The organism is Frigoribacterium sp. AC394, from assembly GCF_979258095.1.
The window spans coordinates 1,885,518-1,942,218 of record NZ_OZ409834.1; the positions used below are offsets into that span (position 1 = coordinate 1,885,518).

The 56,701-nt window shown below is 68.2% G+C and carries 53 protein-coding genes, 3 tRNA genes and 2 pseudogenes (1 of these 58 running past the window's edge); 26 read left to right on the forward strand and 32 right to left on the reverse strand.

Annotated features, from left to right (window positions below; all coding sequences use genetic code 11):
- The 9 genes and pseudogenes from ACZZY9_RS08685 to ACZZY9_RS08725 all read right to left on the reverse strand — a co-directional run.
- Nucleotides 1-440, reverse strand: partial view of a restriction endonuclease subunit S gene (locus tag ACZZY9_RS08685; protein WP_463463801.1) — the 5' end (the start) only. 592 nt of this gene lie to the left of the window's left edge; only the first 440 of its 1,032 coding nucleotides appear in the window; it begins with the start codon at nt 438-440; its stop codon lies beyond the left edge, outside the window.
- Nucleotides 437-1,657, reverse strand: a complete 1,221-nt coding sequence (locus ACZZY9_RS08690; RefSeq protein ID WP_463463802.1) for an HsdM family class I SAM-dependent methyltransferase — start codon at nt 1,655-1,657, stop codon at nt 437-439. The genes ACZZY9_RS08685 and ACZZY9_RS08690 overlap by 4 nt, the downstream gene beginning before the upstream one ends.
- 295 nt (nt 1,658-1,952) lie before the next feature.
- Entirely contained in the window at nt 1,953-3,338 is a 1,386-nt protein-coding gene (gene dnaB / locus ACZZY9_RS08695) for a replicative DNA helicase (protein ID WP_055798980.1), read from the reverse strand.
- Between the two features lie 642 nt (nt 3,339-3,980).
- Nucleotides 3,981-4,436, reverse strand: coding sequence for a 50S ribosomal protein L9 (gene rplI, locus ACZZY9_RS08700; RefSeq protein ID WP_192061225.1), 456 nt, complete (start codon nt 4,434-4,436; stop codon nt 3,981-3,983).
- Nucleotides 4,437-4,462: 26 nt separating this feature from the next.
- Nucleotides 4,463-4,723: a 30S ribosomal protein S18 gene (rpsR, locus tag ACZZY9_RS08705; protein ID WP_043595327.1), complete on the reverse strand. Its 261-nt coding sequence runs from the start codon at nt 4,721-4,723 to the stop codon at nt 4,463-4,465.
- A gap of 66 nt (nt 4,724-4,789) precedes the next feature.
- The gene (locus ACZZY9_RS08710; protein ID WP_192061224.1) at nt 4,790-5,356 is read right to left on the reverse strand and encodes a single-stranded DNA-binding protein; all 567 of its coding nucleotides are present in this window, start codon (nt 5,354-5,356) and stop codon (nt 4,790-4,792) included.
- Nucleotides 5,357-5,479: 123 nt separating this feature from the next.
- Nucleotides 5,480-5,842: pseudogene (rpsF, locus tag ACZZY9_RS08715) on the reverse strand (30S ribosomal protein S6); the annotation flags it as partial.
- Between the two features lie 117 nt (nt 5,843-5,959).
- Nucleotides 5,960-7,387, reverse strand: coding sequence for an ABC transporter substrate-binding protein (locus ACZZY9_RS08720; RefSeq protein WP_463463803.1), 1,428 nt, complete (start codon nt 7,385-7,387; stop codon nt 5,960-5,962).
- 137 nt (nt 7,388-7,524) lie between these two features.
- Nucleotides 7,525-8,955: a CCA tRNA nucleotidyltransferase gene (locus ACZZY9_RS08725; protein ID WP_463463804.1), complete on the reverse strand. Its 1,431-nt coding sequence runs from the start codon at nt 8,953-8,955 to the stop codon at nt 7,525-7,527.
- A gap of 175 nt (nt 8,956-9,130) precedes the next feature.
- Between ACZZY9_RS08725 and ACZZY9_RS08730 the strand changes: the two genes are divergently transcribed.
- From ACZZY9_RS08730 to ACZZY9_RS08755, 6 genes are all read left to right on the forward strand, one after another.
- On the forward strand, nt 9,131-11,416 hold the full coding sequence (locus ACZZY9_RS08730; RefSeq protein ID WP_463463805.1) for a DUF6049 family protein: 2,286 nt from the start codon (nt 9,131-9,133) through the stop codon (nt 11,414-11,416).
- Nucleotides 11,413-13,083 (forward strand): murein biosynthesis integral membrane protein MurJ, encoded by a 1,671-nt coding sequence (murJ, locus tag ACZZY9_RS08735; protein WP_463463806.1) that lies wholly within the window; start codon nt 11,413-11,415, stop codon nt 13,081-13,083. Before ACZZY9_RS08730 ends, murJ begins: the two co-directional genes overlap by 4 nt.
- A gap of 183 nt (nt 13,084-13,266) precedes the next feature.
- Nucleotides 13,267-14,265: a thioredoxin-disulfide reductase gene (trxB, locus tag ACZZY9_RS08740; RefSeq protein WP_192061219.1), complete on the forward strand. Its 999-nt coding sequence runs from the start codon at nt 13,267-13,269 to the stop codon at nt 14,263-14,265.
- Between the two features lie 68 nt (nt 14,266-14,333).
- Nucleotides 14,334-14,660, forward strand: a complete 327-nt coding sequence (trxA, locus tag ACZZY9_RS08745) for a thioredoxin (protein WP_055799001.1) — start codon at nt 14,334-14,336, stop codon at nt 14,658-14,660.
- 114 nt (nt 14,661-14,774) lie between these two features.
- Nucleotides 14,775-16,082, forward strand: coding sequence for an aminotransferase-like domain-containing protein (locus ACZZY9_RS08750; protein ID WP_192061218.1), 1,308 nt, complete (start codon nt 14,775-14,777; stop codon nt 16,080-16,082).
- A 49-nt stretch (nt 16,083-16,131) separates the two neighbouring features.
- On the forward strand, nt 16,132-17,091 hold the full coding sequence (locus ACZZY9_RS08755) for a D-alanine--D-alanine ligase family protein (protein ID WP_463463807.1): 960 nt from the start codon (nt 16,132-16,134) through the stop codon (nt 17,089-17,091).
- An 885-nt stretch (nt 17,092-17,976) separates the two neighbouring features.
- On the opposite strand, the gene ACZZY9_RS08760 is transcribed toward ACZZY9_RS08755, so the two are convergent.
- The 8 genes from ACZZY9_RS08760 to rpmH form a co-directional block, all read right to left on the reverse strand.
- Complete coding sequence (locus ACZZY9_RS08760) at nt 17,977-18,924, reverse strand: ParB/RepB/Spo0J family partition protein (RefSeq protein WP_463463808.1); 948 nt, start codon at nt 18,922-18,924, stop codon at nt 17,977-17,979.
- Nucleotides 18,924-19,826, reverse strand: a complete 903-nt coding sequence (locus tag ACZZY9_RS08765; protein WP_308196159.1) for a ParA family protein — start codon at nt 19,824-19,826, stop codon at nt 18,924-18,926. Before ACZZY9_RS08765 ends, ACZZY9_RS08760 begins: the two co-directional genes overlap by 1 nt.
- Nucleotides 19,827-20,148: 322 nt before the next feature.
- Nucleotides 20,149-20,790, reverse strand: a complete 642-nt coding sequence (rsmG, locus tag ACZZY9_RS08770; RefSeq protein ID WP_463463809.1) for a 16S rRNA (guanine(527)-N(7))-methyltransferase RsmG — start codon at nt 20,788-20,790, stop codon at nt 20,149-20,151.
- Between the two features lie 20 nt (nt 20,791-20,810).
- Nucleotides 20,811-21,416: a Jag family protein gene (locus ACZZY9_RS08775; protein ID WP_463463810.1), complete on the reverse strand. Its 606-nt coding sequence runs from the start codon at nt 21,414-21,416 to the stop codon at nt 20,811-20,813.
- Entirely contained in the window at nt 21,413-22,375 is a 963-nt protein-coding gene (gene yidC, locus ACZZY9_RS08780) for a membrane protein insertase YidC (RefSeq protein ID WP_192061212.1), read from the reverse strand. Before yidC ends, ACZZY9_RS08775 begins: the two co-directional genes overlap by 4 nt.
- 10 nt (nt 22,376-22,385) lie before the next feature.
- On the reverse strand, nt 22,386-22,748 hold the full coding sequence (yidD, locus tag ACZZY9_RS08785; protein WP_192061211.1) for a membrane protein insertion efficiency factor YidD: 363 nt from the start codon (nt 22,746-22,748) through the stop codon (nt 22,386-22,388).
- Nucleotides 22,745-23,083, reverse strand: a complete 339-nt coding sequence (gene rnpA / locus ACZZY9_RS08790) for a ribonuclease P protein component (protein ID WP_192061210.1) — start codon at nt 23,081-23,083, stop codon at nt 22,745-22,747. Before rnpA ends, yidD begins: the two co-directional genes overlap by 4 nt.
- Before the next feature lie 9 nt (nt 23,084-23,092).
- Entirely contained in the window at nt 23,093-23,230 is a 138-nt protein-coding gene (gene rpmH, locus ACZZY9_RS08795) for a 50S ribosomal protein L34 (RefSeq protein ID WP_043595303.1), read from the reverse strand.
- A gap of 366 nt (nt 23,231-23,596) precedes the next feature.
- Here rpmH and dnaA point away from each other — a divergent pair, with 366 nt between their 5' ends.
- From dnaA to ACZZY9_RS08845, 10 genes are all read left to right on the forward strand, one after another.
- On the forward strand, nt 23,597-25,012 hold the full coding sequence (gene dnaA, locus ACZZY9_RS08800; protein ID WP_055799026.1) for a chromosomal replication initiator protein DnaA: 1,416 nt from the start codon (nt 23,597-23,599) through the stop codon (nt 25,010-25,012).
- A 494-nt stretch (nt 25,013-25,506) separates the two neighbouring features.
- Nucleotides 25,507-26,655, forward strand: coding sequence for a DNA polymerase III subunit beta (gene dnaN, locus ACZZY9_RS08805; RefSeq protein WP_463463811.1), 1,149 nt, complete (start codon nt 25,507-25,509; stop codon nt 26,653-26,655).
- A 54-nt stretch (nt 26,656-26,709) separates the two neighbouring features.
- Complete coding sequence (gene gnd, locus ACZZY9_RS08810) at nt 26,710-27,597, forward strand: phosphogluconate dehydrogenase (NAD(+)-dependent, decarboxylating) (protein WP_192061208.1); 888 nt, start codon at nt 26,710-26,712, stop codon at nt 27,595-27,597.
- A gap of 16 nt (nt 27,598-27,613) precedes the next feature.
- On the forward strand, nt 27,614-28,783 hold the full coding sequence (gene recF / locus ACZZY9_RS08815) for a DNA replication/repair protein RecF (protein WP_463463812.1): 1,170 nt from the start codon (nt 27,614-27,616) through the stop codon (nt 28,781-28,783).
- A 378-nt stretch (nt 28,784-29,161) separates the two neighbouring features.
- Complete coding sequence (locus ACZZY9_RS08820; RefSeq protein ID WP_463464660.1) at nt 29,162-29,350, forward strand: DciA family protein; 189 nt, start codon at nt 29,162-29,164, stop codon at nt 29,348-29,350.
- A gap of 165 nt (nt 29,351-29,515) precedes the next feature.
- Nucleotides 29,516-31,495 (forward strand): DNA topoisomerase (ATP-hydrolyzing) subunit B, encoded by a 1,980-nt coding sequence (gyrB, locus tag ACZZY9_RS08825; RefSeq protein ID WP_463463813.1) that lies wholly within the window; start codon nt 29,516-29,518, stop codon nt 31,493-31,495.
- A 76-nt stretch (nt 31,496-31,571) separates the two neighbouring features.
- Nucleotides 31,572-34,241, forward strand: a complete 2,670-nt coding sequence (gene gyrA / locus ACZZY9_RS08830) for a DNA gyrase subunit A (protein ID WP_192061205.1) — start codon at nt 31,572-31,574, stop codon at nt 34,239-34,241.
- Nucleotides 34,234-34,641 (forward strand): DUF3566 domain-containing protein, encoded by a 408-nt coding sequence (locus ACZZY9_RS08835; protein WP_243213711.1) that lies wholly within the window; start codon nt 34,234-34,236, stop codon nt 34,639-34,641. Before gyrA ends, ACZZY9_RS08835 begins: the two co-directional genes overlap by 8 nt.
- An 84-nt stretch (nt 34,642-34,725) precedes the next feature.
- Nucleotides 34,726-34,799 (forward strand) — tRNA-Ile (locus ACZZY9_RS08840).
- Between the two features lie 40 nt (nt 34,800-34,839).
- Nucleotides 34,840-34,912 (forward strand) — tRNA-Ala (locus ACZZY9_RS08845).
- A gap of 317 nt (nt 34,913-35,229) precedes the next feature.
- On the opposite strand, the gene ACZZY9_RS08850 is transcribed toward ACZZY9_RS08845, so the two are convergent.
- Nucleotides 35,230-35,766 carry a hypothetical protein gene (locus ACZZY9_RS08850; protein ID WP_463463814.1) on the reverse strand — a complete coding sequence of 179 codons (537 nt, stop codon included), beginning with the start codon at nt 35,764-35,766 and terminating at the stop codon, nt 35,230-35,232.
- A gap of 138 nt (nt 35,767-35,904) precedes the next feature.
- On the opposite strand from ACZZY9_RS08850, the gene ACZZY9_RS08855 reads away from it, so the two are divergent.
- Nucleotides 35,905-36,444 (forward strand): peptidylprolyl isomerase, encoded by a 540-nt coding sequence (locus ACZZY9_RS08855; RefSeq protein WP_463463815.1) that lies wholly within the window; start codon nt 35,905-35,907, stop codon nt 36,442-36,444.
- Nucleotides 36,445-37,302 carry a rhomboid family intramembrane serine protease gene (locus ACZZY9_RS08860; protein WP_463463816.1) on the forward strand — a complete coding sequence of 286 codons (858 nt, stop codon included), beginning with the start codon at nt 36,445-36,447 and terminating at the stop codon, nt 37,300-37,302. It begins immediately after the preceding gene.
- Nucleotides 37,303-37,473: 171 nt separating this feature from the next.
- On the opposite strand, the gene ACZZY9_RS08865 is transcribed toward ACZZY9_RS08860, so the two are convergent.
- Complete coding sequence (locus ACZZY9_RS08865) at nt 37,474-37,722, reverse strand: cell division protein CrgA (RefSeq protein WP_192061201.1); 249 nt, start codon at nt 37,720-37,722, stop codon at nt 37,474-37,476.
- A 107-nt stretch (nt 37,723-37,829) separates the two neighbouring features.
- On the opposite strand from ACZZY9_RS08865, the gene ACZZY9_RS08870 reads away from it, so the two are divergent.
- The 3 genes from ACZZY9_RS08870 to ACZZY9_RS08880 are packed head-to-tail and all read left to right on the forward strand — an operon-like array spanning nt 37,830 to nt 39,402.
- Complete coding sequence (locus ACZZY9_RS08870) at nt 37,830-38,603, forward strand: class E sortase (RefSeq protein WP_463463817.1); 774 nt, start codon at nt 37,830-37,832, stop codon at nt 38,601-38,603.
- A gap of 2 nt (nt 38,604-38,605) precedes the next feature.
- A complete protein-coding gene (locus ACZZY9_RS08875; RefSeq protein ID WP_463463818.1) occupies nt 38,606-38,767 on the forward strand; it encodes a hypothetical protein in 162 nt (53 codons plus the stop codon).
- A complete protein-coding gene (locus tag ACZZY9_RS08880) occupies nt 38,764-39,402 on the forward strand; it encodes an anthranilate synthase component II (protein WP_192061199.1) in 639 nt (212 codons plus the stop codon). The genes ACZZY9_RS08875 and ACZZY9_RS08880 overlap by 4 nt, the downstream gene beginning before the upstream one ends.
- Nucleotides 39,403-39,594: 192 nt before the next feature.
- On the opposite strand, the gene pknB is transcribed toward ACZZY9_RS08880, so the two are convergent.
- From pknB to ACZZY9_RS08915, 7 genes are all read right to left on the reverse strand, one after another.
- A complete protein-coding gene (gene pknB / locus ACZZY9_RS08885; protein ID WP_463463819.1) occupies nt 39,595-41,289 on the reverse strand; it encodes a Stk1 family PASTA domain-containing Ser/Thr kinase in 1,695 nt (564 codons plus the stop codon).
- A 168-nt stretch (nt 41,290-41,457) separates the two neighbouring features.
- Nucleotides 41,458-43,263 carry a protein kinase domain-containing protein gene (locus tag ACZZY9_RS08890; protein ID WP_463463820.1) on the reverse strand — a complete coding sequence of 602 codons (1,806 nt, stop codon included), beginning with the start codon at nt 43,261-43,263 and terminating at the stop codon, nt 41,458-41,460.
- The gene (locus ACZZY9_RS08895) at nt 43,260-44,735 is read right to left on the reverse strand and encodes a peptidoglycan D,D-transpeptidase FtsI family protein (protein WP_463463821.1); all 1,476 of its coding nucleotides are present in this window, start codon (nt 44,733-44,735) and stop codon (nt 43,260-43,262) included. The genes ACZZY9_RS08890 and ACZZY9_RS08895 overlap by 4 nt, the downstream gene beginning before the upstream one ends.
- On the reverse strand, nt 44,735-46,198 hold the full coding sequence (locus tag ACZZY9_RS08900; RefSeq protein WP_463463822.1) for an FtsW/RodA/SpoVE family cell cycle protein: 1,464 nt from the start codon (nt 46,196-46,198) through the stop codon (nt 44,735-44,737). The genes ACZZY9_RS08895 and ACZZY9_RS08900 overlap by 1 nt, the downstream gene beginning before the upstream one ends.
- Nucleotides 46,182-47,426, reverse strand: a complete 1,245-nt coding sequence (locus ACZZY9_RS08905) for a PP2C family protein-serine/threonine phosphatase (protein ID WP_463463823.1) — start codon at nt 47,424-47,426, stop codon at nt 46,182-46,184. The genes ACZZY9_RS08900 and ACZZY9_RS08905 overlap by 17 nt, the downstream gene beginning before the upstream one ends.
- 7 nt (nt 47,427-47,433) lie before the next feature.
- A complete protein-coding gene (locus ACZZY9_RS08910) occupies nt 47,434-47,958 on the reverse strand; it encodes an FHA domain-containing protein FhaB/FipA (protein WP_463463824.1) in 525 nt (174 codons plus the stop codon).
- A complete protein-coding gene (locus ACZZY9_RS08915) occupies nt 47,955-48,671 on the reverse strand; it encodes a DUF3662 and FHA domain-containing protein (RefSeq protein ID WP_320477650.1) in 717 nt (238 codons plus the stop codon). The genes ACZZY9_RS08910 and ACZZY9_RS08915 overlap by 4 nt, the downstream gene beginning before the upstream one ends.
- Nucleotides 48,672-48,778: 107 nt before the next feature.
- Here ACZZY9_RS08915 and ACZZY9_RS08920 point away from each other — a divergent pair.
- A tRNA-Leu gene (locus ACZZY9_RS08920) sits at nt 48,779-48,862 on the forward strand.
- Nucleotides 48,863-49,068: 206 nt separating this feature from the next.
- On the opposite strand, the gene ACZZY9_RS08925 is transcribed toward ACZZY9_RS08920, so the two are convergent.
- The gene (locus ACZZY9_RS08925) at nt 49,069-49,752 is read right to left on the reverse strand and encodes an SOS response-associated peptidase (protein WP_463463825.1); all 684 of its coding nucleotides are present in this window, start codon (nt 49,750-49,752) and stop codon (nt 49,069-49,071) included.
- Between the two features lie 115 nt (nt 49,753-49,867).
- On the opposite strand from ACZZY9_RS08925, the gene ACZZY9_RS08930 reads away from it, so the two are divergent.
- Complete coding sequence (locus tag ACZZY9_RS08930; protein ID WP_463463826.1) at nt 49,868-50,386, forward strand: universal stress protein; 519 nt, start codon at nt 49,868-49,870, stop codon at nt 50,384-50,386.
- 66 nt (nt 50,387-50,452) lie between these two features.
- Here ACZZY9_RS08930 and ACZZY9_RS08935 read toward each other — a convergent pair whose 3' ends face one another.
- The gene (locus tag ACZZY9_RS08935; RefSeq protein WP_192061189.1) at nt 50,453-51,367 is read right to left on the reverse strand and encodes a cation diffusion facilitator family transporter; all 915 of its coding nucleotides are present in this window, start codon (nt 51,365-51,367) and stop codon (nt 50,453-50,455) included.
- A 211-nt stretch (nt 51,368-51,578) separates the two neighbouring features.
- On the opposite strand from ACZZY9_RS08935, the gene ACZZY9_RS08940 reads away from it, so the two are divergent.
- The gene (locus ACZZY9_RS08940) at nt 51,579-52,469 is read left to right on the forward strand and encodes an SDR family oxidoreductase (RefSeq protein WP_463463827.1); all 891 of its coding nucleotides are present in this window, start codon (nt 51,579-51,581) and stop codon (nt 52,467-52,469) included.
- Here ACZZY9_RS08940 and ACZZY9_RS08945 read toward each other — a convergent pair.
- The 4 genes from ACZZY9_RS08945 to nucS form a co-directional block, all read right to left on the reverse strand.
- Nucleotides 52,435-53,772 (reverse strand): MFS transporter, encoded by a 1,338-nt coding sequence (locus ACZZY9_RS08945; protein ID WP_463463828.1) that lies wholly within the window; start codon nt 53,770-53,772, stop codon nt 52,435-52,437. The two genes, ACZZY9_RS08940 and ACZZY9_RS08945, sit on opposite strands and share 35 nt — an antisense overlap.
- Entirely contained in the window at nt 53,769-54,446 is a 678-nt protein-coding gene (locus tag ACZZY9_RS08950) for an HAD hydrolase-like protein (RefSeq protein WP_463463829.1), read from the reverse strand. The genes ACZZY9_RS08945 and ACZZY9_RS08950 overlap by 4 nt, the downstream gene beginning before the upstream one ends.
- An 80-nt stretch (nt 54,447-54,526) precedes the next feature.
- Entirely contained in the window at nt 54,527-54,766 is a 240-nt protein-coding gene (locus ACZZY9_RS08955; protein WP_463463830.1) for a hypothetical protein, read from the reverse strand.
- A 107-nt stretch (nt 54,767-54,873) separates the two neighbouring features.
- Entirely contained in the window at nt 54,874-55,569 is a 696-nt protein-coding gene (gene nucS, locus ACZZY9_RS08960; protein ID WP_463463831.1) for an endonuclease NucS, read from the reverse strand.
- Nucleotides 55,570-55,715: 146 nt separating this feature from the next.
- Between nucS and ACZZY9_RS08965 the strand changes: the two genes are divergently transcribed.
- Nucleotides 55,716-56,411 carry a hypothetical protein gene (locus ACZZY9_RS08965; RefSeq protein ID WP_463463832.1) on the forward strand — a complete coding sequence of 232 codons (696 nt, stop codon included), beginning with the start codon at nt 55,716-55,718 and terminating at the stop codon, nt 56,409-56,411.
- 37 nt (nt 56,412-56,448) lie between these two features.
- Nucleotides 56,449-56,553 (forward strand): annotated as a pseudogene (locus ACZZY9_RS08970) (hypothetical protein); the annotation flags it as partial.
- Nucleotides 56,554-56,701: the final 148 nt, after the last annotated feature.

The following is a 56,701-nucleotide window of genomic DNA, read 5'->3' on the forward strand; positions in this document are numbered from 1 at the left end:
ATAAAGTCCCAAGCCGGCAAACCCCCTGCGGTCACCGGCAGCCTAATTGGGGTTGTCTTCATGACCGCCATACCCCATTTCTCCCCATAATCGAAGCGTGAACCAGCCTCTTGGATTACGGGGATCAAGAACATCGCCCGAGCCTCAGTCAGAACGAATCGGGGGTACAGCACGTTCACGGCATCCGTCGCCCAGAAACGCTCCGCCTGGTAAAAGGTGGTCCCGACCGGCCCGTCGTAGCAGACGGTCAACAGGTTGCCAGGGTGCACGTTTTCATCGTTCGCGATCATGGCAGTGATGCCGTTGTCGAACTGAGAGGCACCGATGTGCCTGATCGTCCCCTCCCGCATGTTCGACTTTGTGAGCGTGGACCCCTTCACCACAGTGAAAAGATCCTCAATTGGGAAATCAATCCATTGAGCCGTGTCGATCTGCTTCATCGCTCGACCTCGAGAGTGATGGTCGAGTCTTCCTGCCTCACCTCAGCTGAGTACAAGGCCGTCTGGCCAAGCCGTTCGCGCAGGACTCTTCCATTGATTCCGCGGCGGAAGACCGCATACTCCATAGCTGCCTGAGCGAGATCTTCGTGGGTCAGCACGAACGGCTTCAAGTCCGCCTGCCAACTCAAGTGCTCTGCAGGGTCCACCCATTGGCCAGTGGCGTACTCATCGTCGTCAGTGCGCTCAATTGCATCCACCCAGTAGTCCTCAAGAGCGGGCCACTTTCCACGAACATCGTGGCGGCCCTGATTCTTGACTGTCACCAAGCCGTCGTCCTCGATGTTGACGGCGTAGAACTTCTTGCCTTCCTGTGGCTTGCCCGCGTCAAAGATGAAAATGCTCGTGGTGACACCGACTCCGAAGAACAAATTCTGAGGAAGTTTGACCACTTTCAGCAGGCGATGATGGCGCAGTATCCGTGACATCTGGCCGGTGCTTGTCTTCTCAAGCTTCTTGTCAGGCAGGATGAAAGCACAAATGGTGCCGCGGTCGACGTGATCGAGCACGTTCTCGACGATCTTCATGCACCCGAACTTGTTTTCGTAAGGAGGGTTCATGAGCACTTTTGTGGCCAAGGTCTCCTCAATCCAGCTGGCTGCCGACTCCGACCGGGCGTCCATGTGGGCGAGATTGGTCTTGCCGTCCTTGTGAATGAGCATGTTCGCGCATGCCAGGGCGTAGATTTCGCGGTCAAACTCGATACCGAAGAGCTGCTTGGCCTTGATCTCCTTGGCTTTGGTCGTGTTGACCCCTCCGGCCTCTCGAATCATGTTGCTCATGGACTTGACCAGGAATGAACCGGACCCCGCGCAGGCGTCCAGGACTCGGTCGTCCTTATTGACTCCGACAAGGCGGTACATAAAGCTCGTGATGTGGTCAGGAGTGAATACCTGTCCGGATTCGCTTTTCTTCTTGTAGCGGTTGAACTCGTTGAAGAAGATCGCCATCACGTCTTCTCCGTTCCACGCGTTGGAGTTGATCAGCCCAGAGATCTCGGTGACCCAGTCGATGAAGTCGCCAATCAAGTTGGTGAGACGCGCGACTGCTTTCGGATCATCCTCATCAGTAGACACGTTCATTTTGATGTCCGAGTAGACCTCGGAGAGGAGTGACAATTTCGCGTTCTGCTGTACGTCAGACTTAATGGCCTTGTTCAAGGCGCTGAGAATGCCGCGGCGAGTCGCGAAGTGCGCACCAATCGACGAAATGGCTCCACAAGCCCAATGCACGGACGCGCGCGATTCGCCTTACATGCTGAGCTTCCGGATCCTCAAGCCATGCCGGTGGCACGGGTGGAAAGACCTTGTCTTGGACCGTGGGCTCCCTATCGCCGAGCAACGCAAATCCTTAGAACGTATGAGCGAGCGCCAACTAGTCTGTCTGACTGCCCAAAGCGGACAGCCTGTCTGGCGGAGAGACAATCTGCATGCGTCGTCGACACGAGGCGGTTCGCTAGCTAGGCATATCCACGAACCGCGAGAACATCCCATGGAACGCCACCGTGATCGTGTCGGTGGGCCCGTTGCGGTGCTTGGCGACGATGAAGTCGGCCTCGCCCTGGCGGGGGTTGTCCTTCTCGTAGGCGGACTCGCGGTGCAGCAGGATGACCATGTCGGCGTCCTGCTCGAGCGAACCGGACTCTCGCAGGTCGCTGATCGCGGGCTTCTTGTCGGCACGCTGCTCGGGGCCACGGTTCAGCTGCGACAGCGCGATCACCGGCACCTGCAGCTCTTTCGCCATCAGCTTCAGCGCACGCGAGAACTCCGACACCTCCTGCTGACGGCTCTCGACGCGCTTACCCGACGTCATCAGCTGCAGATAGTCGATCACCACGAGCTTAAGGTTGTGCTGCTGCTTCAACCGCCGGCACTTCGCGCGGATCTCGACCAGCGTCATGTTCGGGCTGTCGTCGATGAACAGCGGCGCATCGTTGATCCGCCCACGCACCTGCGCGATGTTCGTCCAGTCACGCGCATCCACCGTGCCCTTGCGCATGTTCTGCAGCGGCACACTCGACTCGGCCGACATCAGACGCATCGCGATCTCGCTTCGCCCCATCTCGAGCGAGAAGAACACCGACGCCTGCCCGTGCTTGATCGACGCCGCCCGCGCCAGGTCGAGCGCCAATGTCGACTTACCGAGCGCCGGTCGCGCCGCCACGATGATCAGCTGCCCGGGGTGGAACCCGTTCGTCAACGCATCGAGCTGCGCGAACCCCGTCGGCACACCCGTCATCTGACCGTCACGACCCTTGGCCGCCTCGATCTCGTCGATCGCGACCGTCACGGCCTCGTTCAGCGGCACGTAGTCTTCGGTCTGGACTCCCCCGGCCACGTTGTAGACCTCGGCCTGCGCGTTGTTGACCAGGTCGACGACCTCGCCCTCGCTGGCGTAACCCATCTGCACGATGCGCGTACCGGCCTCGACCAGACGGCGCAGCACCGCCTTCTCGGCCACGATCGACGCGTAGTACCCGGCGTTCGCCGCCGTCGGCACCACACCCGTCAGCGTGTGCAGGTACTCGGCCCCACCGGCACGCGACAGATCGCCCGACTTCATCAGCTCGTCGCTGACCGTGATGACATCGGTGGGCTCGCCGTGCGAGTACAGCCCGAGGATCGCGTCGTAGATGACCTCGTGCTTCGGCACGTAGAAGTCCATGCCGCGCACCGTCTCGATCACATCGGCGACGGCGTCCTTGCTCAGCAGCATGCCGCCGATCGTGCTCTGCTCGGCCAGCAGGTCGTGCGGCGGCACACGATCCATGCCCGAACCCATCGCGGGGCGATCGCGGTCACGCGGCGAATCGCTGGCGATACCGAGCTGGGCGAGCGACATGTGGCCTCCTGGCGAGAGCTGATCGGGCGCGTGCCGACGGGCACGAACGACACTCGGGACTGTTCTACAGCGGACCCCCGACATCGCTGCCCGAACCGCCGCGACCTATCCCCTACGAGCGCGTGTACACCATATGGACACCTAGTTCTCCACAGCAAACAAGCCTGTGGATAACTCTGGGGAGAACCCGTGCGAAACGCCGGAGGCGCTTGGGGAGAACTGTGGATCAACCTGTGGAGAAAGAGATACTTCACTGACTAGACCCCCCTCTGACCAGGGATTTCGATTTACTCACCCTGTGTGTAAAAACTAGTCTCAACCCGGGGTCGAGACTCCCGATTTGACAACGGCCTGTGCACAGAGAACTTGACAAGGAGGCGCGGTGACCGATACGGACTCGGCTCCCGTTCAGCTTCTGGTAACCCGGTCTCGACTCCCCCAGCCGCGCCTCCTCGGCCCCTCAGCAGCCCCTCAGCGCCCCGCTGCGCGCCCCCGCGCCGCCGGACGCCCATGAACCGCGTTCGCGAAGAAGAACCTCGATAGAGCGCGGTTCATCTTCGCGAACGCGGTTCATCCCGCCACCACGACGAAAAGCGGCGCCCCTCCCGACAGGAGGGGCGCCGCTCGCCAGAGCTCAGAGAGCTACTTGGCCGAGACCACCGTGAGGGTGATCGTGGCGATGACGTCTTCGCGAAGACGCAGCGTGGCCTCGTGCTCACCGACGAGCTTGATGGCCGAGGGGATCTCGACCTTGCGCTTGTCGATGGTCGCGACGCCCTGCTTGGTGACCGCGTCGGCCACGTCGGCCGGACGGACCGAGCCGAACAGACGACCGTCGGCACCGGTCTTGACCGTGAGACGGATCTTCTGGGCCTCGAGGCGGGCCTTGAGGTCGTGGGCCTCTTCGATCGTCTTCAGCTCGCGGGTCTCGCGGGCCGTGCGGATCTGAGCGACCTGCTTCTCGCCACCACGCGACCACGCGACGGCGAAGCCCTGGGGGACGAGGTAGTTGCGGGCGTAGCCGTTCTTGACGTCGACGACGTCACCGGCCGAGCCGAGGCCGGAGACCTCGTGCGTGAGGATTACTTTCAAAGACATGCGTTCTCTCCTTCAGTCGGCGCTGATCAGCGGCCGGAGCCGGCGTAGGGGAGAAGCGCCATCTCGCGGGCGTTCTTCACGGCACGGGCGATGAGGCGCTGCTCCTGGACGGAGACGCCGGTGATGCGACGGGCGCGGATCTTTCCACGCTCCGAGATGAACTTGCGAAGGGTCGCGACGTCTTTGTAGTCGATGACGCCGACACGGATCGACTTCGCGGGAGCGGCGTTCTTGCCGCCCTTGCCGCGGAGGGGCTTGCGGCGGTCGCCGCTGCTCTTTCCAGCCATTGTGGTCTGCTTTCAGATGAGTAAGAAGAAGTACTGAAGTGAACGACGTGCCCTGAGGCAGGGTGCCTAGAAGGGCGTCTCGTCGTTGTAGGTGCCGCCGCCACCGGGGGTGTTCCACACGTCGCCCGAGGTGTTGCCACCCTGCGGAGCGGCTGCGGGCTGACCCCACGGCTCTTGCGCCTGACCGCCGCCGACCTGACCCTGCTGGCCCTGCTGGCCGCCGCCGCGGTTGCCCCCGAAGGAGCCTCCGGCAGCGCCGTCGCGGGACGAGGAGGCGCGGGTCACCTGAGCGGTCGCGTAACGCAGCGAGGGGCCGATCTCGTCGATCTCGAGCTCCATGCTGGTGCGCTTCTCGCCTTCCTTGGTCTCGTACGAGCGCTGCTTGAGCCGCCCCTGAGCCATGACCCGGCTGCCCTTGGTGAGGCTGCTGGCCACGTGCTCGGCGAACTCGCGCCAGACGCTGGCACGGAGGAAGAGCGCTTCGCCGTCCTTCCACTCGTTCGACGCGCGGTCGAACGTGCGGGGGGTCGACGCGATGGTGAAGTTCGCGACCGCGAGCCCGTTCTGCGTGTACCGCAGCTCGGGGTCACTGGTGAGGTTACCCACCACTGTGATGACGGTCTCGCCTGCCATCGGTTACTCGGAGGCCTTCGGTGCGGCCGGAGCAGCGGGCGCTGCCGGGGCAGCGGGCTTCTCGGACGACGCGGAAGCGACCGACGCGGCGGGAGCCGACGCGGAGGCCGGAGCAGCGGCGGGAGCCGACGCGGCGTTGGCGGCCTTGCGGGCGGCCTTCTCGTCGGAGACCTTCTTCGCGGCGGCGACCATAGCGATGGCCTCCTCGGCGCGGAGCACCTTGGTGCGCAGCACGGCCTCGGAGAGACCCAGCTGACGGTCGAGCTCGACCGTGGCGGCCGAGTTCGAGGTCATGTTGACGACGGCGTAGATGCCCTCGGTCTTCTTGTTGATCTCGTAGGCGAGACGACGACGACCCCAGATGTCGATGTTGTCGATCGTGCCACCGTCGTTGCGGATGACGTTGAGGAACTTGTCCAAGCTCGGGGCGACGGTGCGCTCATCGATCTCGGGGTCCAGGATGACCATCAGTTCGTACTGGTTCATGACTAACCCACCTCCTTCGGACTTAACGGTCACAGACGGTCTGTGACAGGAGGGTATTCATGGTCGCGGGCACCGCATGGGCACACGCAACCTTGCAAGGGTAGCCGCTCGCGCCTCCTAGTTCAATGCCCCGTCGTCTCCGTCGCCCGGCTCGTCGCCGGCCGGGGGAGTCTCGAGCGCCGCGTTCGCCTCGCTCTGAGCGCGCGCCAGGGCGTCCTCGACGGAGATCCGCCCGGCGAACATCTCGTCGAAGATCGGCTCGATGATCGACTGGGTGCGACCGTAGATGTCGCTCGGCGCGGCGATCGTCGGCCCGTCGTCGATCACGTCGAAGAACGGCCTGACGTCGACGCCCTGCGCCGTCCAGTGGTCGTAGTACCCCTCTTGCGCGCCGAGCACGGCCGGCACGGCGGCCCCTTCTGCACCGATGTGCTTCGCGCCGTCGGTCGAGCCGAGCCAGGCGAGCACCTTGGCGGTGTCGTCGCGGTGCGGCGACGCCGAGTTGCCGGCCGCCACGATGCCGTTCGTCACGCTCACCCGACCCTCGGGCCCGGCCGGCATCGGCGCGACGCCCCACTCGAAGTCGGCACCGGCGGCCACGGGAGAGAGGCTGTACAGCCCCGACTGGAAGAGCGCCATCTTGCCGGCCGCGAACTGCTCGCGACTGAAGTCGGCGTCGTCGTTCGTCAGTGCCGCAGGAGGCGCGACACGCGCCTGCTGCACGAGGTCGACCACGTACTGGAAGGCGACCCGCGCCTCCTCGGTGTCGAAGGCGAACGCCGTCATGTCGTCGTTCTCGAAGGTGCCGCCGGCCGAGGCCAGGTAGTCGTACCAGACGGCCTGCAGATCGTTGCCGGCGTTGTAGCCGTACTGCACGGGGGTGCCGTCGAAGGCCGGGTCGTCGGCGGTGCGACCGGCGGCGTCGCGGGTCAGCTTCTTCAGCACGGGCAGCAGGGTGTCGCCCTCGCCGCCGCCGGCCGCCCAGGTGAGATCGTCGAGCGCGGCCGGGTCGATGCCCGCCTGCTTCAGCAGATCGGCGTTGTAGTAGAGCGCGATGCCGCCGTCCGACAGCTGGGGCACGCCCCAGAGGTGGCCGTCGGCGGTCGTGAACTGGTCGACGACGGCGGGGGACCACGCGGCCCGCGACGATCGGGCCAGCGCGCGGTCGATGTCGAGCAGCGCGCCCGCGTCGGCGTAGGTCGTGTAGTTCGAGCTGTTCAGCCAGAAGATGTCGTCGGCCTCGCCCGACTCGACGTCGTCGGCGAGCGTCGTGAAGTACTCGCCGTAGGGCACGACGTCGACCTCGATGTCGATGTCGGGGTTGTCGCGCTCGAACGTCGCGAACGACTTCTCGTAACCGGCTGCGACGGTCTCATCCCACACGCGGACGGTGACGGTGGTCTGATCTTCGTCGGGACCGGGGCGCGACGGGCCGGAGTGACCCGAGTTCGCGAGACCGAACGCGGTGATGCCGAGGGCCGAGGCGGCGACGATCGCGACGCAGACGGACCCGGCGACGATCGCGGAGTTCAGAGGCTTGGACACCGATGCAGAGTACCCGCACCGCCGAGGAGGCGCGGGTCGGCCTGTCCAGGAGGCGCGGCCGGGTTCACAGGTCGGCCCGCAGGAGGCGCGGCTCGGCCTGACCGCCCGCCGCACCCGCACGGCGCGGCTCGGCTCGGCTACGCCCCGCGCGCGCCCCACCAGGCCAGCAGCCGCTCGGTGGCCGCCTCGGCGCCCAGCGGCCCCTCTTCGGTGCGCAGCTCGAGCAGGAAGCGGTACGCCTCGCCGACCTCGCGACTCGGGCCGATGCCGAGCACCCGCTGGATGTCGTCGCCGTCGAGGTCGGGTCGCAGCGAGTCGATCTCTTCACGCTCGCGCAGGTCGGCGATGCGGTGCTCGAGGTCGTCGTAGGCGAAGCCGAGGCGGTCGGCCTTGCGGCGGTTGCGGGTCGTGACGTCGGCGCGGGTCAGCATGTGCAGCCGCTCGAGCTGGTCGCCGGCGTCGCGCACGTAGCGGCGCACGGCGGAGTCCGTCCAGCCGCCCTCGGTGTAGCCGAAGAAACGCAGGTGCAGCTCGATCAGGCGGTGGACGGCCGCGATCGTGTCGTTGTCGAAGCGCAGCGCCTTGAGCCGCTTCTTCGCGAGCTTCGCGCCGACGACGTCGTGGTGGTGGAACGTCACGACCCCGCCGGGTTCGAGTCGACGCGTCGCCGGCTTGCCGCAGTCGTGCAGCAGGGCGGCGAGACGCAGCGTGAGGTCGGGGGAGTCGCCGGGGTGCCGCTCGGCCTCGTAGCCGATGGCCTGCTCGAGCACGGTGAGGCTGTGCTCGTAGACGTCTTTGTGGTGGTGGTGCTCGTCGACCTCGAGGCGCATCGCCGCGAGCTCGGGCATCACGTGCTCGGCGAGCCCGGTGTCGACCAGCAGGCGGATGCCCGGGGTCGGCGTCGCGGTGCGCAGCAGCTTCGAGAGCTCGTCCGCGACGCGCTCGACCGAGACGATGGACAGGGTGGAGGCGCGGGTCGTCATCGCCTCGCGCACCTCGGGCGACACCTCGAAGCCGAGCTGCGCGGTGAACCGTGCTGCCCGCATCATCCGCAGCGGGTCGTCTCGGAAGCTGTCGACGGCGGCGCCCGGTGTCGCGAGGCGCTGGGCCAGGAGGTCGTCGACGCCGCCCGACGGGTCGACCAGCACCTGCTCGGGCAGGCGCAGCGCCATGGCGTTCACGGTGAAGTCGCGGCGGACGAGGTCGCCCTCGAGCGTGTCGCCGAACTCGACGACGGGCTTGCGGGTCTCGCCGTCGTAGACGTCGCTGCGGTAGGTCGTGATCTCGACGACCTCGCCGTCGACCCGTGCCGCGATGGTGCCGAACTCGCGCCCGACGTCCCAGTGGGCCTCGGCCAGCGGCACGACGATCTCGAGGATCTCGTCGGGGGAGGCGCTGGTCGTGAAGTCGAGGTCGTTGACCCGGTGCCCGAGGAACGCGTCGCGCACCGGACCGCCCACCAGGGCGAACTCGTGACCCGCGGCGGCGAAGGCGGCCGACAGGCGGGCGATGCGGGGAGTGGCGGCCAGTCGACCGAGGCGCTCGACGGCGGCGGCGACGTTGTCCATGGGCGACCACTTTGCCACACGAGGAGGCGCGCATCACCGTCGCGCGCCTCCTCCCCAGGGCTGGTTCCCCACCCCGGAAGCGCCCGTCGGGCGTGCTCGAGGTCCACCTGCGAGGGACGATTCTCTAGACTCGCCTTGCTCGCGCGACCCCTGCGTCCGTGCGAGCGCCATCACTATGAGACTTCTCCCCGCCCTCCTGGCCCTCGTGACGACGCTCGGCGTCGCGGGCGCCGCGCTGCCCGCCGACACGGCGACGGCCGCGTCGGCGGGCACGGCCACGACGGCGTCGGCCACGAGCCAGGCGGCCACGGCGGCCGACGGCGACTCCGTCACGCTGACGGTCGCGCCCGAGGCCGACGGGGTGCTGCGCTCGGGCGACGACCTCGACCTGACGCTGACCATCAGCAACGGCAGCGAGACCGACCTCGAGGCGGGTAGCGCGCGGATCTACCTCGACCGCGACTCGTTCCTCACCCGCTCGAAGCTCGCCGACTGGCTCGAGCCCGAGACGACCACGGGCGACGACTACCTCGGCCTCTTCATGGCGCGCGTCGACGTCCCCGCCGTCGCCGCCGGTCGGAGCATCACCGTCGACGACGTGTCGATCCCGGCCGAGCGGACGGCCCTCGACGGGTGGACGTGGGGTGCGCGCGCACTCGGCGTGCGCCTCCTGGGCCCCGACGGGCTGCAGGTCGCGCAGGCCCGCAGCAGCGTCGTCTGGTACCCGAGCGAGAGCTTCCAGCCGACCAGGCTCTCGGTCGCCGTGCCGATCACGACCCCCGAGACCGAGAACGGCGTGCTCGACGCCGCCGCGCTCGAGGCGTACACCTCGGCCGACGGCACCCTGACCCGGCAGCTGCGCCAGGTGGTGGGCAGCTCGGCGACCGTGGCCGTCGACCCGATGATCATCACGTCGATCCGCCTGCTGGGCAGCGAAGCCCCCGAGTCGGCCGTCGAATGGCTCGACGACCTGACGTCGGCGGGGCTCGAGACGTTCCCCCTCACCTACGCCGACGCCGACGTCGCCGGGCTCAGCCAGGCCGGCGCCCCCTCGGTGCCGGCGCCCACGTCGTTCGACTCGTTCGTCGACGAGTCGCGGTTCGACACCTCGGCCACCGCGACCGACGTTCCCAGCCCGGTCGAGACCGGCGACACGAGCGACGGGTCGGACTCGAGCACCAGCTCGTCGGGCTCGGGCTCGTCCGACTCCGGCTCCGGGGCCGCCGGCTCCGGTGCGACCGCGACGCCCACCGACGAGCCGACCGCCACCCCCACCGAGGCCCCCTCGGCTCCGCCGCTGCCGACGACCGAGTCGCTGCTGGCGTTCCCGTGGTCGCTCTCGTCGATCGCCTGGCCGGCCGACGACAGCGTCGTCGCCTCCGACATCGCCACGATCACCCAGCGCGACTACACGTCGACGATCCTCTCGAGCTCGAACGTCAACGTCGCGACCGACGCCACCGAGAACGCGCCCGTCGACCTCGGCGGCTCGACCGGCCTCGTCTCCGACGACACGCTCTCGAATCTCGTCCGCGAGGCCGCGTCCGCCACCTCGACAGTCCGCTGGGAGTCCGCGATGGCCGAGCTGTCGGCCAGCGTCGCGACGATCGCGAAGGAGCGCCCCAGCGACGCCCGCACCATGCTCGCGACGCTCGACCGCTCGTGGTCGGTCGACGGCGACCGTCTCCGCCAGACCCTCCAGGCGCTCGACGCGCTGCCCTGGTCCGAACCGTCGGCGCTGGGCGACACCCTGGAGACCGCGCCGACCGACGCGACGGTGGTCGACCGGCCCGAGCCGGCCGAGCGCCTCCGCGAGCTCCGCTCGCTCGTCAGGTCCGACCAGCAGGTCACCGACTTCTCGACCGCGCTCGAGCAGCCGCAGACCGTCACCGGCGCCGCCCGTCTGCGCACGCTGGCCCTGTCGTCGAATGCCTGGCGCGACAACGCCGAGGGTCTGACGAACGAGGTCGGCGACGCCGCGATCGCGGCTACCGAGACCTCGAAGCTCGTCTCGATCGTGCAGGGCAGCGATCAGCTCATCCTCGGCGACCGCTCGTCGCTGCCGCTCTACGTGCAGAACACCTCCGATTCGGCCGCGACGGTGTTCCTCACCCTCGCGCCGTCCAGCTCGCGCCTCCTCGTCGAGGAGAACCGCATCCCCGTGACCGTGCAGGCGCAGTCGCAGACCCGTGTGCGGGTGCCCGTGCAGTCCATCGCCAACGGAACGGTCGACGTCTCGATGTCCCTCGTCAGCTCCACCGGGGTCACCATCGCGACCCCGGCCGTCGTCTCGATCAACGTGCAGGCCGGCTGGGAGACCGCGATCACCTGGGCCTTCGGCATCGGCTTCGCGCTGCTGTTCGGCGGCGGCATCTACCGCACGATCCGCAAGCGCCGCCGCGGCGCCGCCGACGGAGACCTGTCGTCGAAGGACGCCCCGTCGGAAGACGCCGTCGCGTGACCGGTCAAGGTGGTCTCGGCCGCGCCAGCGTGCTGCTCGCCTCGGGCACGATGGTGTCGCGGGTGCTCGGCTTCGTCAAGACGGCCGTGCTCGCCGCGGCCATCGGCCAGTCGGCGAGCCGCGCCGCCGACTCGTTCGCCCTTGCGAACCAGCTGCCGAACAACATCTACGCGCTGATCGCCGGCGGTCTGCTCAGCGCCGTGCTGGTGCCCCAGATCGTCCGGGCGGCGACCCACGACGACGACGGGGGGCAGCGCTTCATCAACAAGATCGTCACCCTCGGCACGATCGTCTTCGCCGCTGTCGGGCTGCTCGGCACCCTGCTCGCGCCGGTGCTCGTCTCGATCTACGCGCAGCAGGCGAATGCATCCGGTCAAGGTGGTTACACCTCCGAATCGCTGGCCCTGGCGACCGCTTTCGCCTACTGGTGCCTGCCGCAGATCTTCTTCTACGCCATGTACTCGCTGCTCAGCGAGGTGCTCAACGCCCGTCAGGTCTTCGGCCCGTTCACCTGGGCCCCGGTGCTCAACAACGTGGTCGCGATCGCCGGTCTCGTCGTCTTCATGGTGCTGTTCGGCGGAGCCGAGTCGAACTCCGTCGTCGACGTCTGGTCGCCCGACCGCATCACCGTCATCGCCGGCACCGCGTCGCTCGGCGTGCTGGCGCAGGCGGCGTTCCTGCTGCTGTTCTGGCGCCGGGCCGGGCTCACGTTCCGCCCCGACTTCCGCTGGCGCGGCGTCGGTCTCGGCGCCACCGGCAAGGCGGCCGGCTGGCTGTTCGGCATGGTGCTCGTCACCCAGGTCGCCGGTCTCGTGCAGAGCCGGGTCGCATCGCAGGGCAGCGGCGCGGGCGCCTCGAACGCCGTGCTCGCCAACTCCTGGCTGCTGTTCATGCTGCCGCACGGCATCGTCGCCGTCTCGATCGCGACCGCCTACTTCACCCGGATGAGCGGTCACGCGTCCCGCGGCGACCTCCGGGCCGTCCGCGCCGACCTGTCGCAGTCCCTCCGCACCATCGGCATGTTCATGGTCTTCGCGGCCGTGGCGATGTGCGTCGTCGCCTACCCGTTCGCGAGCTTCTTCGAGCGCACCTTCGAGGGAGCCAGCCAGATGGCCCAGGTCATCCTCGGCTTCATGCCGGGGCTGATCCTCTTCAGCGTGCTGTTCGTCGTCCAGCGGGTCTTCTACGCCCTCCACGACCAGCGCACGCCGTTCTTCATGCAGGTCGTCCAGTCGAGCATCTTCGTGGTCGGCACCCTGATCTCGTCCGCCGTGGTGGCAGACGATCAGGTGGCCGTCGCCATCGCCGTGACCACCTCGATCGCCGGCTCGACGCAGACCGTCGTGGCGCTCGTGCTCATCTCACGGCGACTCGACGGCATGGACGGCCGCTGGGTGCTGCGCCGCTACGTGCAGTTCCTGTTCTTCTCGCTGATCGCCGGTGCCGTCGGGCTCGTCGTGGTGACCGCCATGGGCGGTTTCTCCGCCGAGGGCTTCGCCCACACCGGCCGGATCCCCGGTCTGCTGACCGTCATGGTCGCGGCCGCCGTCATGGCCGTCGTCTACCTCGGCATGCTGAAGCTGATCCGCCTGCCCGAGCTCGAAGCCCTCACGGCGCCGGTGTGGAACCGGGCCCGGCCCCTGCTGGCGCGCGTCCTGAAGCGCTGACCCGCGCCTCCTCGGTGTCCGGCCTGCGAAGTCCGCGAGGGGCGAACCGTGCCTCCCGGGTCGCTCGGAATAGCCCGTCGTTAGGATGTGTTCACTCAGACGGTCGGGCGAGAACGTCGATCGGGCACCACGGCTCGAACGCATCTGGCACGACATCCGCCACGTTCTTCCAGAGAGGTGCTCATGCGCCAGATCATCATCATCGGCTCCGGCCCCGCGGGCTACACGGCCGGCATCTACGCCGCACGGGCCGGGCTCGAGCCGCTCATCGTGGCCAGCTCGGTCGAGGCCGGCGGCGAGCTGATGAAGACGACCGAGGTCGAGAACTTCCCGGGCTTCCCCGACGGCATCATGGGCCCCGACCTCATGTTCAAGCTGCAAGAGCAGGCAGAGAAGTTCGGCGCCGAGGTGCTGCTCGACGACGTCACCAGCGTCGACCTGACCGGCGACGTCAAGAAGGTCACCCTCGGCAACGGCACCGTCGAGGAGGCCGTCACGGTGATCTTCGCCACGGGCAGCGCGTACCGCAAGCTCGGCCTCGCCGACGAAGAGCGCCTCAGCGGCCGCGGCGTCAGCTGGTGCGCCACCTGCGACGGCTTCTTCTTCAAGCAGAAGGAGATCGCGGTCGTCGGCGGCGGCGACTCGGCGATGGAGGAGGCGACGTTCCTCACCCGCTTCGCCAGCAAGGTCTACGTCATCCACCGCGGCGACTCGCTGCGTGCGTCGAAGATCATGCAGGAGCGCGCCTTCGCCAACGACAAGATCGAGTTCCTCTGGAACAAGACCGTCACGAAGATCAACGGCGACGAGAAGGCCACGGGCGTGCAGCTGACCGACACGGTCGACGGCAGCACCAGCGACCTCGACCTCGACGGTCTCTTCATCGCGATCGGCAACGACCCGCGCGTGCACCTCGTCCACAACCAGCTCGACCTCACGGTCGACGGAACGATCGCCGTCGAGGGCCGCAGCTCGAAGACCAACCTCCGCGGCGTGTTCGCGGCCGGCGACGTCATCGACGCGACCTACCGCCAGGCGGCCACAGCCGCCGGCTCCGGTGTCGTCGCGGCGCTCGACGCCGAGCACTTCCTGGCGAGCCTCGACCAGACGTTTCTAGCCGAGAACACCGAGGGCGCGGCCGAGGGCATCGACACGGCCGAGTCCGTCGCGGTGGGCGTCTGACCGGCGCCCCCGGTCACCGTCTCGCGAGCCCCACAGCCCTAACAGTCCCCACGACGAAAGGAACCACCATGAGCACCGCCAAGGCAGTCACCGACGCGTCCTTCGAGAGCGACGTCATCACCTCCGACAAGACGATCCTGGTCGACTTCTGGGCCGAGTGGTGCGGCCCGTGCCGCGCCGTCTCGCCGATCCTCGACCAGATCGCGGCAGAGCACTCCGACAAGATCGAGATCGTCAAGCTGAACGTCGACGACAACCCGCAGACCGCGGCGAAGTACCAGATCACCTCGATCCCCGCCATGAAGGTCTACCGCGGTGGCGAGGTCGTCAAGACCGTCATCGGCGCGAAGCCCAAGCAGGCCCTCGAGGCCGACCTGGCGGAGTTCCTGGCGTAGTCGACAGACCGCATCGAGAGCCCGCCCAGCACCACGCTGGGCGGGCTCTCGTGGTCTCACCGCCACACCAGGCATAGTCTTGAGCGATTCACCCTCCGACCGTTAAGGACGCAGATGAGCGACAAGGGCACCAACCTCGATCCGTGGTACGACTCGTACGCCGACCGCACGGCCGGCCTGAGCGCCTCCGAGGTCCGAGCCCTGTTCGCCGTCGCCTCCCGCCCCGAGGTGGTCTCCCTGGCCGGCGGCATGCCCTACGTGTCGGCTCTGCCGCGTGAGCTCGTCACGGGCTCGATCGACCGCGTCATGTCGAAGGGCGGGGGAGCGATGGCGCTCCAGTACGGCTCGGGGCAAGGCACACCGGCGATCCGCGAGCACATCATGCAGATCATGGCGATGGAGGGGATCCGCGGCAGTGCCGACGACGTCGTCGTCACGACCGGCTCGCAGCAGGCGCTCGACCTGGTCACCCGCCTGTTCATCAACCCGGGCGACGTCGTCCTGGCCGAGTCGCCGAGCTACGTGGGCGCCCTGGGCGTCTTCAAGGCCTACCAGGCCGATGTGCAGCACGTCGCGATGGACGACGAGGGGCTGATCCCGGAGGCGCTGCGGGAGGCGATCACGGCCGTCACCTCGCGGGGCGGCACGATCAAGTTCCTGTACACCATCCCCAACTTCCACAACCCGGCCGGTGTCACGCTCTCGTGGGCCCGCCGACTCGAGATCCTCGAGATCTGCCGCAGCGCGGGCATCCTCGTGCTCGAAGACAACCCGTACGGGCTGCTGTCGTTCGACGAGCCGGCCCCGCAGGCCATGCGCTCGGTCGACGACGAGGGCGTCATCTACCTCGGCTCGTTCTCGAAGACGCTCGCACCCGGGTTCCGAGTCGGCTGGGCGCTGGCTCCGCACGCCATCCGCGAGAAGCTGATCCTCGCGAACGAGTCGGCCACCCTGTCGCCGAACTCGTTCGGTCAGTTCGTCATCACCGAGTACCTCGATCAGGCCGACTGGCGGGGGCAGATCGACATCTTCCGCGATCTCTACCGCGAGCGGCGTGATGCCATGCTGTCGGCCCTGGGGGAGTACCTGCCGTCGCTCAGCTGGACGCGGCCCGAGGGCGGCTTCTTCGTGTGGCTGTCGCTGCCCGACGAGCTCGACTCGAAGGCGATGCTGCCGCGGGCCGTCAAAGAGCTCGTCGCCTACACGCCCGGTACGGCGTTCTACGCCGACGGGGGAGGGCGGCAGAACATCCGTCTGTCGTTCTGCTACCCGACCTCCGAGATGATCAAGGTCGGCGTGGCCCGGCTGGCGACCGTCATCAACGGCGAGCTCGATCTGCTCAACACGTTCTCCGGGGCGCAGCTCGGCAAGCCCAGCCGCCAGCGCGAGGGCGTCACGATGCCGCCCCCGAACATCTCCTGATCAGGCCTTTACCCGCAACACCGCTCACTCTCCCGAAGGATCACCGGCCATGAACTCGAGCCCTCTGCGCAACGTCACCGTCCTCGCCGGCGGCATCTCGCACGAGCGAGACGTGTCTCTGCGATCAGGGAGGCGCGTGGTCGACAGTCTCACCTCCCACGGCATCACGGTCGAGCTCCGTGATCCCGATGCGGCCCTGCTGGGTCACCTGACCGACACGCGGCCCGACGTCGTGTGGCCGGTGCTGCACGGGGCCAGCGGTGAGGACGGCGCTCTCCGAGGCCTGCTCGAAGCGTTGGACATCCCGTTCGTCGGCAGCACCTCCGCCGCGGCGCGACTCGCGTGGGACAAGCCGACCGCCAAAGAACTCGCCCGTCGCGCAGGGGTTCTGACCCCTCGGGGGCTCACCCTGTCGCACGACGCTTTCCGCGAACTGGGCGCCGCCGGAGTCCTCGCAGCGATCGCCGACGAGCACCCGGTGCCCGTCGTGGTGAAGCCGGCCCGAGGAGGCTCGGCGCAGGGAGTCACGGTCGTCGAGTCCGCGGACGGCCTGCCCCGTGCGATGGTCGACGCCTACACGTACTGCGACGACGTGATCGTCGAGCAGAAGATCACCGGCACCGAGATCGCCGTCGGGGTCATCGACACCGGTGACGGTCCGACTGCGCTGCCGGCCGTGGAGATCGTGCCGCGGAGCGGCTTCTACGGTTTCGATGCGCGCTACAACGCGGGGGAGACGACCTTCTTCACGCCCGCTCGTCTCGACGATGACGCTGCAGCTGGAGCGGCTCGGGCGGCGGTCGCCGTCCACGAGGCACTGGGGCTGCGGCACCTGTCACGGGTCGACCTCATCGTCGATGCAGCGGGTGCCGCGTGGTTCCTCGAGGTGAATGTGCTGCCCGGGCTCACCGAGACCTCTCTCGTGCCTATGGCACTCGATGCCGCGGGCTTCGAGCTCGGCCTCGTCTATGCCGCGCTGGCGGAGAAGGCTGTGCGCGACCACCAGTAGGTCTGCGTTCGACTCTTCGCGTCTGCGTTTCACGTGAAACACGGCGAGAGTGCAGCACGCTCTGGCTTCAAAACGCCTTCGAGTGGCTCATCGCGCGGCTAAGGCAGGGGCGCCTGGGTTGTTTCACGTGAAACGTACCGACTCGACCGTCGCCACACAAGCCCACGCACCTGTTATCTGGCACTTGCCATTCGTGCGCACCGAACCCGGCACCTCGTACTTGCATGCTGCCCGCCTGCGCACCCGCGGACCCGGCACCTCCGACGTGGACATGTGCGCACCCGCGCACCTGCACACCCGCACACCCACACACCCACACACCCGCACACCCGCACACCCGCACACGCGACTATGCATAGAGGGGCCACCACCATCGATTCACGTACCTGCACAACCAATGACGACCTCGCCATGTCCTGACGCGGCTGGAAGTGAGATCGCCGTAGCCCTGCCCGCCGCAAGGCCGACCAGAAGCATCCCTCGACCATCGGACCACGATCGGCGACTACGACCTCCTGACCCAGCGGCGAAGTGCGGGTCACACCGGCGAAAGCGCTGCTCACAAGGGTGCACCAGCGCGTCGCCTTCCGGCGACGAGCACCACGACTTCGCATGCGAAGACACAAGCAGACCTTCGAGATCACCCTACTCACCCGTGCACGGTACGACCGCGACAACGAGCGGCGCCCGCTCCCGATCCCGCGCAGCGACCAGGGCCACCCACCGTGCCAGGCCGTTCGATCGGGTCTGTACGCAGCCGGTATCCGTCACAGCACTGCACTGCACTGCACTGCACTGCACTGCACTGCACCACAACGACGAAACGCCCCCTCGAGGAAGGGGCGTTTCACGTGAAACACGACCGTCGAGACGGCCAGTTCGAACTCAGACCACTGGCTCCTGGCCCAACTCGCCCAGAATGCGGTTCAGATCGTCGATCGTGGCGAAATCGATGGTGATCGACCCCTTACGAGCGCCCAGGTTGACCTTGACCCGGGTCTCGAGCCGGTCACCCAAGCCCTCGGCGATCTCGTCAAGGTGCGCCTGGTGTCGGCCGGCCGCTTTAGTGGTCTTCGCCTTCGACGGCGACCCTGCAGCGATCGCCTCGGCCTGTCGGACGGAGAGATCTTCGTTGACGATCTTCTCCGCCAGACGCTCCATCAGTACCGGGTCGCCCGTCGATAAGATCGCCCGTGCATGACCGGCCGACAGCACGCCCGCAGCCACCCGGCGCTGCACACTGGCCGGCAGCCTCAGAAGGCGCAGCGTGTTGGTGATCTGAGGTCGGCTTCTGCCGATGCGCGTCGCCAGCTCATCCTGGGTGATGCCGAAATCAGCGAGAAGTTGCTGATAGGCGGATGCTTCTTCCAGCGGGTTCAGCTCGGCTCGGTGCAGGTTCTCCAGCAGAGCATCACGCAGCATCGCGTCGTCAGCGGTGTCTTTGACGATCGCCGGGATCGTCGCGAGACCCAGTTCCTTCGTCGCACGGAGTCTGCGCTCGCCCATGACGAGCTCGTACTGCACAGGTGATGTCTTCTTGCCCTTGTTCGGCAGGGGCCGCACGACGATGGGCTGAAGCACGCCGACCTCGCGGATCGACGTCACGAGCTCAGCCAGCTCCTCGTCACGGAATTCCGTGCGCGGTTGCTTCGCGTTGGGCACCACGTCGAGGGGATTGAGGTTCGCCAACCGAGCCCCGGGAACCGCGACCAGGTCTTCTGCCGTCTGCTGGGCCGTGGGGAAGAACACATCGACAGGACGACCCTGGGTCTCGTCGTTCACGGGGATGAGGGCGCCGATACCGCGCCCGAGTCCGGTTCTCTTCGTAGCCACTACTGGGGTGCTCCTCGGTGTGCGAGTTCGGCGGCCGCCTCGAGGTACGAGATCGACCCGGGGGAGTTCTGGTCGTAGCTGATCACGGTCTGCCCGTAACCAGGGGCTTCGCTGATCCGCACCGAGCGGGGGATCAGCGTCTTGAGCGCCTCCTTGGGGAAGTGCTCGCGCACGTCGGCGACGACCTGCTGCGCCAGATTCGTGCGGCCGTCGTACATCGTCAGCAGGATGCTCGACACGGCCAGACGCGGGTTCAGGTGCTTCTCGATCAGCTGGATGTTGCGGAGCAGCTGGCTCAACCCCTCCAGCGCGTAGTACTCGCACTGGATCGGGATCAGGACTTCTCCTGCAGCGACGAAGGCGTTGATGGTGAGAAGACCCAATGACGGCGGGCAGTCGATGAACACGTAGTCGTAGCGCTGGCCCGCAGCCTCGGTCCGTTCGAGGTGTGCCTCCAGCGCCGTGCGGAGCCTCTGCTCACGGGCAACCAGAGAGACGAGTTCGATCTCGGCGCCGGCGAGGTGGATGGTCGCCGGGATGCAGAACAGCGTGTCGAACTCAGGGCTCTGCTGCACGACGTCGTCCATGTTGCCGTCGTTGACGATGACGTCGTAGACGCTCGGGGTGTCCGCCCGGTGGTCGACTCCAAGAGCAGTCGAGGCGTTGCCCTGGGGATCGAGGTCGATGACGAGCACTCGGGCGCCACTGCGAGCCAGGGCTGCGGCGAGGTTCACCGTCGTCGTCGTCTTGCCCACACCACCCTTCTGGTTCGACACGGTCAAGACCCGTGTCTCCGCCGGCGGGGGAAGCGGCGCACGCGACAATGCGGCCTTGCGCCGGTTCAGGTCGGCGAGCTCCCGAGCCAGGGGAGTGGTGCCGTCGTAATCAGTGGAGGAACTCACCGGATGGATTCTCCGAATCGCCATGTTTCACGTGGAACAACGTGGGTGCCGCCCGACGAACACAGTCGAACACCGAGGAGGCGCGGCGACAGGTCGAGCACTGGCTCAACTTTAGCTTGCAGTACCGACAAAGCACGGAGGCAACCGCCCGCGAACACATAGTACGCCAAAACCCCTGATCAAAAGCAGTTCAGACACGAAAGCGGGTGTCGTATGCGTCAAACGCTCCCTGAGCGCCACAGCCACCACGAGTCGCACCCCGACGCGACCGATCGCGCTCAGATCGGCTCCTGTGGAGCCGGATCGCGCCTCCTGAAGGTGGTCAGGCCAGGGTGGCGCGGAACACCCGCGTCGTCTCGGTCGGGTCGACCACGCCGACACCCAACTCGAGCACCTCGACGTCGACGAGGTGGTTCTTCACGATGACCTTGCGCGCCGCGTCGACCTCGGCGTCGACACGCGCGCCCTTCATCAGCAGCAGCTGGCCACCCGTCTTGACCAGGGGAGCGGTCAGCGGGATCAACTTCGACAGTGCGGACACGGCCCGGGCCGTCACCTGGTCGAGCCAGCCGTCGAGCTCGACCTCTTCGGCACGGGCCCGCACGACCTCGACGTTCGTCAGGCCCATGCGCTCGGCCTCGGCACGCAGCCAGTCCGTTCGACGCTCCATCGGCTCGATCAGCACGAGCGTCGCCCCGGGCCGGGCGGCCGCGAGCACCAGGCCGGGCAGACCCGCACCCGACCCCACGTCGCCCACGCGGCCGTCGACGAGGAGCGGCGCGACGAGACCGGAGTTGACGATGTGCCTCGTCCACAGCCGCGGCAGCTCGAGCGGGCCGATCAAGCCCAACTCTTCGCCGTACTGGGCCAGATCACGTGCGTACTGCCGCACCACGTCGATGCGGTCGCCGAAGATCTCGGCGGCGACGGCCGGTTCGGTCTCGAGGGTGCTCTGGTCGGCCATCGGTCGTTCGGCGTGCCGACTCAGGCGCGGGTGATGACGGTGTGGCGGTCGCGGCCTTCGCCCTCGGACTCCGAGGTGAAACCACGAGCGGCCACGATGTCGTGCACGAGCTTCCGCTCGTAGGACGACATGGGGGGCAGCGACGCCGCGGTGCCACCCTCTTCGAGCTTCTCCACCGCGCGGTCGACGAGGGCGCCGAGCTCCGCCTCGCGGATGGCGCGCGAGCCGCCGATGTCGAGGATAAGCCGCGAGAACTCGCCCGTCTTCGTCTGCACCGCGATGCGCGTCAGCTCCTGAAGGGCGTTCACCGTGTCGGGCTTCGACAGCACGCGGAGGTTGCCCTCGCCCGTCGAGTCCACCGAGATGTACGAGCGGCCGGCACGGACCTCGATGTCGATGTCGCCGTCGAAGTCGCAGATGTCGAGCAGCTCTTCGATGTAGTCGGCGGCGATCTCGCCCTCGTCGAGGTCGCCCGTCGAGGAGGAGCTGGTCGCGTTCTCGCCGGAGCCCTCGGCGGCACTCGGGTCGACCCGCGCCTCCTCGGGGGACTCGGTCTCGGAGGCGACGCCCTCGGCGTCGGTCGGCTGCGTGTTCGTCACGTCGTTGTGGTCCGTCTCGCTCGTCACTTCTTGTTGCCGTTCTGCTTCTTGGCGCGGTTCTTGCCCACCGGCTGAGTGCGCTGGGTGGTCTTCGGCACGGCCGGAGCCGACTCGATCTCGGTCACCGTGATCGCGGGCAGACCCTGGCCCTTGCGCTGCTGCTTGCGGGCGAGGCGCTCTTCGCGGGCGAGCGCGGCCTCGCTGCCGGGCGTGGGCATGTTGCGGATGACGATGAACTGCTGCGCCATCGTCCAGATGTTCGAGGTCAGCCAGTAGAACATGACGCCGAGGGGGAACGACAGACCCGAGAAGACGAAGACGAGGGGCAGCACGTAGAGGAGCATGCGCTGCTGCTTGAACATCGGGCTCGCCTTGGTCTCGGGCGACATGTTCTTGGAGACGATCTGCAGCTGGGTGATGAACTGCGACGCGGTCATGACGACGACCATGCCGGCGGCGATGAGACGCACCTCCCAGGTGGTGGCGCTGAGGAAGGTCTCTTTCAGCGGTGCGCCCCAGAGGGTCGCCTCACCGAACGACGTGGAGAGCGCCTGGTTCAGCAGGCCGACGCCGACACCTTCGCGCTGGGCGTTCTGCAGCACCGAGAAGAGGCTGAAGAAGATCGGCATCTGGATCAGCAGCGGCAGGCACGAGCTGAGGGGGTTGGTGCCGGTGTCCTTGTACAGCGCCATGGTCTCGCGCGACATGGCCTCGCGGCTGAACTGGTCGCGCTTGCCCTTGTACTTGTCTTGGATCTTCTTGAGCTTGGGCGCGATCTCCATCATGCGTCGCTGGCTCTTGATCTGCCGGACGAAGATCGGGATGAGCAGCGCGCGCACGACGAGCACCAGGCCGACGATCGACAGCACCCACGTTCCACCCCAGTCGAAGCCCATGCCCGCACTGGTCAGGAGTTCGTGGAAGCCGACGAGGATCGCCTCGACGACCCACTTGAGGGGCCAGAGGATGGTGTCGATGAAGCCCATGGTGTTCGGGTCAGCCCTTTCCGTGGCTCTGTACGAGGAGACCGTGCGGTGCGACGGGAGCGGAGGCTCGAGCCGCACGACGGGGGAGCACGAAGCCGGAGCCCGTGATCGAGAAGTTCTGGAACCGCGGTTCGGGGACGTCGTCGATGCCGCCCGCCGCCCAGGGATTGCACCGCGCGATGCGCCAGGCGCCGCGAGCGGAGCCGGCGACGACGCCGTACCGCTGGATCGCCTCGAGCGCATACCGCGAGCACGACGGGTGGTACCGGCAGACCTCGCCGTAGAGCGGGGAGATGACCGCCCGGTAGGCGCGGAGCACGACGATCGCGACGTTGCGTGGAAGCAACGACACGAACAGTACGAGTTCTCTCACGCTTTCACGACCTTGTCGACGACCCCTGAGATATCCCTCAGCAGGGTAGACCAGGAAACGTCGACACTGCCTGGCAAAGAGCGGATCACGATGTCGGTGCCCGGAGGCAGCGACGGCAGCAGCTCGTGGCAGACGTGCTTGAGGCGACGACGCACGGTGTTGCGGGCGACCGCATTGCCCACGGTCTTGGCCACGATGAACCCGAACCGGACGTCGCCGCCGTCGTCATGACGACGCACGTAGACGACCGAGTGCGCCGTGGCCGACTTGCGGCCACGGCGCACGGTGTTTCGGTAGTCGTCTGCGCGGACGATCCGGTTGGCTCTGGCCAACACCGGGTGCGACTACGCGGAGAGTTCGGTGCGACCCTTGCCACGACGGGCGGCGAGGATGGCGCGACCCGCACGGGTGCGCATGCGAGCACGGAAACCGTGCTTCTTGGCGCGTCGGCGGTTGTTCGGCTGGAACGTTCTCTTGCTCATGGTGTTTTCTCCAGTGATGCGGACCTGGCCTGCTGCCATGATCCGAGAAGTCTTGTACAGCCCAACTGGCTGAAATCAACTGATTAAAAGTACGCGGCATCGGCCCTGCGGTCAAACGGCAGCCTCGAACGAGTTTATCCACAGTGTTGAAAACTCCGATTGCAGAAGACATACTCATCCGAACTAGGGTGGGTACCTCCCGCTCCGGATCCGCGTAAACACGGGGAACGAGCACCACTCCCGGCTGAATCGGCCACCGCCGACCCGTGGACAAAGCTGTGCATAACTCGGTCCGCCGAGATGCCGTCGCCCCCGGGGCGCACGGCGTGCCCAGCACGCAGATCACCGGCAGAAAGAGAAATCCCCGTGGCGAACACCGTCGATCCGGTCCAGGACCTCTGGCGGTCCGTGCTCGCGAGTCTGACCACCGACGACCGCATCACCCCCCAGCTGCACGGCTTCATCAGCCTGGTCGAGCCGAAGGGCGTGCTGGGCGGCACCCTCTACCTCGAGGTGCCCAACGACCTCACCCGGGGCATGCTCGAACAGCGCATCCGGGGGCCGCTCCTCGAGTCGATCGCCGCGCTCGGCGACGACTCCGTCGCGAGCTTCGCCATCACGGTCAACCCCGACATCACGCCCGACACCCTCACCCAGCAGCCCGAGCAGACCGAGCCGGCCCACTACATCGAGGCCCCGTTCGTCCCCACCCCGGTCGAGTCGCCGACCACGGGCAAGCGCAACGACTCGCGGCTGAACCCGAAGTACAGCTTCGACAACTTCGTCATCGGGGCCTCGAACCGGTTCGCCCACGCCGCCGCGGTAGCCGTGGCCGAGGCGCCGGCCAAGGCCTACAACCCCCTCTTCATCTACGGGTCGTCCGGCCTCGGCAAGACGCACCTCCTCCATGCCATCGGCCACTACGCCGAGACGATGTACCCGGGCATCCGCGTCCGCTACGTCAGCAGCGAGGAGTTCACGAACGACTTCATCAACTCGATCGCGAACAACCGTTCGAACCTGTTCCAGCAGCGGTACCGCGAGATCGACATCCTCCTGATCGACGACATCCAGTTCCTGCAGGGGAAGGACAGCACCCAGGAGGCGTTCTTCCACACCTTCAACACGCTGCACGATCACGACAAGCAGCTGGTGATCACGAGCGACCTGCCGCCGAAGCATCTGACCGGCTTCGAGGACCGCATGCGCTCGCGCTTCGAGTGGGGTCTCATCACCGACGTGCAGGCGCCCGACCTCGAGACCCGCATCGCGATCCTCCGCAAGAAGGCGCAGAGCGAGAAGCTGCAGATCCGCGACGAGGTGCTCGAGTTCATCGCCACGAAGGTGTCGAGCAACATCCGCGAGCTCGAGGGCACGCTCATCCGGGTCACGGCGTTCGCGAGCCTGAACCGGACGGCCGTCGACCTGGCGCTGGTGCAGACCGTGCTGAAGGACCTCATCACGCTCGATGAGGACAACATCATCGCGCCGGTCGACATCATCAACCACACCGCCGACTACTTCAAGCTCTCGGTCGACGACCTCTACGGCTCGTCGCGGTCGCAGGCGATCGCGACCGCGAGGCAGATCGCGATGTACCTGTGCCGCGAGCTGACCAGCCTGTCGCTGCCGAAGATCGGTCAGCTGTTCGGCAACCGCGACCACACGACGGTGATGTACGCGAACAAGAAGATCAGCGAGCTGATGAAGGAGCGCCGGTCGATCTACAACCAGGTCACCGAGCTCACCAGCCGCATCAAACAGGACACCCGCTACAAATAAGGGCCCGGTCGAGGGGCGAGATCGTCACCTCCCGGCAGCACCGTCCGAACGGGCGTCGACCATCGGTCGGCGCCCGTTCGTCGTCTCGTCGACCTGCAGGAGGCGCGCAGCAGCACCCCAGGAGACCGGACGATCCCACAGTGTGGATAACCTGTGGAAAGTGGTGGATAACTTGGGGGCCGGTTGTTCACGGATGACATGACCCTGTGGGAACAGCCCTCGACCCCACCAGCGGTCGTCCCGGAGTTTGTGATTCCGGTCCACACCGAGTGCACAAGTCACACGGTTGTAGTTCCCTGTCGCCGCGGGGTTCTTAACAGGTTATCCACACTGTGCACAACGGTTAAGACTGTTAATCCTCCTTACAAGAAATCATTGGAGAGACAACCTTGTGGACGGATCGAGGGCCCTCGAGGCCACGGGTCCGGGGCGCCGATTGCTGTGCCAGTATTAACCGGCCATCCACGAGCAGGTAGTCGATAGGGGTCCCCCGCGTGAAGTTCCAGGTCAACCGTGACGTCTTCAGCGATGCCGTCTCCTTCGCGGTGAAGCTCCTTCCGCAGCGCACCACGCTCCCGATCCTGAGCGGGGTGCTGATCGAAGCCGACTCCGACGGCCTCACGCTGTCGTCGTTCGACTACGAGGTCTCGGCCCAGACGCAGATCCCCGCCGAGGTCGACGAACCCGGCACGATCCTCGTCTCCGGGCGTCTGCTGGCGGACATCGCGAGTCGTCTGCCGAACGCTCCCGTCACGTTCTCCACGGAGGAGAACCGCATCGCGGTCAGCTGCGGGTCCGCCAACTTCTCGTTGCTGAGCATGCCCGTCGAGGAGTACCCGACGCTGCCGACGGTGGGCGAGCAGTCCGGTGTCGTACCCGGAGACCGCTTCGCACTGGCCGTCTCGCAGGTCGCCGTCGCCGCGTCCCGCGACGATGTCACACCGGTCATCACGGGCGTCCAGCTCGAGGTCACCGAGAACGCGCTCTCGCTCGTGGCCACCGACCGCTACCGGGTAGCCGTCCGAGGCATCGACTTCGACCCGGGCACCGCCGCCAGCGCCGAGACCACCACCGCGCTCGTCCCGGCCCGCACCCTGCAGGAGGTCGGCAAGACCTTCGGCAACGCGACCACCGTGTCCGTGTCGATCACCGGCAGCGACGACCGCGAGCTCATCGCGTTCCAGGCCGGCAACAAGACCGTCACCTCGCTGCTGATCAAGGGCAACTTCCCCCCGGTCAAGCGGCTCTTCCCCGAGACCGTCGAGAACTACGCCGTGATCAACACGGCCGAGCTCGTCGAGTCCATCCGCCGCGTCTCGCTCGTGCTCGAGCGCGAGGCGGCCCTCAGGTTCACGTTCACCATCGACGGCCTCACCCTCGAGGCCATCGGTAGCGAGCAGGCGCAGGCGTCAGAGTCGATCGATGCGTTGTTGACGGGAGAGGACACCGTGGTCTCGTTGAAGCCGCAGTTCCTCCTCGACGGTCTCGGAGCAGTCCACTCCGAGTTCGTCCGCATCTCCTTCACGAAGACGGAGAACCCGAACAAGCCCGGTCCGGTGCTGATCACCAGTCAGTCCTCCAAAGACCAGGCAGGCGCTGACAGCTACAAGTACCTGCTGCAGCCCAACCTCCTCCTGCGCTAGACGCGCCCCTCAGAGCAGGCGCCCACCCGCGCCTCCCACGAACAAAGGAAACCTATGCACATCGGCCTCGTCGGTCTCGGCAAAATGGGCAACAACATGCGTGCCCGCCTCCGCGACAAGGGCATCGAGGTGACCGGTTACGACGCCAACCCCGCCGTCTCCGACGTCGCCACGCTCTCCGATCTCGCCGCCGGGCTCCCCAGCCCCCGCATCGTCTGGGTGATGGTCCCCGCGGGCGACATCACCGCCGCCGTCATCGAAGACCTCTCGAAGGAGCTCTCCGAGGGCGACCTGGTCATCGACGGCGGCAACAGCAAGTTCACCAGCGACTTCGCGAACGAGAAGCTGCTCGGCGCCAAGGGCATCAAGTACATCGACGCCGGCGTCTCGGGCGGCGTCTGGGGCAAGGACAACGGGTACGGCCTCATGGTCGGCGGTTCCACCGAGAACGTCGCCATCGCGCAGCCGATCTTCGACGCGCTCCGCCCCGAGGGCCCCCGCGAAGAGGGCTTCGTGCACGCCGGCGACACCGGCGCGGGTCACTACGCGAAGATGGTCCACAACGGCATCGAGTACGCGATCATGCAGGCCTACGGCGAGGGCTACGAGCTCCTCGAGGCCCGCTCCGACCTGATCAAGAACGTGCCCGGCACCTTCAAGGCCTGGCAGCGCGGCACCGTCGTGCGCTCCTGGCTGCTCGAGCTCATGGTCCTCGCCCTCGAGGCCGACCCGAAGCTCGCCGAGATCTCGGGCTACGTCGAGGACAGCGGCGAGGGCCGCTGGACTCTCGAAGAGGCGATCAACCACGCCGTGCCGATGCCGACGATCAGCGCGTCGATCTTCGCGCGCTTCGTCTCGCGTCAGGGCGAGGGTTCGCCGACCATGAAGGCCGTCGCCGCGTTGCGCAACCAGTTCGGTGGCCACGCGGTCAAGAAGGCCTAGCGCCTCTCCGGCCCGCGTGCGAGTACTGCATCTCAGCCTCACCGACTTCCGCAACTACACCACTGCAGAAGTCGGCCTCGCGCGCGGGCCGAACCTCTTCGTCGGCAGCAACGGCCAGGGCAAGACGAACCTGGTCGAGTCGCTCGGCTACCTGTCGAGTCTCGGCTCGCACCGAGTCTCGAGCGACGCCGCCCTGATCAGACAGGGCGCCGACTCCGCGATCGTCCGGGCCCGGCTCGAGGCCGACGGTCGCGAGCTGCTCGCGGAGGTGCAGATCAACCGGTCGTCGGCGAACCGGGCGCAGATCAACCGCGGCGCGATCAAGCCCCGCGAGCTGCCGCGCTACTTCACCAGCGTGCTGTTCGCCCCCGAAGACCTCGCGCTCGTCCGGGGCGAGCCGTCGGGTCGCCGCCGGTTCCTCGACGAGCTGCTCGTGGCCCGATCACCTCGCTTCGCCGGCGTCCAGACCGACTACGAGCGGGTGCTGAAGCAGCGGAACACCCTGCTCAAGTCGGCCAGGGCCAGCGGTGTCAAGGCCGGTCAGCTCGGCACCCTCGACATCTGGGACGAACGTCTCGTCGCCCTCGGCAGCGAGCTCATCATCGCGCGCGATCGACTGGCCGCCGATCTGGCCCCCGAGGTCGCCCGCGCCTACGCCGCCGTGGCCGGCGAAGACCACCGGGCACGGCTCGCCACCGTGCTGAGCATCCGGGGATCCGTCCCCGACGACGAGACCGCGGCGGCCGCCGAAGTCCCCGACGAGGCGATCCCGGCCGAGTCCGTCGCCGAAGTCTTCCGTGAGGCGCTCGCCCGCGTGCGCCCGTCCGAGCTCGATCGCGGTCTCACTCTGGTCGGACCGCACCGCGACGACCTCTTCCTCTCGTTGAACGGCCTCCCGGCACGGGGTTACGCCAGCCACGGCGAATCCTGGTCGTTCGCCCTCGCCCTCAAGCTCGCGTCGGCTGCCGTCGTCCGTTCCGAGTCGGCCACCGGCGACCCCGTCATCGTGCTCGACGACGTGTTCGCCGAGCTCGACGGATCCCGTCGCGAGCGTCTGGCCGACGAGGTCGCCGGCTACGAGCAGGTGCTCATCACCGCCGCGGTCGAGGGCGACGTGCCGCAACGACTGAAGGCGCACACCGTGCGCATCGCGGCCGGCACCATCGTCGACGAGGCGACGCCGTGACCGACGCGCCCGATCCGTCGGAGAGCGGCGCCGCGCCTCCTCAGGTCCCCGGTCCGCAGCTGCCGCCGGTGGAGCCGCCGCCCGCCGACGAGGCGCAGCGGGTGTATCTGCGGTTCCGTCGGGTCTTCGGCGACCCCACCAGCCGGTCGCGCGACGGTCGCCGACGCAAGGCCATCAAGCTCGGGTCGCCGAGTCAGCCCTTCGGCACCGGTCGCGAGCCACGGGGCATCGCCGACGTGCTCGCCAGCGTCACGACCGAGATGGGCTGGAACTCCCCGCTCGCGCAGTCCGAGCTGATGGAGGCGTGGCCCGCGCTGGTGGGTGACGAGCTTCTCCGGTCACTCGCATCCGGTGTCGATCGACGACGGCACGCTCACGGTGCAGTGCGATTCGACGGCCTGGGCGACGCAGCTCCGTCTGATGCGCGGACAGGTCACCACGACCATCGTCCAGAGGTACCCCGAGGCGGGCATCCAGTCGGTGCGATTCTTGGCACCCAACGCCCCGACCTGGAAACGCGGTCCCAGATCGGTTCCAGGGCGTGGTCCTCGCGATACCTACGGGTGACGAGGGTGAATCGTCCAAGGCGGTGGAGAAAATCCCTCTGAGGGCGGATTTCGCCCCGTCTCGGACGGGCCTGCGGTAGACTCGGAAGGTCGTCCGCCGGCCTCTCCAGGGGTTCGGAGAACGGGCGTTCCACCCTCGTCCCATCCGGCAGGAGCCTCCCCGCACATGTCACCTGACACCACCGACGCCCAACCCGACCACTCTTACGGCGCCGGCGACATCCAGGTGCTCGAAGGGCTCGAGGCCGTCCGAAAGCGACCGGGCATGTACATCGGCTCGACAGGGCCCCGGGGTCTGCACCACCTCGTGTACGAGATCGTCGACAACTCGGTCGACGAGGCCCTCGCGGGGCACTGCGACCACATCGAGATCACGATGCGCGAAGACGGCGGCGTCCGCGTCGTCGACAACGGCCGCGGCATCCCGGTCGACATCCACCCGGTGGAGGGGCGGTCGACGGTCGAGGTCGTCCTCACCGTGCTGCACGCCGGCGGCAAGTTCGGCGGTGGCGGGTACGCCGTCTCGGGTGGTCTGCACGGCGTCGGCAGCTCCGTCGTCAACGCGCTCTCGAGCGAGCTCGACGTCGAGGTCCGCCGCCAGGGAAACGTGTACCGGCAGAGCTTCACCGACGGTGTTCCCGTCGCGCCGCTCGCCAAGGGCGAGGTCGACGAGACCACCGGCACCACGATCACCTTCTGGCCCAACGCCGAGATCTTCGAGAGCATCGAGTTCGACTACGAGACGCTCCGCACCCGATTCCAGCAGATGGCCTTCCTGAACAAGGGCCTCCGCATCGAGCTCAGCGACGAGCGCGTCCAAGAAGACGACGCCGAGCCGAGGCACGACGTCTTCCACTACGAGAAGGGCCTCGTCGACTACGTCGAGTACCTCAACTCGGTGAAGAAGGTCGAGACCGTCCACGACGACATCATCGCCTTCGAGCAGGAGGACACCGAGAAGAAGATCTCGCTCGAGGTCGCCATGCAGTGGAACACCTCGTACCAGGAGAGCGTCCACACCTACGCGAACACGATCAACACGCACGAGGGCGGCACCCACGAAGAGGGATTCCGTGCGGCGCTCACCACGCTGGTCAACCGCTACGCGAAAGACCCGAAGAACAAGCTGCTGAAGGAGAAGGACGACAACCTCACGGGCGACGACGTCCGCGAGGGCCTGACCGCCGTCATCTCCATCAAGCTGGGCGAACCGCAGTTCGAGGGTCAGACGAAGACGAAGCTCGGCAACACCGAGGCGAAGTCGTTCGTGCAGAAGGTCGCGTTCGACCAGATCACCGACTGGTTCGACCGCAACCCGCGTCAGGCCGCCGAGATCGTCCGCAAGGGGATCCTCGCATCGCAGGCCCGCATGGCCGCCCGCAAGGCGAGAGAGCAGACCCGACGCAAGGGCGTGCTCGAGTCGAACGGCATGCCCGGCAAGCTGAAGGACTGCCAGAGCAAAGACCCGTCGCTCAGCGAGATCTTCATCGTCGAGGGCGACTCGGCCGGCGGCTCGGCCGTGCAGGGGCGCAACCCCGAGACCCAGGCGATCCTGCCCCTCCGCGGCAAGATCCTCAACGTCGAGAAGGCCCGTCTCGACCGCGCGCTCGGCAACAACGAGGTCCAGGCGATGATCAAGGCCTTCGGCGCCGACATCGGCGAGGACTTCGACCCCGACAAGGCCAGGTACCACAAGATCGTGCTGATGGCCGACGCCGACGTCGACGGCCAGCACATCACGACGCTGCTGCTGACCCTGCTGTTCCGCTACATGCGTCCGCTGATCGACCTCGGCTACGTCTACCTCGCACAGCCGCCGCTCTACAAGCTCAAGTGGAGCAACGCGCCGCACGAGTACGTCTACAGCGACGCCGAGCGCGACGCCGTGCTGGTGTCGGGTCGCGCGGCCGGCAAGCGGATCCCCAAGGAGAACGCGATCCAGCGCTACAAGGGCCTCGGCGAGATGGATTACAAAGAGCTGTGGGAGACCACGATGGACCCGGAGACCCGCACGCTCCTGCAGGTGACCCTCGAGGACGCCGCGGCCGCCGACACGATCTTCGACACCCTGATGGGCGAGAACGTCGAGTCGCGACGCAACTTCATCCAGCAGAACGCGAAAGACGTGCGCTTCCTCGACATCTGACACGCGCCTCCGGTGATCCGGAGGACATCCGCGCCCCGCGGAGCAGATCGGGGCCGACGACGACAAACGGAGAATCATGGCCGACGAGCCGACAGACACCCCCGAGGGCACCGACCCCGAGGTCACGCCCACCTTCGCGGCGGCGCTGAAGCGCGACAGCATCGAGCAGGTCGACCTCCAGCTCGAGATGCAGCGCTCGTACCTCGACTACGCGATGAGCGTCATCGTCGGGCGCGCGCTGCCCGAGGTCCGAGACGGCCTGAAGCCCGTGCACCGCCGGGTCATCTACGCGATGTACGACGGCGGATACCGCCCCGACCGCGCGTTCTCGAAGTGCTCGCGCGTCGTCGGCGACGTCATGGGTCAGTTCCACCCGCACGGCGACACGGCGATCTACGACGCGCTGGTGCGTCTGGTCCAGCCGTGGAGCCTGCGCTACCCGCTCGCGCTCGGCCAGGGCAACTTCGGCTCGCCCGGCAACGACGGCGCCGCGGCCCCGCGGTACACCGAGACCAAGATGGCGCCCCTCGCGCTCGAGATGGTCCGCGACATCGACGAAGACACCGTCGACTTCCAAGACAACTACGACGGCCGCACGCAGGAGCCGGCCATCCTGCCCAGCCGGTTCCCGAACCTGCTCGTCAACGGCTCGGTCGGCATCGCGGTCGGCATGGCCACGAACATCCCGCCGCACAACCTGCGCGAGGTCGCGTCGGGTGCGCAGTGGTACCTCGAGAACCCCGAGGCGTCCCGCGAAGAGCTGCTCGAGGCGCTCATGCAGCGCATCAAGGGGCCCGACTTCCCGACGGGCGCGCAGATCCTCGGCGTCAAGGGCATCCAAGACGCCTACCGCACGGGTCGCGGCTCCATCACGATGCGCGCCGTCGTCAACGTCGAAGAGATCCAGGGTCGCACCTGCCTCGTCGTCACCGAGCTGCCGTACCAGGTCAACCCCGACAACCTGGCGATCAAGATCGCCGAGCTCGTCAAAGACGGTCGCGTCGGCGGCATCGCCGACATCCGCGACGAGACCTCCGGTCGCACCGGTCAGCGACTCGTCATCGTGCTCAAGCGCGACGCGGTCGCGAAGGTCGTGCTGAACAACCTCTACAAGCACACGTCGCTGCAAGAGAACTTCGGCGCGAACATGCTCGCGATCGTCGACGGAATCCCGCGCACGCTCGCGCTCGACGGCTTCATCTCGGCCTGGGTCGATCACCAGATCGACGTCATCCAGCGGCGCACCCGCTTCCGTCTGAAGAAGGCCGAAGCCGACGTGCACATCCTGCGCGGCTACCTCAAGGCGCTCGACGCCCTCGACGAGGTCATCGCGTTGATCCGCCGGTCGCCCACCGTCGAGGAGGCGCGGGTCGGCCTGATGGACCTCCTGACGGTCGACGAGATCCAGGCCTCGGCCATCCTCAACCTCCAGCTGCGCCGTCTGGCCGCGCTCGAGCGACAGAAGATCCAGGAGGACGCCGACAAGCTCGAGCGCGAGATCGCCGACTACAAGGACATCCTCGCGAAGCCCGAGCGCCAGCGCACGATCGTCAGCGACGAGCTGGCTGAGATCACCGAGAAGTTCGGCGACGACCGGCGCACCGAGATCATGTTCGGCTTCGACGGCGACATGAGCGTCGAGGACCTCATCCCCGAAGAGGAGATGGTCGTCACCATCACGCGCGGCGGCTACGTGAAGCGCACGCGCAGCGACAACTACCGCAGCCAGCACCGCGGCGGCAAGGGCGTGCGGGGTGCGCAGCTGCGCGCCGACGACGTCGTCGACCACTTCTTCGTCACCACCACGCACCACTGGCTGCTGTTCCTCACGAACAAGGGTCGCGTCTACCGCGCCAAGACCTACGAGCTCCAGGAGGCCGGGCGCGACGCGAAGGGCCAGCACGTCGCGAACCTGCTCGCGATGCTGCCCGACGAGCAGATCTCGCAGGTGCTCGACATCCGCGACTACGAGGTGGCCCAGTACCTGGTGCTCGCCACCCGCGACGGTCTGATCAAGAAGACCGCGCTCACCGAGTACGACACGAACCGCACCGGCGGCATCATCGCGATCAACCTGCGCGACGACGACGAGCTCGTCTCCGCCCTCCTGGTCGACGAGCACGACGATCTGCTGCTCGTCTCGCGCCACGGGATGTCGCTCCGCTTCACGGCGACGAACGACTCGCTGCGTCCGATGGGTCGGTCGACGTCGGGTGTGAAGGGCATGACCTTCCGTGAGGGCGACACGCTGCTGTCGGCGTCGGTCTCGGACGACGAGGGCTACGTGTTCGTCGTGACCGAGGGCGGCTACGCCAAGCGCACCGCCGCCGACCAGTACCGGGTGCAGAACCGAGGTGGTCTCGGCATCAAGGTCGCCAAGCTGGCGGAGGCGCGGGGCGACCTCGCCGGCGCACTCATCGTCGGCGAGGACGACGAGGTGCTCGTGGTGCTGTCGAGCGGCAAGGTGGTACGGTCTGCCGTGGCCGAAGTGCCTGCCAAGGGCCGCGACACCATGGGTGTCGTGTTCGCACGGTTCGCCGCAGATGATCGGATCATCGCCGTGGCGCGCAACACCGAGCGCAACCTCGTGGCACAGTCCGACGAGGCTGTCATCGATGCCGTCGGGGACAACGAGGCCGTACCGGCCGTCAGTCCCGGAGACGTGATCGACGCCGTCGACACCGACGCCACGACGACCGATGTGCCGAACGACGGCACCACCGGAGAGGAACCGATCAATGAGTAGTGTCGCCGAGCGACTCCAGCGCAAAGCCAAGCGACCTGCGGGCACCAAGCAGGTCAGGCTGAAGCTGGTCTACATCGACTTCTGGTCGGTCGTGAAGCTCTCGTTCCTGATCGCGGTCGCCCTGGGCATCATCACCGTCGTCGCGACGTTCCTGATCTGGTTGATCCTCAACCAGACCGGCATCTTCAACGACCTGGACCAGCTGCTGCGCGACATCCTCGGCGACCAGGACTTCTCGATCCAGGAGTCCTTCAGCATCGGCCAGGTCATGCTCTTCGCGATCGTCGTCGCCATCCTGAACGTCGTGATCGGCACCGTGATCGGCGCCATCGTGGCGGTGCTGTACAACCTCAGTGTGCGCGTGACCGGCGGTCTCCTCGTCGGTTTCACCAACAACTGATCCGTTCCACCGAATCGTCGACGCGGCCGCCGCGTCGACGATTCGGAATCTCCGTCGTGGTGTTGTAGGCTTTACGACGGTTCGGGGGCTATAGCTCAGGCGGTTAGAGCGCTTCGCTGATAACGAAGAGGTCACAGGTTCAAGTCCTGTTAGCCCCACTCCCGTGAGATCCACCAGCGGGTGAAACCCCAGCTCCACGGGGCCTTAGCTCAGTTGGTAGAGCGCCTGCTTTGCAAGCAGGATGTCAGGAGTTCGATTCTCCTAGGCTCCACGAGAAGTACTTCTGTCCCCGCTCCCGACTTGGTCGGGCAGCGGGGATTTCTTGTCTGTGCTCGTGTGGTGCTGTGCTCGTGTGGCCCTGTGCTCGTGTGGCTCTCTGCTCGTGTGGCTCTGTGTTCGGAGCCCCGCCGCTCAGGGCCGTGCAGTCCTGGTTCGGCGGGTTCGCGTCATCCATGGCGGGTCAGCGCTGACCCGCCATGGATGACGGGAACCCGCCGCACGAGTCGTGGGGTCAGCGTCTACCGGCCCCGGACGACGAGAGGGCCCGCATTCGGTGGATGCGGGCCCTCTCGGTGGTTCAGGGGAAGGCTACGCCTTCGTGTCGGCGTCGTCGTCGGCGACCCAGAGCTCGTCGTCGGCGCGGAGCGTCTGCACCGCGGCGAAGACGAGTGCGCCGAGGGCGACGACGCCCACGCCGATCAGCAGCACGCCGCCCACGCCGGGGCCCGACTTCTTGGGGGCCGGTGCGTACTTCTTCGCGACCTTCGCGCCCTGCTTCTTGGCGTTCTTGACGGCCTTCTTCACCTTGGGGTCGTTCGTGATGTCGAGACCGTTCAGGTACGACTGCACGCTCGGGTACACGTCGTGCTTCAGGCGGTCCTGAGCCTTGGTCGCGTACTTGCTGCCGGCGGCGAGACCGGTCGACACGGCCGGGCGGACGTTGTTGTCCACCGCGGAGCGGACCCGGGGCACGACCTCTTTGTTGGCCGCCTTCACTCCGGCGTCACGGACGTCGACGAGGACCTTGCCAGCGTGGCCGAGGACCTCGCGCTGCTCCGTCCACACGTCGGACGCGTGCTTCTTGAACTTCTTCAGTTCCTTCTTCTGCTTACGTGACAGGGCCACAGTGTTCCTCCAACGAGTAGGCAACGGGGCCAGAGGGATACTGGCTCCTCCATCCTGGCACGAGGCAACCTGACAGGGAACACCACGAATTCTGTACCCACCCTGAGGTCGACGGGCCCCTGTGAAAGAATGAGTCCCATGTCAAAGCACACTTCTGTTGCCACCGTGACGACCTCGCTCGGCACGATCAAGGTCAACCTGTTCGGCAACCACGCCCCCAAGACCGTCGCCAACTTCACCGGCCTCGCCACCGGCACCATCGAGTGGAAGCACCCGGGCACCGGCAAGGTCAGCACCGACAAGCTCTACGACGGTGTCGTCTTCCACCGCATCATCAAGGACTTCATGCTCCAGGGCGGCGACCCGCTCGGCCAGGGCATCGGCGGCCCCGGCTACCAGTTCGACGACGAGATCAACCCCGAGCTCGACTTCAGCAAGCCGTACGTCCTCGCCATGGCCAACGCCGGCACCCAGGGCGGCAAGGGCACGAACGGTTCGCAGTTCTTCATCACGACCGTCGCGACCCCCTGGCTGCAGGGCAAGCACACCATCTTCGGCGAGGTCGCCGACGACGAGTCCAAGAAGGTCGTCGACGCCATCGAGGCGGTCAAGACCGACGCTCGCGACAAGCCCCTCGAGGACGTCGTCATCCAGAGCGTCACCATCGACGAGGTCTAAGTGACGCGACCCTCTCCGTCGGATGCGGGTAACTTCTGCTACCGGCACCCCGATCGGCAGAGCTTCGTGCTCTGCCAGCGCTGCGGTCGGACCATCTGCGGGCAGTGCCAGACACCGGCGGCCGTCGGTGTGCACTGCCCGGAGTGCGTCCGTGAGGCGCGCAGCAACGCCCCGCGGGTCCAGCCCGCCGTCGTGACCCGCATGCGGAGCGCGTCGGCCGGCGGTGCGCCCGTGGCGACCTATTCGCTGATCGGCGTCAGCGTGCTCGTGTACGTGCTGCAGTTCGTCTTCGGCTCCGCTCTGACGAACCAGCTGTCGTTCTCGGCGCCGTTCGAGATCACTCAGCCGTGGCGACTCGTCACGTCGTTGTTCGCGCACGCCGGCCTGCTGCACCTGCTGTTCAACATGTACGCGCTGTTCATCTTCGGCGGGCAGCTCGAGCGGACGCTGGGCCGAGGTCGCTACCTGGCGTTGTACTTCATCAGCGGGGTAGGAGGCGCGGCAGCGGTCTCGCTGATCGCTCCGTTGTCGAGCGTGATCGGCGCCTCCGGGGCCATCTTCGGCCTCATGGCGGCCTTCTTCGTGATCGCCCGCAGTCTGGGCGGCTCGAACGGGGTGCAGCTGCTGGTGCTCGTCGGCATCAACCTGGTGATCGGCATCGTCCTGCCGAACGTCTCGTGGCAGGCGCACGTCGGCGGCCTCGTGGCCGGTGCCGCGGTCGCGTTCGTGTTCTCGAAGACCCGTCACCGGTCGAAGCGCGCGGTGCAGACCGCCGCTATCGCCGGGATCGGGGTCGTCGTGCTCGCGATCGTGTTCTGGCGCTCGTACGAACTCGCACAGGCCTACGGCATCATCTGACCCGGCGGGGTTCGAACACCCGGACGACAGAAGAGGCGGCTCCGTTCAGGAGCCGCCTCTTCTGTCGTTCGTGGCCGGGCCGGGACTTTTCACACCGTTGTCCACAGAAAGTTATCCACAGGTTTATTAACACTGGGGATAGTTACATCCGTGTAAGTCCGAAGGTGTGTTCTAGCGCCAGCGGGTCGTCATCAGGAACCCGATGAACATGATGCCGAAGCCGACGAGGATGTTCCACGAGCCGATGGACGGTACGGGCAGCGTGCTCTGGCTGACGTAGAAGACGACGATCCAGGCGAGCCCGATCAGCATGAAGCCGAACATGACGGGCTTGAACCACACCGGGTTCGGGGCGTCTGCGGCCGTGCGCGTCTCGCGCGGATCGATGGGCTTCGAGGTGCGGTTCGTGTCTTTGGCCATGGCCGACATCATACCGTGGGGCCTTCAGGAGGCGCGGGGGAGGTCGATCCGTCCACAGCCGTCTCCGAGACGGCCGGCCCCCGAGGGCCTGCACCTAGAATCGAGCCATGACCGACGACCTGCGCCGACCCGGTCGGAAGCCGCGGTCGCGTCGGCCCCCTCACCGCACCTCCTTCGTGGGTGTCGTCGGTGAGCTGCTGATCACGGCCGGTGCGCTCGTGCTGCTCTTCATCGGGTGGCAGCAGTGGTTCAACGACCTCGTCGTCGCCGGTGAGCACCGAGATCAGGCGTCGAGCCTCAGTGAGCGCTTCGAGCAGGAGGCCGGGCCGGCGAGAGAGCCCGACGCCGACGGCTCGTTCGGCGATCCGCCGGTGGGCGAGCAGCCGACCGAGGCCGAGGAGTTCGCGAACTTCTACGTGCCGCGCTTCGGCGACGACTACGCCGTGCCGATCGCCGGGGGCACGAGCACGGTCAAGACCCTCAACACGGTCGGGATCGGGCACTACGACCAGACGCAGATGCCGGGAGAGGTCGGCAACTTCGGCATCGCCGCGCATCGGACGACCTACGGCGCCCCGTTCAATGCGATCGCCGACCTCCGTGCGGGCGACAAGATGTACGTCGAGACCGAGGACGGCTGGTACACCTACGGCTTCCGCAATCTGCAGTACGTCCAGGCGACCCAGGTGTCGGTGCTGCAGCCGGTGCCCGACGCCCCGGACGTCTCGTCCGCCTCGGGGGAGCGCCTCATCACGCTGACCAGCTGCAACCCGATGTTCACCGCCCAGGAGCGCATCGTCGCCTACGGCGTCTTCGATTCGTGGCAGCCGCTCTCCGCCGGGCCTCCGGCCGAGCTCGCCGCCACCGGTGTGGGGAGCTGACCATGTACGCAGCCCTGTGGCGTATTCTTCCGGGTCCGTGGTGGGTGCGACTGGTGATAGTGCTGGTCCTGCTCGCAGCGGTCCTCTTCGCACTCGTCGAGTGGGTGTTCCCCGCCGTGAACGAGCTGCTGCCCGCCCCCGACGTCACTGTGGAGAACCCATGACGCGCATCCTGGTCGTCGACAACTACGACAGCTTCGTGTACACCCTCAACGGCTACCTGCAGCAGCTGGGCGCCGAGACGGAGGTCGTCCGCAACGACTCCTTCTCGGGTCGCGACGCGGCCGCTCGCATCGGCGACTACGACGCCGTGCTGCTCTCGCCCGGTCCGGGCACGCCCGCCGCCGCCGGGGTGTCGATCGATGTCGTGAACGCCGCCCTGCAGGTCGACAAGCCGCTGCTCGGAGTCTGCCTCGGGCACCAGGCGATCGCCGAGGCGCTGGGTGCGACGGTGACCCACGCCGAGGAGCTCATGCATGGCAAGACCTCGGCGGTGACGCACGACGACAGCCCCTTCTACGACGGCGTGCCGCAGCCGTTCACCGCGACCCGCTACCACTCGCTCGCCGTCGTCGACGAGACCGTGCCGGAGGCCCTCGAGGTCACGTCACGCACGACGGGCGGCATCATCATGGGCCTCCGGCACCGGAGTGCACCCGTGTACGGCGTGCAGTTCCACCCCGAGTCGGTCTTGACCGAGGGCGGCTACCAGATGATCGGCAACTGGCTCGGCGAGGCGGGGCTGCCCGAGGCGAAGGTCACGGCCCGAGGGCTGTCACCGCTGCTCGACCTCAGCTGAGAGCGGGCGCGCTGTGCGCGGCGGCGTCGGGCTGAGTTCGGCGGCGTCACGCTGTGCGCGGCGGCGTGTGCCACTCCGATGAACTGCGTTCGCGAAGATGAACCGCGGTACATCGCGGTTCATCTTCGCGAACGCGGTTCGAGACGAGAGGGCGTGACTCGGCACACCCCGCCAGCCTGCCCGGGCGCCGGATCAGCCGCTGCAGACCCGCAGCGTGATGGGCGACCCCTGAGGCTGGTCGCCCGGCGCGAGGGTCTGACCGGCGACGGCACCGCCCGTGCAGCTGACGTCGGACTCGAGGGTCACGGGGAGTCGCAGCTGCTCGGCGAGTTGCGCGTTCGCCTCGACCGTCGACTCGCCCGTCACGTCGGGGACGTTGACGAGGCCGTTCGACACGACCAGGTCGACGGTGCTGCCCGCGGGCACATCGGTACCTGTGGCCGGGTCGGCCGAGATCACCGCATTCTCGGGGACGTCGGGAGAGTAGTCCGTGGTCTGCTGGCCCTGGGTGAACCCCTGATCGGAGAGTGTCGCCCAGGCCTCGTCCACCTGCGAGCCGACGATGTCGGGCACGGCGGACAGCTGGGGGCCGGTGGAGACGGTCACCGTGACGGTGGTGTCGAGGGGGACGGACATTCCCGGGGTCGGATCCGTCGAGACGATGTCACCCTCGGACACCGTGTCGTCGGGCATCTCTGCTCGGGTGACCTCGAGCCCCAGTTCGTCGAGCTCGGCGGAGCCCTCTTCGTAGCTGACCCCGACGAGGTCGGGGATCCGCGCGGATTGGGCGTTGTCGACCACCGGGGGCGTCAGATTGACCACCCAGAAGACGACTGCGACGATGACGATCGCGACCAGGACGATGCCGGCCCAGATCCAGGCGACCGGAGGTCGGGTCTGAGTTCTCTGGGGCCGGTTGTTGTCGTCGGAGGCGAGTTCCTTCAACGCCGCCTCGCTGCCGGCGGCCGCGGCGGGATTGACCCCGAACAGCGTCGAACCGGCCGCGGAAGCGGGCTGTCGACGACTCGGCGCACGCCCCTCCGCGGCGGCTTCGACGTCGGAGCGGAACTCGGCCGCGGTCTGGAACCTCTCGAAGCGGTCTTTGGCCAGCGCATGCAGGACGACGGCGTCGAGGGCCGGCGAGACGCCCGGGACGATGGTGCTCGGCGGGACCGGGGGCTCGCTGACGTGCTGGTAGGCGACCGCGACCGGCGATTCGCCCCGGAACGGGGGCCGACCGGCGAGGAGCTCGAAGAGCAGGACACCGGTGGAGTAGAGGTCCGTCCGGGCGTCGACGGACTCGCCTCTGGCCTGCTCGGGGCTGAAGTACTGGGCCGTGCCCAGGATGGAGGTCGTCTGGGCGACGGTGGCCGACGAGTCGGAGATGGCCCGGGCGATGCCGAAGTCCATGACCTTGACCTCGCCGGCGTGGTTGATCATCACGTTGCCGGGTTTGATGTCGCGATGCACGACCCCGGCCCGGTGCGAGTACTCGAGAGCGGTCAGGATGCCCTGTGTGATGCGCGCCGCCTCGGCGGGGTCCATCGGGCCCTCGGCCGCGATGTCCTTGAGTAGACGACCCTCGACGTACTCCATGACGATGAAGGGGACCTGCACCTCGTGGCCGTTGGCCGAGCGCACGGTCTCTTCGCCCGCGTCGAAGACCCGGACGATCGTCGGATGGGCCATGCGCGCAGCCGCCTGGGCCTCTTGACGGAACCGCATGCGGAAGGCCGGGTCGGTGGCCAGAGCGGGCTTCATCAGCTTGATCGCGATGCGGCGACCCAGTCGGGCATCGGTGCCGACATGCACGTCTGCCATGCCGCCACGACCGATGCGCTCACCGATCTGGTAGCGGTTGGCGAGGAGTTCGATGCCCTCTCTCACGCCTTCGACCACGCCGTACACTCCCTCACGTGACCGTGAACTCGGAACGCACGGTCGGAGCAAGTGTACTTGGCCGTCTGGCCCCAGATCGGGTGTCGGGGTCCGCCATGGGGATGATTGTCACGGCTTCGTGACCGCGGCACCCGGGGCCGCGGTCACGAGACGCCTCTACGGCGTCGGGTCGACGGTGGGCTCGGTCGGGTCCGTCGTGGGCTCGGCGGTCGGCTCCGGTGCGGGAGCGGTGGCGCTGACCGTCACACCCGGCGACGGATCGGACGCCAGGTCGCCGCAGTTCGCGACGTAGGCGACGGTCACGTTGCCGGCGGTCGTGGTGACGACCTGGATCGACGAGACGTTCGCGCCGACCGCGCCCCCGCTCTGGCCCGCCGTGTCGGTGCCTCCGGTGATCGAGTACGAGTAGCCGGTCAGCGAGTAGCCGGCCGGGCAGCCCGCGTAGGGCTCCCACGTGATCGTGGCGGCGTCCGTGCCGTCGGCGGTGATCTGGGTGGGCGACGCGGTCGGCGACCCGGGCTGGGTCGGCTGGGGCGCCTCCTGGTAGATCAGGATCGTCACGGTGCTGCCCTTGCGGACGTTGCCGCTCGGGTTCAGGCTCGCGACGGTGCCGACGTCCTGAGCGCTGGCGGGGGCCGCCGAGCTCGGAGCCGACTCGACCGCGAGGCCGAGGGCGCCGAGTGCCGAACGCGCGTCGCTCTCGCTCATGCCGACGTAGTCGCCGGGCACGACGTTGACCGTGTCGGGTGTGGGGCTCGGGGTCTCGCTCGGCGTGGTCTGCGTCGGACTCGGCTCGGTCGACGGTGAGGACGACGACGTGGTCGGCGCGGGAGCGGGCTCGTTCGAGCTGAGCGCGAACGCGATCACGGCGACGGCACCGGCCAGGACGAGCACCCCGAGCACGATGAGGGGCCAGAACCAGGGGCTCCGCCGCTTCGGCTCGTCGTCGAGGTCGTCGTCGCGCAGGGCGTCGGGGTCTGCGGACCCGGGCGTGTAGGCGCCGGTGACGGCTGCACCCGCACCCGTGGCGTTCGGGTTGAAGAGCTGGGTCGTCGCGTCCTGCGTCGCGAAGGCGCGGGTCGCGTCGTCGGCGGCGAGGGCCGCGGCGCCGATGGCCGGGACGGCGACGGTCGCTGCGCCGACGTCGCCTCGACGCAGGGCACGGGCGGCCTGCGCGAGGGCCGAGGCCGTCGCGGGTCGCTCGCCCGGCTTCTTCGAGATGCACGACATGACGAGTCGGCGGACGGGCTCGGAGACGGTGGCCGGGAGGTCCGGTGGCTGCTCGTTGATCTGCGCCATCGCGATGGCGACCTGCGACTCGCCGGTGAACGGACGTCGACCGGCGAGGGCCTCGTAGGCGACGATGCCGAGCGAGTAGATGTCGGTGCTGGGGGAGGCCGGGTGGCCGCTGGCCTGCTCGGGCGAGAGGTACTGGACCGTGCCCATGACCTGACCGGTCGCGGTCAGCGGGACCTGGTCGGCGATGCGGGCGATGCCGAAGTCGGTGATCTTGACCCGACCGTCGGGTGTGACGAGGAGGTTGCCGGGCTTGATGTCGCGGTGCACGAGGCCCGCGGCGTGGGCGGCCTGCAGAGCCGACGCCGTCTGGGCGACGATGTCGAGCACCTTGTCGGTCGGCAGCACGCGGTCGCGCTCGAGCACGGTGGACATGGCCTCGCCGGGCACCAGCTCCATCACCAGGTAGGCGCTGCCCTCCTCTTCGCCGTAGTCGAAGACGTTGGCGATGCCCTCGTGGTTCACGAGGGCCGCGTGGCGGGCCTCCGCCCGGAAGCGCTCGAGGAACCCGGGGTCGCCGAGGTACTCGTCTTTCAGGATCTTGATGGCGACGGTGCGCCCGATCACGAGGTCCGTGGCCTCCCAGACCTCGCCCATGCCGCCGATGGCGACGCGGGTCGACAGCTGGTAACGCCCACCGAAGGTGATTCCGCCCGAAGGTCTCATTTGTTCAGCACCGCCTCAATGACTTTCTTCGCGATTGGTGACGCGACACTGTTTCCGAACGCGGATTGTCCCTGCCCGCCGCCGTTCTCGACGACGACCGCGACGGCGACCTCGGGGTCGGCTGCCGGGGCGAAGCCGGTGAACCACAGCGTGTACGGCTCGCCTGGGCCGTTCTCCGCCGTGCCCGTCTTGCCGGCCACATCGACACCGCTAATTCTTGCATTGCTGGCCGCGCCGTCGGCGACGTCGTCCACCATCATGTCGGTCATCGTCGACGCCGTGTCGGAGCTGATCGGATCGCCGTACTCGGTGGGCGAGAAATCCTCCACCGGGCTGAGATCGGGGTTCAGGACGCTGTCGATCAGGGTCGGATCCATCTGCGTCCCGCCGTTGGCGATCGCAGCCGACACCATCGCCATCTGCAGCGGCGTGACGCGGTCGTTGCCCTGTCCGAACGACTGCAGCATGAGGGACGCGTCGCTGATCTCGGCGCCGTCGGCGTCTTCGATCGGGAACTGGCTGGGCGTGACCGACTGGGGGATCTCGATCGAGTCGTCGTCGAAGCCGAACGCCTGCGCCTGCTCCTTCAACGCGTCGGCGCCGAGCGCGCGACCGAGCTGGGCCATGGGGATGTTGCACGACAGGCGGAGGGCGGTCGCGATGGTCGCCTCGTCGCCGCCGCCGCAGCTGCCGCCCTCGGCGTTGTTGATGTTGGTCGACGTGCCGGGCAGGGTCAGCGTGGACGGGTTCGGGAACGTGCTCTCGGGCGTGTAGTCGCCGCTCTCGAGCGCCGCCGCCACGGTGATGAGCTTGAAGGTCGACCCCGGCACGTACAGGTTCCCCTCGATGGCCTTGTTCTGCAGCGGGTCGGCCGGGTCGGCGACGAGCGAGTCGTACGCGGCCTTGACGGCGGCGCTGTCGTGACTCGCGAGGGGGTTGGGGTCGTAGCTCTGCTTCGACACCATGGCGAGGATCTTGCCGGTGGAGGGCTCGACGGCGACGATCGAGCCGTTGTTGGAGCCCAGCGCGTCGAAGGCCGCCTGCTGCACGGCCGGGTCGAGCGTGAGGTTCACCGTGGCGCCCTCGGGCGACTGGCCGGTCAGCAGCGAGTTCATCTGCTCGAAGAACTGCGAGTTCGCGTTGCCGGTGAGGTACTGGTTCATCGCGTCCTCGATGCCCCGCGACCCCTGACCGAGCGTGTAGTAGCCGGTGACGGGCGCGTAGAGCTCGGGCTGCGGGTACGAGCGCTGGTACTCGTAGACGTCGTCGACGGGGTCGGACTGCGCGACGGGCTCGCCGCCGACGAGGATCGGACCGCGCTGGGCCGAGTAGCTCGCGAGCAGGGAGCGCGAGTTGCGCGGGTCGGCCCGGAGGGCGTCGGCCTGGAACGTCGTGATGTACGTGCTCGACACGAACAGCGCGACGAACATCGCGAGGACGACGAGACTCACTCGTCTCAGTTCTTTGTTCATCAGCCGATCACCAGCCTGGGTTGATTGCGCACCGAGTCGGACAGACGCAGCAGCAGGGCCACGATGATCCAGTTCGCCACGAGGGAGGATCCGCCGGCGGCCATGAAGGGCGCCGTCAGACCGGTCAGGGGGATGACGCGGGTCACGCCGCCCATGACCACGAAGACCTGCAGGGCGATGACGAAGGCCAGACCCACGCCGAGCATCCGGCCGAAGTCGTCCTGACCGACGAAGCCGATGCGGAACCCGCGCGAGACGAGCAGCAGGTAGAGGGCGAGGATCGCGAAGATGCCGGCGAGACCGAGCTCTTCGCCGAGCGACGCGAAGATGTAGTCGCTCTCGGCGAGCGGCGTCGTCTGCGGTCGACCCTGACCGAGCCCCGTGCCGATCAGCCCGCCGTTCGCGAAGCCGAACAGACCGGAGACCAGCTGGAACGATCCGCCGTCGGCGCTGTACTCCGCCGGGTCGAAGGGGTTCAGCCAGGCGGCGAAGCGTCCCTGCACGTAGCCCAGGAACGTGGAGGCGACGATCGCGCCCCCGAGGAACAGCGTCAGACCCAGCACGATCCAGCTCGCACGACCGGTGCCGACGTAGATCATGACGAGGAACAGCCCGAAGTAGAGCAGGGATGTTCCGAGGTCGCGCTGGAAGATCAGCACGCCCATGGCGACGAGCCAGACGATGAGGATCGGCCCCAGGTCGCGCGGTCGGGGGAACCGCATGCCGAGGATCTTCGGGCCCATCAGCGAGAGGTTGTCGCGCGCGGTCACCAGGTAGCCGGCGAAGAAGATCGCCAGCGTGATCTTCGCGATCTCGCCCGGCTGGAACGAGAACGGCCCGATGTCGATCCAGACGCGCGCGTTCAGACCCTCTCGGCCGAGACCCGGGATGAGCGGCAGCAGCAGCAGCACGATCGAGACGAACATGGCGATGTAGCGGTACCGCGACAGGATGCGGTAGTTGCGGACCACGATCAGCGCGATGAGGGCGATCACCATGGCCATCGCCGTCCAGGCGATCTGCTTGATGCCGAAGGCCTCCCAGCCCGAACGGCCGTAGGCCAGGTCGATGCGGTAGATCATCGCGATGCCGATGCCGTTCAGGGCTAGCCCGATCGGCAGGATGAACGGGTCGGCCTCGCGGGCGACCACACGCAGCACGACATGGAAGATCAGACCGAGACCGAGCACGGCGGAGCCGGCGATCAGCACGCTGGGATCGATGGCGTCGGTGGCGCCGAGCTGCACGAGCACCACGGCGCCCGCGCAGATGCCGCACGCGATGAGCAGCATCAGCAGCTCGAGGTTGCGGAGCCGGGCCGGCTGCCGCAGACGGATGGTGATGGCCTGCGTCAGACTGGTGGGCTCGGCGGGTGCGGGGCGGGGGGTCTTGGCGGACCCTCGCGCGCCTCCTGCGGGACGACCGATCAGCTCGGTCGACGTGTCGTCACCGGGTGCTGGCATCGGTCAACCTCTCGACGATGGCGCGGGCGTCGCCCAGCGAACCGGCGTTGATCGTGTCCTCGACGGTCCGCTGCGTGTAGTTCGGCAGATCGGACACGTCGAGATCGGTCTCTTCGACCACGCTCGACAACGCGATCGGCCCGAGGGTCTGCTGCACACCCCGGTAGATCACGACGGTTCCGTCTTGCTGACCCACGTAGTAGTGGTCTTGAGTCCACTGGTAGGTGAGCACGAGACCGGCGACGAGTGCGCCGATCGCGACCACCAGCGCGGCCAGCCACGTGATGCGGCGGCGACGGCGACGGCGCTTGTCTTCGGCGATGAGCTCGGCGAGGTACTCGTCGGACTCGGGCTCGAAGTGGCTGTCTTCGGGGGTGGTCGCCACCTTGAGCGGGTGCAGCAGGATCGTGGGCAGCCGGAGCGACTTGCGACCCGTCTCGCCCTCGAAGGTGAGCGGGACGGCGGCGGAGCCGACCGTGACCGGCGGCTCGACGGACGAGTCGCCCGACTCGTCGACGTCGACGATCACGACGGTCACGTTGTCGGGGGCGCCGTGGTCGAGCGTCTCCTTCACGAGACGACGGGCGGTCTGCTCGGGGTCGAGCCCGGCCGCGAGGGCCTTCTTGATGCGGTCTTCGGCGAGATAGCTGCTGAGACCGTCGGAGCAGATCAGCCAGCGGTCGTCGGGCTGCGTGCCGAGGATGGCCGTGTCGATCTCGGGAGCCGCGTCGACGTCGCCGAGCACGCGCATCAGCACGCTGCGACGAGGGTGCACCGCGGCCTCTTCGGCCGTGATGCGACCGCTGTCGACCAGTCGCTGCACGAAGGTGTGATCGGCCGTGATCTGACTGAGCTCGCCCTCGCGCCACAGGTAGATGCGCGAGTCGCCGATGTGCGCGATCGCCATGCTGTCGCCGACCCGCAGCATCGCGCTGACGGTCGTGCCCATGCCCGTGAGCTCCTGATGCTCGAACACCGTCTCGGCGAGCAGCTGGTTCGCCGCGATCAGCGACGACTGCAGAGCGAACTCGGCGTCGCCGGGCGAGCTGTACTGCTTGTCGGTCTCGCGGATCCGACGGATGGCGATGGCGGAGGCGACGTCGCCACCCGCATGCCCGCCCATCCCGTCGGCGACCACGAACAGACGACCGCCGGCATAGCCGCTGTCTTGGTTGTTCGAGCGGATCTTGCCCACATTGGACAGAGCCGCGCTCTTGGGAGGCGTCATCGGGCGCTTACCGTCGCAGCTCGAAGCTCGTCTGGCCGATCGTCACCGTGGAACCGACGGGCACCGGGGTCGGGACCGTGACACGCTCGCCCGCGAGGAACGTGCCGTTCGTGGAATCCAGGTCTTGGATGACCCAGCGCCCGTTCCAGAGCATGAGACGCGCATGATGCGTCGACGTGTAGTCGTCGCGGATGACGAGGTTGCTCTCTTGCGAGCGACCGATCGTCAGGGGGCCGTCGACCAGGGGCATCTCGAGCCCGGCCTTCGCGCCCTTCGTGATGACCAGGCGGCGGGCGGCGGAGTCTCCGTCGGACGCGGCGGGGGCGGACGGAGCCGAGGCGCGAGGCGCGGCGGGGGCAGGAGGCGCGGCGGGGGCTGCGGCCATCTGGCCCGGCTGCTGGTCGGCGGGCAGTCTGCGCGCCCGCTGGCCGAAGAGATCGGACCGGAGCGCGAAGACGATCGCGAACACGAACAGCCACAGCACGGCCAGGAAGCCGAACCGCAGGGCGAGGAGGGTGAGTTCACTCGTCATCGTCGACCCCCCGAGACGTCGGGCCCAGGAGAGGGGTCGGGCGTCGCTGAGAGGGGGAGCACGCGGAACACGATACGCGTACGACCGATCTGGATCGTCGAATCGGGGGGCAACGGGGCCTTCGACAGGGGTTCGCCGTTGAGTTTCGAGCCGTTCGTGGAGCCGAGATCGCGGGCCTGGGCCCGATCGCCGTCCCACAGGATCTCGACGTGCCGACGCGACGTGCCGGTGTCTTGAATCGTGATGTCGGCGTCGGACCCGCGCCCGATCACCGTGCGCTGACCACGGAGGACGTGCCGCTGCCCGTCGATGTCGACCACAGGCCGCCACGAGACCTCCTCGCCCCGGACGTTCCGCGAGTCGACCGCCATGATGCCGATGCTGAGCGACTCGTCTTCACGGAGGCGGATGCTCAGCGGACCGGCGAAGTGGTACCCCTGGGCCGTCGCGTGACGCTGGGTCAACTGGGTCAGCTCGTCGATGAGGCTGGAGCCGATCGCGGCCATCTTCTCGTAGTCCACCGGGGCGAGCCGGACGAGCAGCTCGTTGGGCACCAGGATGCGGTCGCGCGAGACCACGGCGGCCTTCGTGTCGAGCTCGCGCCGCAGCGCGTTCGTCAACTCGAGAGGTTGCACGCCCGAACGGAACGTCTTGGCGAAAGCGCCGTTGACGGCACGCTCCAGCCCGCGTTCGAAGTTGTCGAGCAGTCCCATGTCTCTCCAGGGTCGGGTCTCAGGTCGCCCGATCTTAGCCGGAACGGGTGGCATGTTCTCACGAGTGCGAAGCAGCAGGCCGTCTTCATGCTAGTGTTTTCGAGTTCGCGCGAGTGGCGGAATTGGCAGACGCGCTGGCTTCAGGTGCCAGTGCTCGAAAGGGCGTGGGGGTTCAAGTCCCCCCTCGCGCACGAACGAAATGGCTCTCCCCTACGGGAGGGCCATTTGTTCTCTGTGCCGATGGTGCGCCGCCGCTGCTGCGGCGCACGAACGAAATGGCTCTCCCCTACGGGGAGGGCCATTTGTTCTCTGTGCCGATGGTGCGCCGCCGCCTCTGCGGCGCACGAACAGAATGGCTCTCCCTTACGGGAGGGCCTTTTCTCTTGCGCCGCGCCTCCTAGGGGAGGGGGGTGATCAGGTGCGGACCGTTGTTGCGGACGCTGTTCGCCTCTCGCGAGACCTCGTGGTGCACCAGATCGTGCGCGATCTCGTGCGAGTCGCGGTCGAGGAGCTCGAGCAGCTCGGTCGTGTCGAGGTGGTCGCCGAGCCAGTCGTCGTACGAGTCGGGGGTCAGGCAGGCCGGCATCCGGTCGTGCACCTCGCCGGGGGCCACATGGGCGTCGCGGGTGATGATCGACATCGAGAGCAGCCACTTGTCGGGGTCGTCGTCACCTCTGGCCGGGTCGGGCCACGCACTGGCGACCGCGGCCATCGCGAGCCCCGATTCGGGCTGATGGATGAAGTGCGGCTGCTTGCCCGTCGCGGTGACCACCCACTCGTAGTAGCCGAGCGCGGGCACGATGCACCGGGCCTGCGCGAACGGTCGACGGAACATCCCGCTCGTCGCCACCGTCTCGATGCGGGCGTTGATCGGCTGCGGTCGCCGCTTCAGATCGGGGTACCACGAGGGCACCATGCCCCAGCGGATCAGCGGCAGTTCGCGTCGACCCTGCCGCTCGCGGACCACGGGCACGCGGGTCGTCGGCGCGACGTTGAAGTCGTCGGGCAGCGGCCCCAGACCGTCGAGCAGGCTCGGCAGCAGATCGGACGTGGCTCGGGCGATGACGTAACGGCCGCACATGCGCCCAGTCTCCCCTTCCGCAGCGTCCACCGGTAGTGCTTCACTGGGGCCGAGCGGACGGTGTCACGCCGCCGCAGCATCGGCCCCGCGAGGCCTCGACGAGACGAGGGTGACCATGGCGACAGAAGACTCGGACCTGCACGGCTACGTCGTGGCGGGCGTGCTTCCCGGCAGCGGGGAGGCGGTGGTCACCCGGGCGGTCGAGTTCGCCGCCCGCTTCGGCACGGGCCTCGTCTGCGTGATCGTCGAACCGGATCGCGTGGCCTTCACCGAGGGCATCGACGGGACGGTGCTCTCGTACCCCCTCGACCCCGACGAGTCGGACGGCCCGCCGGCCTTCGACGACGACCAGGAGGCGCGGCTCCGGCCGATCGCGGAGGCCCGGGGCGTCGTGCTCGAGACCCGTGCCCTCACCGGCGAACCCGCGCACTGCCTCGGCCGGTTCGCCGAGCGCATCGGCGCTCCGATGATCGTCGTCGGCAGCCGCGAGGCGGGTCTGCGGGGGAGCGTCCGCGAGTTCTTCGCCGGCTCGGTCGCGCTGCATCTGAGCCACCGACAGCATCTGCCCGTCGTCGTCGTGCCGTTGGCCCCGGTGGCGCGCACCGACCGGCTGCCGTGGGAGCACGACCTCTGACCCGCGACCCCCGGCACCACGGGGGTCGCGGCGGGGGATCGCCGCGCGGGGCGCTGACGCGGTCGACTACGCGTGCGTCGCGCGCTCGTGGTCGGCGTGATCGGCCGGTTCGAGCTGGAAGGTCGCGTGCTCGACCTCGAAGTGCGCGGCCAGGCAGCGGTCGAGCGAGTCGAGGGTCTCGTCGACCCGCATGTCGCAGAAGACCTCGCGGTCGACGACGACGTGCGCCGAGAAGACCGTCGCGCCGCTGGTGATCTGCCAGGCGTGCACGTCGTGCGCCGACACGACGCCGGGCGTCTCGGTGATGTGGCTGCGGATGTCGTCGAGATCGATGTCGCCGGGCGCCGAACCGAAGAGCACCCGGAACGCCTCGCGGAGCAGCGACCACGCGCGCGGCACGATCATCGCCGCGATGATCAGCGACCCCACCGAGTCGGCCTGCACGAAGCCCGTCGTCAGCACGACGATCGACGCCGCGACGACGGCGACCGAGCCGAGCAGGTCGCCGAGCACCTCGAGGTAGGCGCCCCGCATGTTGATCGAGTGCGTCGCCCCGCCCCGCAGCACGAGCAGCGCGACGACGTTGGTCGCCCCGCCGATCACGCCGACGACGAGCATCGGCAGACCGAGCACCTCGTGATCCGACGGGGTCAGCAGTCGCCCGACGGCCGCGACGGCCACCGAGATCGACACGGCGATCAGCACCAGGCCGTTGATCGCGGCGGCGAAGACCTCGGCCCGCCGGTAGCCGTACGTCTGCCGACCGCTCGCGGGTCGGGCCGCGACGATGGTGGCCGCCAACGCCACGACGAGGCCGGCGAGGTCGGAGAACATGTGCCCCGAGTCGGCCAGCAGGGCGAGCGACCCGGAGAGGAGCGCGCCGATCAGCTGCGCCACCAGACCGAGCGCGATGACGAGGATCGCCAGTCGCAGCCGTCGCCCGTCGGCCGCCATGTGACCGTGCTGGTGGTCGTGCGCCATGCTGTGCTCTCTCGGGTGTTCGGGCGGCTCGAGCCCACGGCCCGGTCGCGGGTCGTCGGTGATCGCTCACCCCGACGATAGCCCGGGCCGCCGACACCCGACAGGTCTCGGACCCAGTCGATAACGACTCTCGATCCGCGTCAGCACGGCGATCGAGCCCAGGAGGCGCGGGTCGCGGAACAGGGAGGGCGCGACCGCGGTTGGCTGAGTCATGGACACGACCCGCACCTCCTCGGATTCCCCCCGCCTCGTCGCCGTGACCGGCGCCACCGGAGCCCTCGGCGGGCGGGTCGCCGCCGCGCTCGCCGCCGACGGCGTGCCGCTGCGCCTCGTCGTGCGCGACGCCTCGCGCGCGCCGAGCCTCGGCGAGCACGTCGAGGTCGCCGTCGCCTCGTACGCCGACCGCGCCGCGGCCCGCACGGCGCTCGAGGGCGTCGAGACGCTCTTCATGGTGTCGGCCGCCGAGGCCGTCGACCGACTCGACCAGCACCGCGCGTTCGTCGACGCCGCCGTCGAGGCCGGGGTGCGTCACGTCGTCTACACGTCGTTCCAGGGCGCGGCGGCCGACGCGGTCTTCACGCTGGCGCGCGACCACGCCGCCACCGAGCAGCACCTGCTCGCCTCGGGTGTCGCCACCACCTTCTTGCGCGACTCGTTCTACCTCGACGCGCTGATCGACTTCGCCGACGCCGACGGGGTGATCCGCGGACCGGCGGGGGAGGGGCGGGTCGCCGCCGTCGCCCGCGCCGACGTGGCCGACGCCGCGGTCGCCGTGCTGCGCGACCCGTCGGCCCACCGGGGCGCCGCCTACGACCTGACGGGCCCCGAGGCGCTGAGCCTCGCCGAGCTCGCCGCCCGACTGACCACCGCGACCGGACGAGGCCACTCGTTCGTCGACGAGACCCTCGACGAGGCCTACGCGTCGCGCGCGGCCTGGAACCCCGAGCCCTACATGGCCGACGCCTGGGTCAGCACCTACACGTCGATCGCCTCGGGCGAGGTGTCGCGCGTCTCGACCGCCGTGCGCGATCTGACCGGGCGCGACCCTCTGACCCTCGAGCAGCTGGTCAGCGGATCCGCCGGGACGACAGCACGCCGCTGACGCCGAGCACGAGCGTCGCGGCGAAGACGCCGAGCATCGGCACCTGCCAGTCGCCCGAGGCGTCGTGCAGCCCGCCGATCGCCAGCGGACCGAGTGCCGCGATCGCGTAGCCGCCGCCCTGCACGAGCGCCGAGAGGCGCCTCGCGTCGGTGTCGGTGCTCGCCATCCGCACGATGACGATGAAGATGATCGTGATGCCGCCGCCCTGGGCCGCGCCGCCGAAGATGGACCAGAGCAGCCAGCGCTCGGGGGCGAAGAGCAGCCCGAGGGGCATGACCGTCCAGAAGAGGCTGATCAGGGCGATGACGATCGCGGGGCGCAGCTTGAGGGCCAGCACCGGCACCCCGAGCGCACCCACCACGGCCAGGATCTGGAAGACCGACGAGCTGGCGCCCGCGGCCTCGCGAGTAAGACCGATCTCGTCGCGCAGCAGCGTCGGCATCCAGGCCGTCAGCCCGTAGTAGCCGAAGGCCTGGCCCGCGAACGCGAGGGTGAGCCCCCAGGTCGTCCAGCGGCGCAGCAGCGGCGGACGGTCGGCCTCGGCACGGCGCGCGGCGTCGGCGGCGGCGGACCGCTCGTCGATGACCGGGACGCCGCCGGTCAGCACGTCGGACGCGCCGGGCTCGGCCCCGGGCGTCGTGTCGGATCCGTCGCGAGCCGAGGAGGCGCGGGTCGCGTCGCCCGCGCCCGTCGCCGACCGCTCGCGCACGCCCCGCAGCGCCACCCGGGGCCCCACGGCGATCGACCACACGACCCCCGCGAGCACCGCGAGGAGACCCCAGGTGAGCAGCGCCACCGGCCACCCGACGACGGACGCGATCGGGGCGGTGCCGAGCGAGGTGATCATCGACCCGACGTTGAGCGCCGACGTGTAGACGCCCGTGACGAAGCCGCCCCGCTCGGGTGAGAAGTCGCGCTTGATGACCACCGGCAGCACCACGTTGCCGATGGTGATCGCGATGCCGATGACGATCGTGCCGGCGTAGAGCCAGAAGGAGCTGCCGAGGGTGCGGATGATCGTGCCGGCGAGCACGCCGGCGAGACCGAGGGTGACCGCCAGCTCGGGGCTCACCCGGCCGATCAGGGCCGAGGCCGCCGGGCTCGCGACGGCGAAGCAGAGCACCGGGATGCTGGTCAGCAGGCCGGCCACGACCGCGGAGAGCCCCAGGTCGCCGATCATCTGGTCGAGCACGGGTGCCGTGGCCACGATCGGCCCGCGGAGGTTGATCGCGATCAGGACGATCGCGAGGGTCAGCAGCCAGGTGGCGGGCGACCGCACGGCGGCCCCCGCGCGGGTGCTCACGCCGCGCCGCGCAGGAGGGTGACGCCGAGCAGGGCCGCGAGCTCGTCGACGTCGGCCGCCACCGCGACGGACCCGACGTGCTCGTGCTCGTCGCCGTAGCCCCAGCCGGCGATGATCGTCGGCACGCCGTGGACGGCGGCGCCTTCGACGTCGTGATGCCGGTCGCCGATCAGGACCGGACGGGACAGGTCGACGCCGCGGGCCTCGAGCCGGCGGAGCGCCTCGGCGACGACGTCGGCCTTGGTGTTGCGCACCTCGTCGTCGGAGGCGCCGGTGATGATGTCGAGGTAGCGGACCAGGTCGTTGACCTCGAGGATGCGCGTCGCCGGGGTCTCGGGCTTGGAGGTCGCCGTCGAGGTGGGGATGCCGGCGGCGTGCACGGCGGCCAGGAGATCGGCGACCCCGGGGTAGATGGGGCTGGTGAGCGCCCCGGTCTCGAGGTAGTGCGCCCGGTAGATGCGCATGGCCTCGACCAGACGGTCGCCGGTGAGACCGAGACGGACCTCGAAGCTCTGCGGGAGGGGCGGGCCGACCCAGGCGATCAGCTCGGTCGACGGGGGCACCGGCAGCCCCATGGCCTCGATCGTGTAGGCGAGGCTGGCGGTGATCGCCGGAGCGGAGTCCGCGATGGTGCCGTCGAGGTCGAAGAGCACGGCGGTGTAGGGGAGAGTCATCACCCTCAGCTTAGGCATCGCCGCCGACACCGGGCGGCGGTGCGGTCGGCCGCCGTGCCCCGTGTCTCGGCCGGCGGTGCTCAGGCGACCGGGCCGAGGGGCCAGGTGGTCGTCGGGACGGTCAGCGGGGCGACCGGTCGGACGCGATCGGACGAGACCGGTCGACGTGCGGGGCGCTCGGCTACCGTGCGCCGGCGCGAGATCGAGGGGAGGGTGTCGATGTCGTCTCGCGGGACGCTCGGGAAGGAGCCGGAGATGGACTCGAACAGGGGAGTCGCCTCTCGCTGCGAGAGGATCTGGTCGAAGATGGGCGAGGTCACGGGAGCCTCCAGGAGGTCGCGGGTCGGAGAAGAGGGCGGGTCATAAGAAATGTTACCCTCATATTCCGGTTCCGCAAGGGGGTCGGCGGACATCGTCCGCCGTCGCGCTAGAACAGCCGCGAGTGCGAGTCGTCCAGTCCGCGCATGGCGTCGTAGTCGAGCAGCAGCGTGCGGATGCCGCGGTCGTGCGCCAGGGTGCGTGCCTGCGGCTTGATCTCCTGCGCCGCGAAGACGCCCGTGACGGGCGCCAGGTGCGGATCGCGGTTCATCAGCTCGAGGTAGCGGGTCAGCTGCTCGACGCCGTCGATGTCCCCGCGACGTTTCAGCTCGACCGCCACCGCGCCTCCGGAGGCATCGCGGGCGAGGATGTCGACCGGGCCGATCGCCGTCATGTACTCGCGGCGCACGAGGGTGTGACCCTCGCCGAGCAGCTCGATCTGCTCGGCCAGGAGCTTCTGCAGATCGGCCTCGACGCCGTCTTTCGTCAGGCCCGGGTCGAAGCCCATCTCGTGGCTCGAGTCGTGGATGATCTCGTGGATCGAGACCACGAGGATGTCGGCGGTCTTCGCCTGCGTGACCTTCCAGAGCTCGACGACCCCCGCCTCCCGCTGGTCGGCGTCGGCCTCGAGGATGCTGATCGAGCAGGGCGGGCTCATCCAGTTGAGCGGCTTGTAGCTGCCGCCGTCGGAGTGGACGAGGAGGCTGCCGTCGCTCTTGATCATGAGAAGGCGGGTGGCCAACGGCAGATGGGCTGAGAGTCGCCCGGCGTAGTCGACTGAGCAACGGGCTATGACGAGACGCACCCGACGATCTTAGGCGGTGGTCGGGCGGAGGGGGCTTCGTCGACCCGACCGCGATCCGGTGTTGACAGAGTGTGAAATGCGACATATGTTCATGACACCGACACGATCGGTGCACGACCATCCGCTTCAGACCCCGGAGGAACACCATGTCGACCACGCTGCCCCCGACCGCCTCGCACCCGACCGCGCCGCACCCGAGCGACTCGCAGGCGAGCGACCCCCGGCCCGTGGTCGACCTCGTCGGAGACGTGTTCCTGGTGGACCTCGCGACGGGTCGTCACACCCCGGGCGACGTGCTCGACGAGGCGGCCGTGGCCGACGAGCTCGGCGTCACGCTCGCGGAGGTGCGCCGGTCGGTCGACGTGCTCTGCCGGATCGGCGTCCTGCTGCGGCCCCCGTTCGGACGCGATGCGGTCGTCGGACTGCCCGCGTACTGCACGACGACCCTGCTGCGCCGCCTCGGCGGGGCCATCGAGCTCGCCCTGGCTCGAGGTGCTCGGACCGAGGATCTCCCCGAGCCGCGGCCCGCCGCGACCCTCGGAGACCGGCACGGGCTCGAGACGCCCCTCGACATCGCCCGCCTCATCGAGCTCGCCGACCCCCTGCTCGGCCTCTTCGACGACGACGAGGCCGCTCGACTCGATCGCGAGGTCGTCCGCCCGCTCTCGGTGCTCGCGACCGAGCAGGCGCTGCGCGTCCACGGCGCCGCCCCCGCTCTCTCCGACGATCTCCGCGCCCGCATCGTCGACGAGATCGAGACGGCCGTGCACTACGGCGAATGGCGCGCGATCCCCGGTCTGATGGCCGACTTCTCCATCGCGTTCGCGCCCGACAAGCCGTAGGGGGCTCTCTCCGGCGGCTTCGCTAGGCTGCACCACCATGACCCGGGCAGAGAAGGCCGCCGCCGTCAGGCCGACGCTCGCCGCCGTGGCGCAGGCGGCCGGTGTGTCCGCCTCCACCGCCTCCTTGGCCTTCAGCGGCGCCGGGCCCGTCTCGCCGGCCACCCGCGACCGCGTGCTGGCCGTCGCCGCCGACCTCGGCTACGGCGGACCCGATCCGCGCGCGAGGTCGCTCCGCCGCGGCCGCTCGGGGATCGTCGGCGCCGTGATCGAGTCGAGTCTCAGCGACGCGT

Bases quoted from the DNA above. Each gene is read 5' to 3' on its own strand.
- dnaB (WP_055798980.1), bottom strand. From the start codon at position 3,338: ATGTCGCTCGCCCAGCTCGGTATCGCCAGCGATTCGCCGCGTGACCGC.
- rplI (WP_192061225.1), bottom strand. From the start codon at position 4,436: ATGTCTTTGAAAGTAATCCTCACGCACGAGGTCTCCGGCCTCGGCTCG.
- rpsR (WP_043595327.1), bottom strand. From the start codon at position 4,723: ATGGCTGGAAAGAGCAGCGGCGACCGCCGCAAGCCCCTCCGCGGCAAG.
- ACZZY9_RS08710 (WP_192061224.1), bottom strand. From the start codon at position 5,356: ATGGCAGGCGAGACCGTCATCACAGTGGTGGGTAACCTCACCAGTGAC.
- ACZZY9_RS08725 (WP_463463804.1), bottom strand. From the start codon at position 8,955: ATGGACAACGTCGCCGCCGCCGTCGAGCGCCTCGGTCGACTGGCCGCC.
- ACZZY9_RS08730 (WP_463463805.1), top strand. From the start codon at position 9,131: ATGAGACTTCTCCCCGCCCTCCTGGCCCTCGTGACGACGCTCGGCGTC.
- trxB (WP_192061219.1), top strand. From the start codon at position 13,267: ATGCGCCAGATCATCATCATCGGCTCCGGCCCCGCGGGCTACACGGCC.
- trxA (WP_055799001.1), top strand. From the start codon at position 14,334: ATGAGCACCGCCAAGGCAGTCACCGACGCGTCCTTCGAGAGCGACGTC.
- ACZZY9_RS08750 (WP_192061218.1), top strand. From the start codon at position 14,775: ATGAGCGACAAGGGCACCAACCTCGATCCGTGGTACGACTCGTACGCC.
- ACZZY9_RS08755 (WP_463463807.1), top strand. From the start codon at position 16,132: ATGAACTCGAGCCCTCTGCGCAACGTCACCGTCCTCGCCGGCGGCATC.
- rsmG (WP_463463809.1), bottom strand. From the start codon at position 20,790: ATGGCCGACCAGAGCACCCTCGAGACCGAACCGGCCGTCGCCGCCGAG.
- yidC (WP_192061212.1), bottom strand. From the start codon at position 22,375: ATGGGCTTCATCGACACCATCCTCTGGCCCCTCAAGTGGGTCGTCGAG.
- rpmH (WP_043595303.1), bottom strand. From the start codon at position 23,230: ATGAGCAAGAGAACGTTCCAGCCGAACAACCGCCGACGCGCCAAGAAG.
- gnd (WP_192061208.1), top strand. From the start codon at position 26,710: ATGCACATCGGCCTCGTCGGTCTCGGCAAAATGGGCAACAACATGCGT.
- gyrB (WP_463463813.1), top strand. From the start codon at position 29,516: ATGTCACCTGACACCACCGACGCCCAACCCGACCACTCTTACGGCGCC.
- gyrA (WP_192061205.1), top strand. From the start codon at position 31,572: ATGGCCGACGAGCCGACAGACACCCCCGAGGGCACCGACCCCGAGGTC.
- ACZZY9_RS08835 (WP_243213711.1), top strand. From the start codon at position 34,234: ATGAGTAGTGTCGCCGAGCGACTCCAGCGCAAAGCCAAGCGACCTGCG.
- ACZZY9_RS08855 (WP_463463815.1), top strand. From the start codon at position 35,905: ATGTCAAAGCACACTTCTGTTGCCACCGTGACGACCTCGCTCGGCACG.
- ACZZY9_RS08865 (WP_192061201.1), bottom strand. From the start codon at position 37,722: ATGGCCAAAGACACGAACCGCACCTCGAAGCCCATCGATCCGCGCGAG.
- ACZZY9_RS08870 (WP_463463817.1), top strand. From the start codon at position 37,830: ATGACCGACGACCTGCGCCGACCCGGTCGGAAGCCGCGGTCGCGTCGG.
- ACZZY9_RS08875 (WP_463463818.1), top strand. From the start codon at position 38,606: ATGTACGCAGCCCTGTGGCGTATTCTTCCGGGTCCGTGGTGGGTGCGA.
- ACZZY9_RS08880 (WP_192061199.1), top strand. From the start codon at position 38,764: ATGACGCGCATCCTGGTCGTCGACAACTACGACAGCTTCGTGTACACC.
- ACZZY9_RS08890 (WP_463463820.1), bottom strand. From the start codon at position 43,263: ATGAGACCTTCGGGCGGAATCACCTTCGGTGGGCGTTACCAGCTGTCG.
- ACZZY9_RS08895 (WP_463463821.1), bottom strand. From the start codon at position 44,735: ATGAACAAAGAACTGAGACGAGTGAGTCTCGTCGTCCTCGCGATGTTC.
- ACZZY9_RS08900 (WP_463463822.1), bottom strand. From the start codon at position 46,198: ATGCCAGCACCCGGTGACGACACGTCGACCGAGCTGATCGGTCGTCCC.
- ACZZY9_RS08905 (WP_463463823.1), bottom strand. From the start codon at position 47,426: ATGACGCCTCCCAAGAGCGCGGCTCTGTCCAATGTGGGCAAGATCCGC.
- ACZZY9_RS08910 (WP_463463824.1), bottom strand. From the start codon at position 47,958: ATGACGAGTGAACTCACCCTCCTCGCCCTGCGGTTCGGCTTCCTGGCC.
- ACZZY9_RS08915 (WP_320477650.1), bottom strand. From the start codon at position 48,671: ATGGGACTGCTCGACAACTTCGAACGCGGGCTGGAGCGTGCCGTCAAC.
- ACZZY9_RS08925 (WP_463463825.1), bottom strand. From the start codon at position 49,752: ATGTGCGGCCGTTACGTCATCGCCCGAGCCACGTCCGATCTGCTGCCG.
- ACZZY9_RS08930 (WP_463463826.1), top strand. From the start codon at position 49,868: ATGGCGACAGAAGACTCGGACCTGCACGGCTACGTCGTGGCGGGCGTG.
- ACZZY9_RS08935 (WP_192061189.1), bottom strand. From the start codon at position 51,367: ATGGCGCACGACCACCAGCACGGTCACATGGCGGCCGACGGGCGACGG.
- ACZZY9_RS08940 (WP_463463827.1), top strand. From the start codon at position 51,579: ATGGACACGACCCGCACCTCCTCGGATTCCCCCCGCCTCGTCGCCGTG.
- ACZZY9_RS08950 (WP_463463829.1), bottom strand. From the start codon at position 54,446: ATGACTCTCCCCTACACCGCCGTGCTCTTCGACCTCGACGGCACCATC.
- ACZZY9_RS08965 (WP_463463832.1), top strand. From the start codon at position 55,716: ATGTCGACCACGCTGCCCCCGACCGCCTCGCACCCGACCGCGCCGCAC.